The organism is Mesorhizobium sp. CA14 (genome assembly GCF_020165195.1).
Classification (GTDB): Bacteria; Pseudomonadota; Alphaproteobacteria; order Rhizobiales; family Rhizobiaceae; genus Mesorhizobium.
The window spans coordinates 109,564-150,409 of the sequence record NZ_JAIUHR010000011.1 but is presented as its reverse complement, the minus strand read 5'-3'; the positions used below and the strand labels follow the sequence as shown (position 1 = coordinate 150,409).

General features: G+C 64.8%; 41 protein-coding genes, 1 tRNA gene and 1 pseudogene (1 of these 43 cut by a window edge). 27 read left to right on the top strand and 16 right to left on the bottom strand.

Annotated elements, in window-relative coordinates; translation table 11 throughout:
* Positions 1-100 precede the first annotated feature (100 nt).
* The gene (locus LB565_RS14720) at positions 101-1,384 is read right to left on the bottom strand and encodes an MFS transporter (RefSeq protein ID WP_224585104.1); all 1,284 of its coding nucleotides are present in this window, start codon (positions 1,382-1,384) and stop codon (positions 101-103) included.
* Between the two features lie 78 nt (positions 1,385-1,462).
* Here LB565_RS14720 and LB565_RS14715 point away from each other — a divergent pair, with 78 nt between their 5' ends.
* The 7 genes and pseudogenes from LB565_RS14715 to LB565_RS14680 all read left to right on the top strand — a co-directional run bounded on the left by LB565_RS14715 (position 1,463) and on the right by LB565_RS14680 (position 9,858).
* On the top strand, positions 1,463-2,071 hold the full coding sequence (locus tag LB565_RS14715) for a TetR/AcrR family transcriptional regulator (RefSeq protein WP_224585119.1): 609 nt from the start codon (positions 1,463-1,465) through the stop codon (positions 2,069-2,071).
* Positions 2,072-2,117: 46 nt separating this feature from the next.
* Positions 2,118-2,708: a hypothetical protein gene (locus LB565_RS14710; RefSeq protein WP_224585102.1), complete on the top strand. Its 591-nt coding sequence runs from the start codon at positions 2,118-2,120 to the stop codon at positions 2,706-2,708.
* A 103-nt stretch (positions 2,709-2,811) separates the two neighbouring features.
* On the top strand, positions 2,812-4,881 hold the full coding sequence (locus tag LB565_RS14705) for a 3-hydroxyacyl-CoA dehydrogenase NAD-binding domain-containing protein (protein WP_224585100.1): 2,070 nt from the start codon (positions 2,812-2,814) through the stop codon (positions 4,879-4,881).
* A gap of 274 nt (positions 4,882-5,155) precedes the next feature.
* Positions 5,156-6,181, top strand: coding sequence for a BMP family protein (locus tag LB565_RS14700; RefSeq protein ID WP_224585098.1), 1,026 nt, complete (start codon positions 5,156-5,158; stop codon positions 6,179-6,181).
* Positions 6,182-6,371: 190 nt separating this feature from the next.
* Positions 6,372-7,622 (top strand): annotated as a pseudogene (locus LB565_RS14695) (ABC transporter ATP-binding protein); the annotation flags it as partial.
* Between the two features lie 239 nt (positions 7,623-7,861).
* Positions 7,862-8,917 carry an ABC transporter permease gene (locus LB565_RS14685; protein ID WP_224585096.1) on the top strand — a complete coding sequence of 352 codons (1,056 nt, stop codon included), beginning with the start codon at positions 7,862-7,864 and terminating at the stop codon, positions 8,915-8,917.
* The gene (locus LB565_RS14680; protein WP_224585094.1) at positions 8,914-9,858 is read left to right on the top strand and encodes an ABC transporter permease; all 945 of its coding nucleotides are present in this window, start codon (positions 8,914-8,916) and stop codon (positions 9,856-9,858) included. The genes LB565_RS14685 and LB565_RS14680 overlap by 4 nt, the downstream gene beginning before the upstream one ends.
* A 209-nt stretch (positions 9,859-10,067) precedes the next feature.
* Here LB565_RS14680 and LB565_RS14675 read toward each other — a convergent pair whose 3' ends face one another.
* Positions 10,068-10,835, bottom strand: a complete 768-nt coding sequence (locus LB565_RS14675; RefSeq protein WP_224585092.1) for an SDR family NAD(P)-dependent oxidoreductase — start codon at positions 10,833-10,835, stop codon at positions 10,068-10,070.
* A 51-nt stretch (positions 10,836-10,886) separates the two neighbouring features.
* Here LB565_RS14675 and LB565_RS14670 point away from each other — a divergent pair, with 51 nt between their 5' ends.
* The 3 genes from LB565_RS14670 (at position 10,887) to LB565_RS14660 (ending at position 12,366) form a co-directional block, all read left to right on the top strand.
* Positions 10,887-11,078, top strand: a complete 192-nt coding sequence (locus LB565_RS14670) for a hypothetical protein (RefSeq protein ID WP_224585090.1) — start codon at positions 10,887-10,889, stop codon at positions 11,076-11,078.
* A gap of 55 nt (positions 11,079-11,133) precedes the next feature.
* Positions 11,134-11,283: a hypothetical protein gene (locus LB565_RS14665; RefSeq protein WP_140544253.1), complete on the top strand. Its 150-nt coding sequence runs from the start codon at positions 11,134-11,136 to the stop codon at positions 11,281-11,283.
* A 141-nt stretch (positions 11,284-11,424) separates the two neighbouring features.
* Positions 11,425-12,366 (top strand): LLM class flavin-dependent oxidoreductase, encoded by a 942-nt coding sequence (locus tag LB565_RS14660; RefSeq protein WP_224585087.1) that lies wholly within the window; start codon positions 11,425-11,427, stop codon positions 12,364-12,366.
* A 37-nt stretch (positions 12,367-12,403) separates the two neighbouring features.
* On the opposite strand, the gene LB565_RS14655 is transcribed toward LB565_RS14660, so the two are convergent.
* Both LB565_RS14655 and LB565_RS14650 read right to left on the bottom strand, forming a co-directional pair.
* Positions 12,404-13,318, bottom strand: coding sequence for a sigma-70 family RNA polymerase sigma factor (locus tag LB565_RS14655; protein WP_224585086.1), 915 nt, complete (start codon positions 13,316-13,318; stop codon positions 12,404-12,406).
* Between the two features lie 8 nt (positions 13,319-13,326).
* Complete coding sequence (locus tag LB565_RS14650) at positions 13,327-13,641, bottom strand: antibiotic biosynthesis monooxygenase family protein (RefSeq protein ID WP_224585084.1); 315 nt, start codon at positions 13,639-13,641, stop codon at positions 13,327-13,329.
* Positions 13,642-13,916: 275 nt separating this feature from the next.
* Between LB565_RS14650 and LB565_RS14645 the strand changes: the two genes are divergently transcribed.
* A complete protein-coding gene (locus LB565_RS14645) occupies positions 13,917-14,108 on the top strand; it encodes a hypothetical protein (RefSeq protein ID WP_224585082.1) in 192 nt (63 codons plus the stop codon).
* Here the strand turns inward: LB565_RS14645 and LB565_RS14640 are convergent.
* Positions 14,071-14,745 (bottom strand): cysteine hydrolase family protein, encoded by a 675-nt coding sequence (locus LB565_RS14640; RefSeq protein ID WP_224585080.1) that lies wholly within the window; start codon positions 14,743-14,745, stop codon positions 14,071-14,073. The two genes, LB565_RS14645 and LB565_RS14640, sit on opposite strands and share 38 nt — an antisense overlap.
* A 281-nt stretch (positions 14,746-15,026) precedes the next feature.
* Between LB565_RS14640 and exbB the strand changes: the two genes are divergently transcribed.
* The 7 genes from exbB (at position 15,027) to LB565_RS14605 (ending at position 23,372) form a co-directional block, all read left to right on the top strand.
* Positions 15,027-15,959, top strand: a complete 933-nt coding sequence (gene exbB / locus LB565_RS14635) for a tonB-system energizer ExbB (protein ID WP_224585078.1) — start codon at positions 15,027-15,029, stop codon at positions 15,957-15,959.
* Between the two features lie 5 nt (positions 15,960-15,964).
* On the top strand, positions 15,965-16,471 hold the full coding sequence (exbD, locus tag LB565_RS14630) for a TonB system transport protein ExbD (RefSeq protein ID WP_224585077.1): 507 nt from the start codon (positions 15,965-15,967) through the stop codon (positions 16,469-16,471).
* Positions 16,468-17,448 carry an energy transducer TonB gene (locus LB565_RS14625; protein WP_224585074.1) on the top strand — a complete coding sequence of 327 codons (981 nt, stop codon included), beginning with the start codon at positions 16,468-16,470 and terminating at the stop codon, positions 17,446-17,448. Before exbD ends, LB565_RS14625 begins: the two co-directional genes overlap by 4 nt.
* An 81-nt stretch (positions 17,449-17,529) precedes the next feature.
* Entirely contained in the window at positions 17,530-18,924 is a 1,395-nt protein-coding gene (locus LB565_RS14620) for a multicopper oxidase family protein (RefSeq protein ID WP_224585072.1), read from the top strand.
* Between the two features lie 106 nt (positions 18,925-19,030).
* Positions 19,031-19,525, top strand: a complete 495-nt coding sequence (locus tag LB565_RS14615) for a hypothetical protein (RefSeq protein WP_224585070.1) — start codon at positions 19,031-19,033, stop codon at positions 19,523-19,525.
* 266 nt (positions 19,526-19,791) lie between these two features.
* A complete protein-coding gene (locus LB565_RS29950; protein WP_224585068.1) occupies positions 19,792-22,827 on the top strand; it encodes an AsmA family protein in 3,036 nt (1,011 codons plus the stop codon).
* A 209-nt stretch (positions 22,828-23,036) separates the two neighbouring features.
* A complete protein-coding gene (locus LB565_RS14605; protein ID WP_224585066.1) occupies positions 23,037-23,372 on the top strand; it encodes a hypothetical protein in 336 nt (111 codons plus the stop codon).
* Positions 23,373-23,583: 211 nt separating this feature from the next.
* On the opposite strand, the gene LB565_RS14600 is transcribed toward LB565_RS14605, so the two are convergent.
* Together LB565_RS14600 and LB565_RS14595 are read right to left on the bottom strand one after the other, a co-directional pair.
* Positions 23,584-24,027, bottom strand: a complete 444-nt coding sequence (locus LB565_RS14600) for a hypothetical protein (protein WP_224585064.1) — start codon at positions 24,025-24,027, stop codon at positions 23,584-23,586.
* Positions 24,028-24,203: 176 nt separating this feature from the next.
* Positions 24,204-24,279 (bottom strand) — tRNA-Ala (locus LB565_RS14595).
* A 167-nt stretch (positions 24,280-24,446) separates the two neighbouring features.
* Here LB565_RS14595 and LB565_RS14590 point away from each other — a divergent pair.
* Both LB565_RS14590 and LB565_RS14585 read left to right on the top strand, forming a co-directional pair.
* Positions 24,447-24,746, top strand: coding sequence for a YggT family protein (locus LB565_RS14590; RefSeq protein WP_135888880.1), 300 nt, complete (start codon positions 24,447-24,449; stop codon positions 24,744-24,746).
* A complete protein-coding gene (locus tag LB565_RS14585) occupies positions 24,746-25,057 on the top strand; it encodes a DUF167 family protein (protein ID WP_224585062.1) in 312 nt (103 codons plus the stop codon). Before LB565_RS14590 ends, LB565_RS14585 begins: the two co-directional genes overlap by 1 nt.
* 178 nt (positions 25,058-25,235) lie before the next feature.
* Here LB565_RS14585 and LB565_RS14580 read toward each other — a convergent pair whose 3' ends face one another.
* The 3 genes from LB565_RS14580 to LB565_RS14570 are packed head-to-tail and all read right to left on the bottom strand — an operon-like array spanning position 25,236 to position 27,965.
* The gene (locus tag LB565_RS14580; protein ID WP_224585060.1) at positions 25,236-26,117 is read right to left on the bottom strand and encodes a MurR/RpiR family transcriptional regulator; all 882 of its coding nucleotides are present in this window, start codon (positions 26,115-26,117) and stop codon (positions 25,236-25,238) included.
* Between the two features lie 7 nt (positions 26,118-26,124).
* Complete coding sequence (locus LB565_RS14575) at positions 26,125-27,192, bottom strand: ABC transporter ATP-binding protein (protein ID WP_224585059.1); 1,068 nt, start codon at positions 27,190-27,192, stop codon at positions 26,125-26,127.
* A gap of 2 nt (positions 27,193-27,194) precedes the next feature.
* A complete protein-coding gene (locus LB565_RS14570; protein ID WP_224585057.1) occupies positions 27,195-27,965 on the bottom strand; it encodes an SDR family NAD(P)-dependent oxidoreductase in 771 nt (256 codons plus the stop codon).
* A gap of 173 nt (positions 27,966-28,138) precedes the next feature.
* On the opposite strand from LB565_RS14570, the gene LB565_RS14565 reads away from it, so the two are divergent.
* The 4 genes from LB565_RS14565 (at position 28,139) to LB565_RS14550 (ending at position 33,086) form a co-directional block, all read left to right on the top strand.
* Positions 28,139-29,371 carry an ABC transporter substrate-binding protein gene (locus tag LB565_RS14565; protein ID WP_224585055.1) on the top strand — a complete coding sequence of 411 codons (1,233 nt, stop codon included), beginning with the start codon at positions 28,139-28,141 and terminating at the stop codon, positions 29,369-29,371.
* Between the two features lie 424 nt (positions 29,372-29,795).
* Entirely contained in the window at positions 29,796-30,665 is an 870-nt protein-coding gene (locus LB565_RS14560; RefSeq protein WP_224585053.1) for a carbohydrate ABC transporter permease, read from the top strand.
* Positions 30,662-31,486 (top strand): carbohydrate ABC transporter permease, encoded by an 825-nt coding sequence (locus LB565_RS14555; RefSeq protein ID WP_224585051.1) that lies wholly within the window; start codon positions 30,662-30,664, stop codon positions 31,484-31,486. The genes LB565_RS14560 and LB565_RS14555 overlap by 4 nt, the downstream gene beginning before the upstream one ends.
* Positions 31,487-31,565: 79 nt before the next feature.
* Positions 31,566-33,086: a M81 family metallopeptidase gene (locus LB565_RS14550; protein ID WP_224585049.1), complete on the top strand. Its 1,521-nt coding sequence runs from the start codon at positions 31,566-31,568 to the stop codon at positions 33,084-33,086.
* A gap of 102 nt (positions 33,087-33,188) precedes the next feature.
* Here the strand turns inward: LB565_RS14550 and LB565_RS14545 are convergent, their stop codons facing one another.
* The 6 genes from LB565_RS14545 to LB565_RS14520 all read right to left on the bottom strand — a co-directional run bounded on the left by LB565_RS14545 (position 33,189) and on the right by LB565_RS14520 (position 38,468).
* Entirely contained in the window at positions 33,189-35,237 is a 2,049-nt protein-coding gene (locus LB565_RS14545) for a M3 family metallopeptidase (protein WP_411970649.1), read from the bottom strand.
* A gap of 88 nt (positions 35,238-35,325) precedes the next feature.
* Positions 35,326-35,697, bottom strand: a complete 372-nt coding sequence (locus LB565_RS14540; protein WP_224585047.1) for a nuclear transport factor 2 family protein — start codon at positions 35,695-35,697, stop codon at positions 35,326-35,328.
* Positions 35,698-35,752: 55 nt separating this feature from the next.
* Entirely contained in the window at positions 35,753-36,394 is a 642-nt protein-coding gene (locus LB565_RS14535; RefSeq protein ID WP_224585046.1) for a carbonic anhydrase, read from the bottom strand.
* Between the two features lie 164 nt (positions 36,395-36,558).
* Positions 36,559-37,323: a DUF429 domain-containing protein gene (locus LB565_RS14530; RefSeq protein ID WP_224585043.1), complete on the bottom strand. Its 765-nt coding sequence runs from the start codon at positions 37,321-37,323 to the stop codon at positions 36,559-36,561.
* The gene (gene pdxY / locus LB565_RS14525; RefSeq protein WP_224585041.1) at positions 37,320-38,204 is read right to left on the bottom strand and encodes a pyridoxal kinase PdxY; all 885 of its coding nucleotides are present in this window, start codon (positions 38,202-38,204) and stop codon (positions 37,320-37,322) included. The genes LB565_RS14530 and pdxY overlap by 4 nt, the downstream gene beginning before the upstream one ends.
* A 12-nt stretch (positions 38,205-38,216) precedes the next feature.
* Positions 38,217-38,468: a hypothetical protein gene (locus LB565_RS14520; RefSeq protein WP_224585039.1), complete on the bottom strand. Its 252-nt coding sequence runs from the start codon at positions 38,466-38,468 to the stop codon at positions 38,217-38,219.
* A 241-nt stretch (positions 38,469-38,709) separates the two neighbouring features.
* Here LB565_RS14520 and LB565_RS14515 point away from each other — a divergent pair, with 241 nt between their 5' ends.
* From LB565_RS14515 to LB565_RS14505, 3 genes are all read left to right on the top strand, one after another.
* The gene (locus LB565_RS14515) at positions 38,710-39,357 is read left to right on the top strand and encodes a LemA family protein (protein WP_224585038.1); all 648 of its coding nucleotides are present in this window, start codon (positions 38,710-38,712) and stop codon (positions 39,355-39,357) included.
* A 203-nt stretch (positions 39,358-39,560) separates the two neighbouring features.
* Entirely contained in the window at positions 39,561-40,370 is an 810-nt protein-coding gene (locus tag LB565_RS14510) for a TPM domain-containing protein (RefSeq protein WP_411970648.1), read from the top strand.
* Between the two features lie 6 nt (positions 40,371-40,376).
* A protein-coding gene (locus LB565_RS14505) for a TPM domain-containing protein (RefSeq protein ID WP_224585034.1) crosses the window boundary here: on the top strand, positions 40,377-40,846 show its 5' portion. The gene runs 169 nt beyond the window's last position; the window shows 470 of its 639 coding nt (coding positions 1-470); it begins with the start codon at positions 40,377-40,379; its stop codon lies beyond the right edge, outside the window.

The window sequence follows — 40,846 nt, the reverse complement described above, 5'->3', positions numbered from 1 at the left end:
GCTTCACCGCCATTGCGATTCCCTCCGAGCTTCCTTCTCAGAGAATCACAACCAGCCAATTACGCAACAGGCCCACAGGGGGAGAAGGGAAAGTCGCCCCTCAAGCCGCCTGCGGTTCGGGCTCGAAAGCCGGCCTGTCGGTATTGATCAAGAGCGAGATACAGGCCGCCGCGATGCCCGTCATGCCGGCGATCAGGAAGGCCAGCTCGTAATTGCCCTGCAGCTCGCGCATCGTGCCGCCGAAGGCGGCGGCGGCGGCGGCGCCGATCTGGTGTCCGGCGACGATCCAGCCGAACACGATCGGCCCGCTGCGATCGCCGAAAGCCTCGTTGGCGAGCCGCAACGTCGGCGGCACGGTGGCGATCCAGTCGAGCCCGTAGAGCACGGCGAAGATGATCAGGCTGGTCGCCGAGAAGCCGGAATAGGGCAGGTAGATCAGCGACAACCCACGCACGGCGTAATAGACGCCGAGCAGCTTGCGCGGATCGAAACGGTCGGTGAGCCAGCCGGATAGCGTCGTGCCGATCAGGTCGAAAATGCCCATCATCGACAAGAGCCCGGCCGCCTGCACCTCGCCAATGCCCATGTCGCCGCAGAAGGCGATGAGATGCGTGCCGACGAGACCATTGGTGGTGAAGCCGCAGACGAAGAAGGTGGCGAACAGGTACCAGAACACCCGTGTGCCCGCCGCACGGCGCAGCGTGTTCAGCGTATGCGCCAGGAAATTGCCCTGCGAGGCCGGCGACACCGGCGGCACGTCATTCGCATCGGCGCCGTAGCGAACCTGGCCGATCGAAGCCGGGCGTTCCGGCACGAGCAGCAGAACGAGCGGGATCAGCGCAGCCGTCGCGATCGCCACGGCGATCGCCACCGGCTTCCAGCCGCCGCTCTGCGCCAGCGAGGCGATGAGAGGCAGGAACACCAACATGCCGGTGGCGCTGGAGGCCGACATCAGACCCATCATCAGGCCGCGATTGGTCTTGAACCAGCGGTTGACGATGGTGGCGCCCAGCACGCTCGCCACCGCGCCCGAACCGATGCCGGAAAATACGCCCCAGGTGAGGAAAAGATGCCAGGGCTCAGTCATGAACAGGCTGAGCGCGGTCGATCCCGACATCACCAGCAGCGCGCCAAGCAGCGTGCGGCGCAACCCGATGCGTTCCATCAGCGCAGCGGCGAACGGTCCGGTCAGGCCGTAAAGCAGGATGCCGACGCTGGCGGCCCAGGACGTCACGTCGCGATGCCAGCCGAAGCTTTCCTCCAGCGGCACCATCATCACCGACGGCGCCGAGCGAAGCCCGGCCGCGATCAGCAGACACAGGAAAATGACGGCGACAACGACGAAGGCGTAGCGCTGGCCAAACGGACGGGACTGGATTATCATGTTACTGACCGGTACGTTGCAATGGAACGAGGCCATACATACGTACCGGTCAGTAACATTGTCAAGCGAGTTGTTTGCATGCCATCCGACAATAAAATTGAAGCGTCCTTGAGCGATACCCCTGCTCCCAGAGCGGCGGACAAGATCCTGGACGTGGCGCGCGACCTGTTTTACCGCGAAGGCATAAGGGCCATCGGCGTCGACGAGATCGTCAAGCGCGCTGGGGTCACCAAGCCGAGCCTCTATCGCAGCTTCCCCTCCAAGGACGAGCTTGCCGCCTCTTATCTACGCAAATACGACCTCGAATTTTGGGAGCGCTTCGACGAGGCCGTCGACGCGCATCCGGGCGATCCGCGCGCCCAGATCATCGCCTTCCTGACCCGGGTCGGCAAACGCACGCAAAAGCCCGATTATCGCGGCTGCGGCATGACCAACGCTGCGGTGGAATATCCCGAGCGCGGCCATCCCGCGCGGGTGGTGAGCGAGAACAATAAGGTCGAATTGCGCCGCCGCCTGCGCACCATGGCCGCCGCGATGGGCGCGAGCGACTCCGACACGCTGGGCGACGGCCTGCTGCTGCTCATCGAGGGCGCCTATATCAGCGGCCAGCTGTTTGGCGTTGGCGGACCGGCGGCGGCGGTTGCCCGCAACGCCGATCTCTTGATCGAAGCCAGCTTGAAGAAATAACAGGCGGCGTTACGCTTTTCGGCAACTCGAAACGGAGTTGTCCGTCATGCGCGCTCTTCTGATCCCGCTTGCCCTTGCCGGTTTCTGCCAGGCGGCCCAGGCCGGCGACATCTACAGCGCCTATACCGATCTCGACTGGAAGAAGGACTGCGTGACCTATGCGCAGGCCGCGGAAGGCGACGGCGACTGGGCAAGCCTCGTCTGCTCGGGCTATCGCGGCTACCCGGTGCTGATCGGCTACGACGACGCGCGGGAATCCGTCTATTACGGCTTTCCGTCCGACGACATGACCGCGGTCTGGGAGAGTTTCACCGCTTTCAACGGCTCCGGACCGAAGGTGGAATGGCGCATCGAGACCAATGGCGACGTCGCCATCCCCTTCGCCGCCATCCACCGCCGCTCGGTCAGCAATCCCGAGGACGAGAAGAAATCGACCGAAGTGCTCGTCGTCGCCAAGGTGGCGCAACCGGAAGAGCACCAAGGCTGCACGATCGGCCTGGTTCTAGCCACCGGCAATGCGCAGGCCAACGACCAAGCGCGCAAGCTCGCCGACGACAAGGCGAAAACCTTCGCCTGCGGCAAGGACAAACGCGAAGTGATCGGCGACGTGCCGGCCTTCGGGAGAGTGGATAACTAGCGGAGCCTAGCCAAACATTAGGCCAGCGCCGGATCGGGTTTCCATCGGCGGACTTGCCTAGTAAACCCTTGTTCCGATTACAGCCGGTCTTGGGAGGTTCCGCTTGTCCAGTTCTGTCGGCGCTGCGAACGAGAACGGCGTGGCGGTGGTCACCATCGACAACCCGCCGGTCAATGCGCTGAGTTTCCATGTCCGCAAGCCGCTTTATGAGGCGCTCGCCGCGTTGCGCGACGATCCCGCTGTGAGCGCGATCGTCATAGCCTGCGCCGGGCGCACCTTTGTCGCCGGCGCCGACATCACCGAATTCGGCAAGCCGGTCGAGCAACCGGAATTGCGGGCCATCATCGCCCTGCTGGAAACCATCGTCAAGCCGACGGTGGCCGCCATCCATGGCACGGCGCTCGGCGGCGGGCTGGAGCTGGCGCTCGGCTGCCATTTTCGCGTCGCGGACGCCGACGCCAAGCTCGGCCTACCGGAGGTAAAGCTCGGCCTTTTGCCGGGCGGCGGCGGGACGGTGCGTTTGCCACGCTTGGTCGGCGCCGCGAAAGCGCTCGGCATGATCGTCTCGGGCACGCCGATCTCGGCCGGCGAGGCGAAGGCCGCCGGTCTTGCCGATGCGATTGTCGATGGCGATCTGTTGGCAGAGGTGGTTCGTTTCGCCCGCGAAATGGCTGATCGAGGCGGGCCGTACGTGCCGGTGCGTGAGCGCAATGAGCGCCTTGCCGGGACCGATCTTGCAGCCTTCGACCGCTTAGCCGCCGATCTCGCCAAAAAAGCCCGTGGGCTGGACGCGCCGCTGGCCTGCGCCGAAGCCGTGCGCAACGCGATCACCTTGCCGTTCGACGCGGCACTTGCGGCCGAGCGGCAACTTTTCCTGAAGCTCGTTTCCGGCGATCAATCGCGCGCGCAGCGGCATTTGTTCTTTGCCGAGCGCGAGGCGGCGAAGATACCGGGTAAGGATCTGCAGAAGCGCCGGATCGAACGCGTCGGCATCATCGGCGCCGGCACGATGGGCGGCGGCATCGCCATGGCCTTCGCCAATGGCGATCGCCCGGTGACTTTGCTCGAGACAAGCGAGGAAGCGCTGCGGCGCGGTCTGGCGACGATCGAGAAGAACTATGCCGTCTCCGTCAGCCGCGGCTCGTTGAGCGAAGAGGCGCAGCAGAAGCGGCTCGGACTTTTCAAGGGCAGCACCAACTATACCGACCTCGCCGATTGCGATTTGATCATCGAGGCCGTGTTCGAGGACATGGCGGTCAAGAAGGAGGTGTTCGGCAAAGTCGACACCATCGCCAAGCCCGGCGCCATCCTCGCCACCAACACCTCCTATCTCGACGTGAACGAAATCGCCGCCTCGACCTCGCGTCCGGGGGACGTGCTCGGCATGCATTTCTTTTCGCCGGCAAACGTCATGAAGCTCCTGGAGATCGTGCGCGCCGAAAAAACCGCGCCCGAAGTGCTGGCGACGGTCGCCGATCTCGCGCGGCGCATCGGCAAGGTGGCGGTCGTCGTCGGCGTCTGCCACGGTTTCGTCGGCAACCGCATGCTGTCGGCGCGGGGCGCCGAGAACGAGACGCTGTTGCTGGAAGGCGCGACGCCGAGCCAGGTCGATAAAGCCTTCACCGATTTCGGCTGGCCGATGGGACCGTTCCAGATGGGCGACCTCGCCGGCCTCGATATCGGCTGGCGCAACCGTAAGGCGCGCGGCCAGAAGGCTGTGATTGCCGATGCGCTCTGCGAGCAGGGCCATTTCGGCCAAAAGACCGGGCGCGGCTGGTATCGTTACGAGACCGGCTCGCGTGAGCCGATTGCCGATCCGGAAGTCGAGGCGCTGGTCCGGGCGAAGGCGGCGGATCTTGGAATTGCGCGGCGCGAGATCGGCGCCGACGAGATCGTCGAGCGCACGCTCTACCCGCTGGTCAACGAGGGCGCCAAGATACTCGAGGAAGGCATCGCCGCGCGCGCGTCCGATATCGATGTCGTCTGGGCCAATGGCTACGGCTTCCCGATCGGCAAGGGCGGACCGATGTTCTGGGCCGGGCTTGAAGGTGCGGCGAAGATCGTCAAGCGGCTGGAGTTCTGGCACCGGCAGACCGGCCGGCCGATTTTCGAGCCGGCGCCGGTGTTGAGACGGTTTGCCGAGACGGGATCGTGGGAGGTTGCGGGCGGATAGCGGCGTTACGCCGCGATCCTTCGCGCCCCCCTCTGTCCTGCCGGACATCTCCCCGACAGCGTGGCGCCCAAGCCGCTAATCTCCCCCCTTGCTGGGGAGATAGCCGGCAGGCCAGAGGGGGGTGCTGTCCCGCCGACCTTCCCGGCTTGCCCGCAACGACCACACCCAAATTTGACCATGTGGACAAATCTCAGGCGCCGTTCCATAGTCTCGAACGTCTGACATTTTTTGGAACGGCCGGCTCGACACGGCTGTCGAACAGAGGGGCACTTCAATGGAGAACGAACGTAGCAAAACGCAACGCGCCGGCCTGTCGCGGCGCAGCGTGCTGGAACTCGGCGCGCTCGGCCTCGCGGCTACCGTGCTGCCCGGCGCGGCCTTCGCCAAGGACAAGAAGCTGAAGGTGGCGGCGATTTTTGCCACCCCGATCGAGGAGCCGTGGGACAACCAGATCCATGTCGCCCTGCAGAAGGCGGAGAAGGAGCTGGGCATCGAATACAAATGGTCGGAAAAGGTGCAGACCGCCGACTTCAGCCGCGTGATGCGCGAATATGCGCAGGGCGGCTACCAGCTGGTGCTGGGCGACGCCTTCGCCGCCGAGCGCGAATCGCGCCGCACCGCCAAACAATTCCCGAAGACGGCGTGGCTGTTCGGCTCCGGCGCCGGTCCGGCCGAGCCCAATTTCGGCGTCTTCGATAACTGGATCCACGAGCCCGCCTATCTCTCCGGCATGATCGCCGGAAAGATGTCGAAGTCCGGCACGGTGGGCGCCGTCGCGGCGATGGGCATTCCGGAAGTCAACCGGCTGGTCAACGCTTTCTTTGCCGGCGCCAAGGAGGTCAACCCGAACGTCAAGAAGAAGGTCGCCTTCATCGGCTCCTTCTTCGATCCGCCCAAGGCCAAGGAAGCGGCCGTGGCGCAGATCGACGCCGGCGTCGACGTCATCTATGCCGAACGCTTCGGCGTCATCGAGGCGGCGGTCGAGAAGAAGATTTTTGCCATCTCCAACATGTCCGACCAGTCCAGCCTCGGGCCGGATACGGTCATCACCGGCCCGGTGTGGGACATGTACCCGACGGTCGAGCAGGCGATCAAGCTGGTCGAGGCCGGCGTCTTCACCGCGCAGGACTATGGCGATTTCTCGCGCATGGCCAAGGGCGGCTCATATCTGGCGCCTTACCACAAGTTCGACAAGACGCTGCCGGCGGAAGTCAAGGAGCTGGTCGAGAAGAAGAAGGCCGAGATCCTCGAAGGCAATTTCCGCGTCGACGTCGACGAGAACACGCCGGTTTCGGATTAGAGCCGGCGTTCCCCCCTTGAGGGGAGGTGGCCCGCAGAGCCAGGAGGGGTCGCCCGCGACGCGCTCCATCCTTTTTATCAACGTCGAGGCGGTTGAGGCGACCCCTCCCGCCTCGCTTCGCTCGGCACCCTCCCCTCAAAGGGGGAGGGATACCAGCGCAGGAGCCCCCTTGTCCGCCCCACTCATCGAAATGCGCGGCATCACCAAGAGCTTCGGCGCCGTCAAGGCGAACGAGGCCATCGACCTCAGCGTCGCGCCCGGCGAGATCCTCGGCCTTTTGGGTGAGAACGGCGCCGGCAAGACGACGCTGATGAACGTGCTGTTCGGCGCCTATGCGCCGGACGCGGGCGAGATCCTGGTCGAGGGCAGGCCGGTCGCCATCCACAATTCCGCCGACGCGCTCACCGCCGGCATCGGCATGGTGCACCAGCATTTCCACCTCGCGCCGCGCCTCACGGTGCTGGAGAACCTGCTGATCGGCATTCCCGGCAAGTCCGGCCGCATCGACCGTACGCGCGGGCTCGCCCGGCTGGCCGAGATCGGCCGGCAATACGGGCTGAGCCTCGATCCGAACCTGCCGGTATCGGCGCTGTCGGTCGGCGAGCAGCAGCGGCTGGAAATCATCAAGTCACTGTTTCGCGGCGCCAGGCTTTTGATCCTCGACGAGCCGACGGCGGTGCTGGCGCCGAGCGAAGTGGACGGCCTTTTCGCCGCCCTGCGCTCGATGGCGGCGCAAGGGCTCGGCATCATCTTCATCTCCCACAAGCTCAACGAAGTCAGGGCCCTCACCCATCGCTGCGTCGTCCTGCGCCACGGCAAGGTCGCCGGCCGCGTCGACCGTCCGGCAAGCACCACATCGGCGGAAATGGCCAAGCTGATGTGCGGCCATGAAATCGTGCCGCCGGTCAAACAGGCTTCGACGCCCGGCGCCTCCGTGCTGACGCTCGACCGCATATCCACTTCCGCCCACGCCGGCACGCCGCTGCGCGACGTCTCGCTTTTCGTCCGCGCTGGCGAGATCCTGGGCATCGCCGGCGTTTCCGGCAACGGCCAGCGTGCGCTGGCCGACGTCATTTCCGGCATGCTGCCGCCCAAGACCGGAGCGATGACGATAGCCGGCAAAGCGGTGACGCAATTTTCGCCGCGCGAATTGCAGGCGCTCGGCCTCGGCCGCATCCCGGAAGACCGGATGACGACCGGCCTGGTGACCAATTTGCCTTTAGCCGACTCTATGGTGCTGCCGCGCATCGGCACCGAGGCCTTCAGCCGCAAGGGCCTGCTCAATCCGGCCGCGATCCGCGCCTTCGCCGAGCAACAGATCAAGGCTTATGACATACGCTGCCCGGGGCCGATGGTGCGCGCCGGCGCGCTGTCCGGCGGCAATCTGCAAAAGGCGCTTCTTGCACGCGAGCTCGCTTTCGATCCCAAGGTGCTGATCGTCTCGCAGCCGACGCGCGGTCTCGACATCGGCGCCGCCCGCTTCATCCACGAAAAATTCCTCGCCATGCGCGCCAAGGGCTGCGGCATCATCGTCATCGGCGAGGACCTCGAGGAATTGCTGATGCTCTCGGATCGTATCGCCGTGATGTATGAGGGCCGCATTGCGGGCACGCTTTCCAGCGCGGATGCCACCGTCGCAAGGCTCGGCCTGATGATGACCGGCGCGGAGGGCCACGCCTGATGTTTCGCCTCCAAGCCCGCACGTCCACGCCGGCCTGGTTCAATCTCACGCTGCCGCTGGTCGCCATCGCCGCGACGCTAATCCTGTGCAGCGGCCTGATCGCGATTGCCGGCGCCGGCGTGATCGAGGCCTATGGCGTCATGCTGTCCGCATCGCTCGGCGACAGCTACGCCATCACCGAGACGCTGGTGCGCGCCGCCCCGATGATCTTCACCGGCCTGGCGGTGGCGATCGCCTTCCGCGCCAAATTCTGGAACATCGGCGCCGAGGGCCAGCTGCTCGCCGGCGCGGTGGCAAGCTGCTTCGTCGGCGCCATCCCGATGCCGGGCTATCTCGCCATGCTGCTGATGGCCCTTGTAGGCGCGGCTGCGGGCGCTCTCGTCGCGCTGGTGCCGGCGACATTGCGCGTCAAATTCAAGGTCGACGACGTGGTCAGCTCGCTGCTGCTCAACTCGGTCATCTATTACGCGCTGATGGCGCTGATCGAGGGGCCGTGGAAGGACACCTTCTCCGGCTACCCGATCTCGCCGCCGATCGAGGATTCGGCCAATTTTCCGGTGCTGATCGAAGGCACGCGACTGCATCTCGGCGTCGTCGTGGCGCTGATCGCGGCACCCCTTTGCTGGTTTCTGATCGCGCGCACCACGCTCGGCTTCAGGATTCGCGTCACCGGCGAAAATCCGGAAGCCGCCCGCTATGGCGGCATCAACGTGCAGCGCGTTCTGCTGTCCACCGCGCTGCTCTCCGGCGCGCTGGCCGGGCTTGCCGGCGTCGGCGAGGTCGGCGGCGTGCACTTCCAGGTGATGAGCGACATCTCGCCGGGCTATGGTTATTCGGGCATCGTCGTCGCCATGCTCGCCCGGCTCAACCCGCTCGGCGTGGTGCCGGCGGCGATCTTCCTGGCCGCGGTCATGACCGGCGCCGAGGCGATGTCACGCGCGACCGGCGTGCCGGCTTTCTTAAGCGACGTCATCCAAGGTACGGCGCTGCTGGCAATGCTGGTGGCGCTGCTGTTCACCGCCTACCGCATCCGCCGCGTGGGAGCGCAACCATGAGCGCGGTGTTCGAGCAGATCTTCCAGGTCGGCTTCCTCGCCGCCATCATCCGCATCGCCACGCCGCTCGCTTTCGCCACGCTCGGCGAAATGTTTTCCGAGCGCGCCGGCGTGCTCAATCTCGGCATCGAGGGCATCATGCTGCTGTCGGCGATGGCTGGCTTCACCGCGGCGAGCCTCAGCGGCAGCCTGTGGCTGGGCGTGCTGATGGCCGTGCTGGTCGGGGCGCTGATGGGCGCGCTGCATGCGCTGTTCACCGTGGCGCTGGGGCTGAGCCAACATGTCTGCGGCATCGGCGTGACCTTGTTCTGCTCGGGCCTTGCCTATTTCCTCTACCGGCTGATCTTCGGCCAGCAATCGGTGCCGCCGAGCATCGACGGCTTCAAGACGGTGCCGATCCCGCTGCTTTCGGATATCCCGATCCTCGGCCCGGCGGTGTTCAACCAGTTCACGCTGGTTTACCTGGCCATCTTCGCCATCCCGCTCGCCGCCTTCGTGCTCTACCGCACGCCCTGGGGGCTGTCGGTGCGCATGGTCGGCGAGAATCCGCGCGCGGCGGACTCGGCCGGCGTCAGCGTCATTGCCACGCGTTTTCAGGCGGTGATCCTCGGCGGCGCGCTGATGGGCCTTGCCGGCGCCTTCCTCACCATGGCGCAGTTCAACGCCTTCACCTTCGGTGTCGTATCCGGGCGCGGCTGGGTGGCGATCGCGCTGGTCGTGTTCGGCCGCTGGGATCCGTGGCGCTCGGCGGGCGCGGCGCTGCTCTTCGCCTTCGTCGACGCGCTGCAGCTCAGGATGCAGGCGAGCGGCCTCGGCCACATCCCTTACGAAGCCTTCCTGATGCTGCCCTTCATCTTCACCATCGTCGCCATGGCCTTCATGTCGCGCAACGCGGTCGCGCCTTCGGCGCTGCTGAAGCCGTTCCGACGGGAGGAGCGGTAGGACGCGGATTTCCTCTCCCCCGCAAAGCGGGGGAGAGGTGGCCGCGAAGCGGCCGGAGAGGGGGCTGCGCCGACGGTCAGATGATTGCTCTTTCGGCACCGTGTTTGCGCCAAATCCTCAGCCGGTTCTAACTTCACGCAGGGCGTCCCCTCTCCGTCTCGGCTTCGCCGAGCCACCTCTCCCCACTTACGTGGGGCGAGGAAGAGAACTCACATCGCCGTAAATCCATTGTCCACAAACAGATGCGCGCCGTTGACGAAGCTCGATTCGTCGCTCGCCAGGAACAGCGCGGCCTTGGCGACTTCTTCCGGCTCGCCGATGCGGCCTTGCTGCGCGGCCATGGCCGCGTCAGAGACATCGACGCCGAGCTTGCCGAGATCGGCCACTTCACGCAGGCCGTGCGGCGTGCGGATGAAGCCAGGACAGACGGCATTGCAGCGGATGTTGCGGTCGCGGAACTCCACCGCGATCGCCCGCGCGAACATGTGGCAGGCGCCCTTGGTCGTGTCATAGAGCACTTCGTTCGGCGTCGCCGCGACCGCCGAGATCGACGAGGTGCAGACGATCGAGCCGCCGCCGGCGGCGATCATGCCCGGCAGCACCGCGCGGGTCATCAGGAACATCGAGCGGACGTTGACGGCATGCAGCCAGTCCCACTCCTGCAGCGTCGTTTCCAGGAAAGGCTTGATGACGATCGTGCCGGCATGGTTGAACAGCACCGTGACCGGGCCGAGCTTCGCCGTCGCCGCCTTCACCGCCGCTTCGACCTGCGCCTCGTCCGAAACGTCGGCTACGAAATGCTCGGCGACATGGCCTCGCGCCCGGATCGCCGCGGCGGTCTTTCCGGCCGCCTCGCCATTGCGGTCGATGATCGCCACCTTTGCGCCTTCTGCGGCAAACAGCTCCGAAGCCGCCCCGCCCATGCCTGTCGCGCCGCCCGAAACGATCGCGACCTTGCCCGCCAGCCTTCCACCCATTCTTTTCTCTCCTCAGTGCCGCCGATATCGGCTCAAGCGATGCTATCCGCCATGCGTGAGGTGGCCAAGGCCGTTCGCGCGATTGGACATTGTGCGTACGAGCGCCCGGAAGCGCTCGATTTTCAAACCGTTTGGCCGGATCGCCTAGTTTCTGAAATCGGCTACACCGGAGATGCGGCGAGTACGAAAAACCACAAATTGCCTGTTTTCAAAAATGCTGTTCCAGAAATTGCCCGAAAATAGCAATCGACAAAGTCTACTAACTTTATAGCTTAATGGTCGCGACGGAGGATCGACCATGTCCTACATTCAGAACGCCCAGCGCAAAGGCCAGAGGCTTGCCGCCGACCAGAGCTGGAGGCCCGCCTATGGCGGCACGTTCGCCTACCTCGTCTTTGCGCTTGCCTTCGTGTTCACTGGCGCCGTCGTTTTCGGGATCATCCCCTGACTGAGCCGGGGCAAGAGACCCGGCGTTCCAAAAATCTGAGTTGAGTAATCGGAGCTGAAGACCGGCGCGCTGACGCGCGCCGACGAGATGGATTTACTCGGGTTCGGAGCGGGGCGACCCAACGTGATGGAGGAGATGGCAATGCCGATCGAGTTCACGCATGTTCCAGGCAAGCCTGCCAATGGCAGCTTCTTCTACGATTTCGCCGAGACGGCGACCAAATTGTCGCTGATCGAGGATTCCGGTTTCCGCAAGCTGGTGGTGGACGATCCGGCCGGCCTGCTCACCAATATGGACATCGCCGCCCAGACGCTCGACCGTAACGGCTCGCTGGAGGTGGTGCTGACGCACTGGGCCGGCGTGATCGACCCGACAGTGGCGGCAAGGCAGCTCGCGGCGCTCGACCGTCGAGGCGGCGGCCGCCTGTCGCTTCGCATGTTGAGCGAACCGCTGGAAGATAGCGATGCCGAGGCGCGGCCGGTCGGCCACGGTGTCGTGTGGCAGCGCATCGACGAATATCTGGTGCTGCTGAAGCGCCTGTGGTCGAACGACAGGCCGTTCGACCACGAAGGCGCCTTCTACAGCGTCCGGAGCGGCTTCGTGCCGCGCAAAGGTCCGCACGGCGCCGATCTCGTCATCCGGCTCGGCGGCCAGTCGGGCACCGCGCTGAAGGTCGCCGGCAAGCATGCCGATGTCTTCGAGCTGGCCGCCGGTTCGCCCAACGAGGTGAGGCAATTGATGGAGCGCGCGCGCAGCGCCGCCGCCGAGCACGGCCGCCGCGGCAGGCTGCGCTTCGCGCTGCCGGTGCGCATCCATCCGGACGGCTGGACGGGAACCCCGGATCACAAGGCGGTCGAGATCGCCGGGCCGCCGGCGCGGCTGGCTTTGGCGCTTTTGCCCTATGCCGCGCTGGGCATCGAGGAATTCATGATCGGCGGCATCGATCGTCCAGGCGAGATCGCCCGCATCGGGCGCGAGACGATCACGCTGGTCGCGAATTCGCTGGCGCGCCGCGAGGCCGAGGTTCCGCAGCCGGGAATGCCTGCGTCCCGTCCCTTCGCCGGGATCCACGCAGGCCGGTGACTTCGAGGGAATGTCTGTTGGACCCTACGGCCGGCCCCTATGGTTGGGATGAGTAGTCCAGGCCGTCCATCACATAATCCGCGAACAGGAAGTCGCGGATGCCCGCAATCCGGCCGTTCTCCCAATCGATGAGGATGAAGTAGCGCGGCGGTCCGTCCGGACGCTCCGGGCTGGTGACCAGGATGGCGGGCCGGCCTTCGACAAGCCCGGTCGTGAAGTGCCAATGCGTCTCGTCGGCATAGCGGCCGAAATAATTGCCGACATATTCCTTGCCGTCGGCGCGCAGGCGGTTGACCAGCTCGAGCTTGACGTCCTCGGCCAGCAGGCCGCGCAAGGCATCGAAGTCCCTGGCGTTGAAGGCGGCCACATAGTCGCCGAGGCGCCGCATGTCCTGCCGATCGAGCGCCGGGCGGGGCGACGCCATGCGCGGCGCAACTGCCAGCTTGCGCAGGCTCTCGCGGCCTCGCTGCAGCGCGCCCTTGATCGCCGTATCGGAGGTTTCGAGGATTTCGCCGATCTCCTCCAGGCTGTGGCCGAGCACATCCTTCAGCACGACCGCGCACCGTTGCGCCGGCGGCAATTGCATCAGCTGGGCAAGGCTCGCCTCGGCGGCAATGCGCGCATCCAGCGCCGAATTCTCGTCGGCGATCGTGTCGAGCTTGACCTCGCTTTCGCGTCCCCGCAAGCGGGCCCGCTTGCGCAGGAAATCAAGGGCCGCATTGTGCGCGATACGAAACAGCCAGGGTTCGGTCTTGTCGGGCATGTCGCCATTCCTGATCGCCACGAAGCCTTTGGCCAAGGCTTCCTGGACGATGTCTTCGCCGTCGATGACCGATCCGACCATGCGCGAAGCGTAGCGGTGCAGCTTGGCTCTCAGCGAAGCGGCCTCGCGCTCGAAGGCGCGAAGCCTGGTTTCGGTCGCCGCAACCAACTGATCCTGCGAACCGGTCACGCAGCCTCCTAGTTTTCCACCCCGCCCGTATGGGAATAGGTCGTGTGACCCATCATGCTCTCCCCGGCGGCCAACTCGACGATGCTCTTCATGTACTCGCCGAAGCGCGGATCGCTGCGGAAGGCAGCGATGTCCTCCGCCGAACTCCATTGTGAGATGTTGGCGACCTTGCTGCCGTCGCCGCCGACGACCACGGACGAAGACAGCGAGCCCGGCTGCTTGCTGAAGAAGTTTCTCGTGCCCTCGGCAAGCGTTTTGGCGAGTTCATGCTGCTTGCCCGGCTTGGCGGTGAAGACGTTGATCAAGGTCACTGTTGTCGACATGCTCAGCTCCGTTTTGTCCTGATGGCGGAGACCGTCTTGGCTCTCGCACCCGTTACGACCCTCAAGACGAAGTCCGAACCGAAAACGGAACGGTACATGCAAAAGTTTTTCCGGCAATCAATCAAGTTCGCGATTCGGACGCTGCCGTGGGCCTATCGAGCGGCCGCCGCGTCCGTGAGTTCAGAAAAATTTGTCCTCGCCGTTCCAACAGCCATCCCCGTTTCGTCTTGGTGAGTGCCGGGCTGCGACCCCGGCATCAACCAAGGGAGAAGCAAATGTCGATCCTGTCATCCATCGCTCGCATCGCGGCCGAATACACCGCAACCCGTGCCCGCTATCGGGCGGCGCGGACGCTTTATCTGCTGCCGCTCGACATCCGCAAGGACATCGGCTGGCCGGAACCAGGCGATCCGCGCGATCCCGAAATCCTCAGCTCGCCACACCCGCGAGCCGTGATAGCGCGCTGATGACGGCCTCCGAGTCCGCCAGCGCGCCGAAGACGCCGTCCTCGACCGTCACCATATGCAGCGCGGCTTCATGCGCATACCGGTCGCCGCTGGCGCAGGCGTCCGAAATCGTCAGGCACTGGAAGTTGCGGTCGCAGGCCTCGCGCAATGTGGTGTGCACACATACATCCGTCGTGCAGCCGGTGAATATGAGGTGCGTTATGTCCCGCGCGCGCAAAACGAGCTCCAGATCCGTATAGGTGAAGGCGCTGTTGCAGGTCTTGTCGACGATGATGTCCTGCGGCGCCATATCAATGTCGGCGACGATCTGGAAGCCCGGGCCGGAGCGCAGCAGGACATCGGTGCCGTCGAGGCCGGCCCGCTTGCGGCGCCATTTTTCGTAAGGCGTCATGTCGGCCATGTCGACGCGGTAGCCTTGCCTAGTGTGGATGATGGTGAGGCCGGCGGTGCGGGCCGCGGCAATCAGCCGGTTGACCGCCGGCAGGATGGCTCTCAGCGGCGACGGATCATAGCCCTTCCTGGCGAAGTAACCGGTCGGCGACAGGAAATCCTCCTGCAAGTCGATCACCAGCAGCGCCGTATGCTGCGGCTCCAGCCTGCCGTCATAGGGAAAATCGAAGGGTATTGCCTTGATCATCGATCGTCTGCCGTGGAGCAATTCCAGGAAAATGCGTAGCGGTTTTCCGTCCGGAATTGCGCAAAAAAAAAAATTTGTTGCGCCATGCGCATCGTGCCCGGCAACCGCCCCGCGGTCCAGGCCCGCTGCCGAGGTGAGCATCGGCACATCGGAGATTGTTAAGCAGCACAGTCATCTTTATAGTTGACTCATAAACTCATGTTTAATAGTCAGCCGGCATGGCTCGCCCTGCACCTGTCTGCGGCGGCCGCCGCATTGCAATGATGAAGCGAGGACGCGCCTTGTCCCGAAACAGTCTCCTGGCGGCCCTGGTCGCGTCGCTCATTCTTTCGGCCGGTGTCGCCGCAGCGCAGGAACGATCGGCGACGCCTGCGCCAGTCGAGCAGACGCCGGCCCCTCCAACCCTGCAGACGCCTACGGAACGGGTGCCCGCTCCGACGTCGGTGGAACCGGGCTTCCAGCTAGCTGCGAACAGCGTAGCCAGCGAAGAACCGTCCATCTCGCTGACGCCGCCGCATGACCTGTCGCCCTGGGGCATGTTCATGAATGCCGACATCGTCGTGAAGGCGGTGATGGTCGGGCTGGCCTTCGCTTCCCTCGTCACCTGGACGATCTGGCTCGCGAAGTCGCTGGAGGTCTTTGGCGGCAAGCTGCGGGCCCGCCGCGCCGCCGATGCGATCGGCAACGCCGCGACGCTGATGCAGGCCGGGCGGGAACTCGGCCACAGCGGCGGCCCCGGCGCGCTTCTGGTGCGGGCGGCCGAAGAAGAACGGGCGCTTTCGGCCGGCGCGCTCGACCATGCTTCCGGCGACGGCCTGAAGGAACGCGTCGCCTCCCGGCTTGCGCGCATCGAGGCGGCGGCGGCCCGGCGCATGTCGCGCGGCACCGGCCTGCTCGCCACCATCGGCTCGACGGCGCCCTTCGTCGGCCTGTTCGGCACCGTCTGGGGCATTATGAACGCTTTTATCGGCATCTCGCAGGCGCAGACCACCAACCTCGCCGTCGTCGCGCCGGGCATCGCCGAGGCGCTGCTTGCGACCGCAATGGGCCTTGTCGCAGCCATTCCGGCGGTCGTCATCTACAACGTCTTCGCGCGCTCGATAGCCGGCTACAGGCAGATTCTCGCCGACGCTTCCGCCGGCGTCGAGCGGCTGGTCAGTCGCGACCTCGATTTCCGCACCGTGCCGCCGGCGACGGCCATGGCGGCGGAGTAGCGGCGATGGCGGCACGCATTCGCGAGATCTCCGGCGACGATCTCGAGGAAAGCCACGACATCAACGTCACGCCGTTCATCGATGTCATCCTCGTGCTCCTGATCATCTTCATGGTCGCCGCACCGCTCGCGACCGTCGACATCGATGTCGACCTGCCGGGATCGACGGCTGCGCCGGCGCCGCGGCCCGAGACACCGCTGTTCCTTACGCTGAAAAGCGATCTGACGCTGGCGATCGGCAATGACAGCGTGCTCCGCCCGGCCTTCGCCGGGGCGCTCGACAACCGCACCAAGGGCGACAAGCAGACGCGCATCTTCCTGCGCGCCGACAGGACGGTCGGCTATGGCGACCTGATGGAGGTGATGAACCTTTTGCGCGCCGCCGGCTATCTCAAGGTCGCGCTGGTGGGTCTCGAAACTATGTCGGGCAGTGCTGGCGGACCGGCCGAAGCTGGAACTCCGGCATCTGGTGCAAACTCGGCGCCGGCCCCGGATGGCGGTTCGGCGCCATGACGGTCGCCGCCCTTTCGCGCATCTCCCGGCCGCGCTTCGGCCCGCGTGAGGCCGGCCTGTGGACGAGCGCGGCCGCGATCATTCTGGCCGCGCATGTGGCGGTTGCCTATGCGGTGCAGAATCTGAGTTTCGCCGAGATGCAGGATGGCGGTCCGCCGCCGGCGCTGGCGATCGAGATGGCGCCGCTGGTCGCCGCGCCCGCCGCGCCGGAAGAGACGGCGATGCTGGACGCGGTGACACCGGAGCCGCCCGACGCGGCGGAGGAAACGGAAAAGCCCGTCGACGCGAAGCCGGTGACCGATCCGGCGCCGGTGGTGAACCAGGCCGAGCCGGTCGCCGGCCAGCGATCCGACGCCGACGACACGCAAGAAGCCGAGCAGGCCGCGCCGGCTGCAATTGCTGCCCTGAGCGAGCAGCCGCCGCCGGACGAGCTCGTGCCCGACCCCGTCGAGGCGATCGCGCCGGACGTCGTCATTCCGCTGCCGCAACCGAAGCCGGTGGAAGCCGAAGCGCAAAAGCAGGCCGAAGCCAGGAAGAAGGCCGAGAAGAAGCCGGTCGAAAAGCCGAAAAAACGGGTGAAGAAGGAAAAGGCCCCACCGCCCACGGCCACGACCACCGCCAGCATCGACGCCAAGGCGGCGGCGAAGGCGGCAGCACCCCGGTCCTCGGATGCGCCGCCGCGCTCGAGCGTCGGCCCGTCGCGCTGGGATTCCAGCCTGGCGGCGTGGATCAGGCGGCACACCCGCTATCCGAGCGCGGCGCGCTCCAGGCGGGCCGAGGGGATGCCGAGCGTGACCTTCACGATCGACCCTTCCGGCAGGGTGGTCTCGGCCCGGCTGGCGCGATCCTCGGGCGACGGCGATCTCGACCGCGCGGCGCTCGGCGCGCTGCAGGGCGCCTCGTTGCCGGCGCCGCCGGCGGAGCTCGGTGCCCGTGTCACCCGCACCGCGCCCTTCGTCTTCAGCCTGCGGGACTAGGCCGGCGCGCCGGATGGTGGTAGGCGGCTGACTGGTTCAGCTCAATTCCAACGGCCGAGGCATCCTGCCGACGGAAACCATATGACGACATTTACGCGCCGCGCCCTTCTCAAAACCACAGCTGCCGCAGGCCTCGCCGGCATCGGCGCCGCGACTGTCGGCAAGTTTGCCGGCTGGGCGGCCCTGAAGCCTGCCCCGCTGATCCTGAAGACCGCCACCATCGAGGCGCGGCTGATGGAGGGTGCGCCGACGAAGAATGTGCTGACCTATGGTGAAGCAGGTCCGCCGCCGGTCGTCAGGATGAGAAAGGGCGAGCCGTTTACCGCGCGCCTGATCAACGGCATCGACGATCCGACGACCATCCACTGGCATGGCATCCGCGTCCCCAACAAGATGGACGGCGTCCCGTTCCTGGTGCAGCCCTATGTCTATCAGGGCGACCGTTTCGACTATGCCTTCACGCCGCCCGACGCCGGCACGTTCTGGTATCATCCGCATTGCAACACGCTGATCCAGATGGGTCACGGTCTGACCGGCGTGATCGCGGTCGAGAACCCGAACGATCCGGTCTTCGACGTCGAGATGGTCGTCAACCTGCGCGACTGGCGGCTCGGCGACGACAGCCAGTTCATCGAGCCGTTCAGGCCGCGCGACGCGGCCAGGACCGGCACCTTCGGCACGGTGCGCACCGCCAATTGGCAGGGCCAGCCGCAATTCGATGCGCCGGCCGGCGGGTTGGTGCGGCTGCGCGCCGCCATCACCGACGTCACCCGCATCTATGCCTTTCGCGTCGACGGCGCCGAAGCTGCGGTCATCGCGCTCGACGGCAATCCGGTGCCGCAGCGGTTTACGCCGGATGCCTTGCAGCTGGGGCCTGGCCAGCGGCTGGAGCTTGCCATCCGTATGCCCGACGAGGAGGGCGCGATCGTCAGCCTGCGCGACGTCAGAGGCACCAAGCCGAAAGTCCTGGCGACGCTGCGTTCGGTCGGCAGATCGCTGAAGCACGATCTGCGCGATCTCGGCCCGCTCGAAGCCAACCCGGTCGCGGAGGTGGACCTGACCAGCGCCAAGCGTATTCCGCTGGCGCTGAGCGCCACGGCGGAAAACGTCGCGGCCGACGGCATTTGCGGCTCGCTCGGCTACAGTTTCTGGGCGATCAACAAGGTGCCGTGGCCGGGCGACACGCCCGACCCGACGGCGCCGCTCGCCGAACTGAAGCTCGGCCGGAGCTACATTATCGACATGGCGAACCTGACCCCGCACGCGCACCCCATCCATTTGCACGGCATGAGCTTCAAGGTGCTGTCGTCCTCGACCAGGGCAGTGCAGCCGCTTGTCTCCGACACTTATCTGATCCAGCCCGACGAGAAGGTGCAGCTGGGCTTCGTCGCCGACAATCCCGGCGACTGGCTGCTGCATTGCCACATCATCGAGCACCAGAAGACCGGCATGACGAGCTACTTCCGGGTGGTGTGAGCGCATTGGCGCGGAAATGCGTCGGCCTTCCGCGGGTTGACGCGTTTGGCCGATTGCCTAGGTAGGCAGGAAGGCGCTGGGGCGGCACACAACTCCGACCGACGGCATGACATCCTTGCGTATTCGAAAACTTGCCTTTGTCGCGGCAGGCATCTCCATGTTGTCGTCCTGCGTCATCCCCGACGATACGTCGAGCATCGCCAAGGTCGACGCCACCACGGCCGCTGCCCGCAAGGAGATGGTCGGTCTCAGCGAGGCCGATGTCCGCATGTGCGCCGGCTTTCCGACCGCGACGGCCGACGTGGGTTCATCCGGCCAGATCTGGACCTACCAGCGCACCGTGCAACGCGGCAACCTCAGTATCGCGGTGCCGACGATGGCCGTGGGCGCGATTCCTGCTGTCGGCGGTTCCGTCAATGTCGCTCCAGGCGGCTATTGCAACACGCAGATCCGCATGATCGGCGGTCGTGTCGCCGAGGTTGCTTATGCCGGCGACAACAATCTGCCGAACAGCGTCGATGCGCTCTGCGTCAGCACGGTAGACGCATGTGTGGCCTATGCGCGCCAACGCGATCATAAAGCAACACCAGTCGCCCGGTGAGTGGGACGAGGCCGGTCCGGGACTCCGCCGGTGTCAGCGTCCTCCGGGGTGAATGGCGCCGGGCTCCTTTTCCAAACCTTTGGTCTGGAAACACTCGCGTGCAAATGGCTTCCATCGCGATGGCCTTCGGCGAAAGAGCCGACGGCTCCGTGGAGCAGTGCGAAATTCGTCCGGCGCGAAGCGCGTGTTTCGGCAGGATTCAGTCGGGCGCCAGAAGCATGTATGTTTAACGATACTGATTCTTCCGATCATTTTGGCGGGTCGATGTGAGAAAAATCGTCGCTGCACTCACCGTAGCTGTTGTTCTTTCCGTCGGGCTGCTCTTCCTTGTGCCCGCTCTTGTTTCGATCGACTGGGTTCGTGCCGAATTGAGCCGGCAATTGTCGTCCGCAACCGGAATGACAATTCGGCTGGACGGACCTGTCAGACTATCGCTGCTGCCCAAGCTGGCGGTGGTCGCGGACGATATCTCGCTTTCGACCGGCACGGGCGACATCGCGATATCCGCTCCGCGGTTCTCGACTTCGATAACGCTGTCGTCCCTATGGTCGAAAAAGCTTGAGATACAGTCCGTCGCGCTGGCGGATCCGACAATCGCGCTCAAGGCTTCGGCAAACGCGGCGTCACCTTCAGAACCGAAGGATGTTCAGGCCGATCCGTTCGCGGCGATTGTCGATACGCTCGAGCGGCTGGCGATCAATCAACTGACGATAACGAATGGCACCCTTACCTCAGGCGCGTCGGCCGGCAATGCCGCTAAGGTGACAGCAATCGACGCCGATCTGAGGGTTCCGGACCTCGACCGGGAGGTCTCTTTTTCATTGGCCGGCACCAGCGGCGGCCGTCGCATCGAAATGAGCGGGAAGCTTTCCGCCTTGAGGCCTATCCTGAAACGGCTGCCGGCCCAGATCGCCATCGAGGCGCGACTCGACCCGGCGCCGGTTGCCAAATTTTCTTCCTTGCATGCCAGTGGAGAGATCCAGCTCAACGGGAACGGCAGTTATCAGATCAAGGGCGAAAAGTTCGATATCGGCGACCAGAGCTTCCAGATGGACGCGCTCTTCCAGCCCGGGGCGCGGCATCGCTTCTTCGCCGACCTGGCGGCAAAGCGCGTCGATATCGACGCCCTGAGCGATATTGGAAAGGGTGGTCCCAGCGCGGGCAAGGCTTCGGCCGGTTCCGGCGAGCCCGACCTCGCGATGCTCTCCGCGTTCGATGCCGACATCAGCGTCGCCATCGATGAATTGGTCGGCGGCAAGATACGGGCTTCCGATGTCCAGCTCACCGCCACGCTGCGCGATGGACATCTCGAGGCAAGGCTGGAGCACTTCGGCCTCGATGCGGGAAGCGTCACCGCGAAAGCCTCGACGAATGTCGGTGAAACACCTCCGACCATACGGGGCAATATTGCGAGTTCAGGGCTGGACATCGGCTCTATAGCGAAGCTGGCCGGACAATCCGTGCCGTTGTCCGGCAAGCTGACCGCCGATATGGGATTCGCTTTTCGCGGACTCACCGCAGAGCGCATACTGAGCAGCGTCAATCTGCAGGGAACGGTCGGGATCAGGCAGGGCAAGCTTCCGCTTGCAGCACTTGCCGACGTCCGGACGGCCGACGACATCACCGGGCTCAATCTTGACGCGAAGGTTCACGATGTCGGCAAGCCGGTCGATTTGACGGGCAAGCTCGTCTGGCGGGGACAGGCCGTGACCTTCAAGTCCCAGCTCGCGCCTGCATCCTTTCTGGCCAGCGGCTCCGTTGCCGACGCGTCCGGGCCGATCAACCTTTCGGTTTTCTCCAAATACCTCGAAGGCAGCATAAGCGGCACTGCCGGGGGTGGCGGCACGTTCAAGGGTCAGGTTTCAGTCACATCGGCCTCGGTCGACAAGCTCATGCAATGGCTGGGGCAGAGCGCTTCCCGCGGCCTGCGGGACTTTGCCTTCAAAGGTGACGTGGACGCCGGGCCAGGACAGCTTTCCTTTCAGAAAGCCGCTGTTGCCTTGAACGGCGTCAAGGCGTCGGGCCAGGGCTCGATGAAACTTGGGGAGCCCCTCAACATCCGGACGTCGCTTAAATTGGCGAAACTTGACTTCGCGGCGTTCGCCGGCGGCGGCGAGGCTGTCACGGGAGGAACGCAGAAGCCGAACGGCGCCACCGACGCACCGATCGATCTCTCCTTCCTCAAGGGAATTGATGCCAAGGTGGATATCCAGGCCGACAAACTCGGCTATGGAAAGGTCTTCGCCGGGCCGGTGGCCACCACTCTGGTGGTTTCCGATGGCAAGGCGCACCTGAACGTGCCGCAAAGTCCCTTCTACGGCGGCACGATTGCCGCGGAAATGACAGCCGACGGCTCCCAGGACGCCGCTTCCCTGAACCTGAACACTGCGATCGCCGGCGCGGCCGCGGCTCCCTTGCTCCATGACGCGGCGGATTTCGACCGCATCGAAGGAACGCTCAATACGACCGTCGCGATTTCAGGCTCGGGAAAGACCACGAAATCGCTTGTCCGTTCCCTTGGCGGCAAAGCGGCGGCAAAATTGGGCGACGGCGCCTTCCGCGGCATCGACATAGCCGAGGTCTACAACAACCTGGTCGGGCTGCTTTCCGGCGGCTTCAAGCAGGATCAGACCAAGAAGACGACGTTCACCGAACTCGGCGCCTCTTTTGCCATCGAGAACGGCGTCGCGCAGACGACGGATATCAGCCTGCTGGGTCCGCTGGTGCGAATGGACGGCTCGGGCAAGATCGACTTCGCCGACCAGACGCTCGACATCCGTCTCAACCCCCGCGTCGTTGCCTCGCTTGCCGGGCAGGGAGGCGAGGTTGCCGTGAAGGGCATCGGGGTGCCGATTGTGGTCCAGGGCCCGCTGTTTGCGCCTCGGGCCTATCCGGACCTGAGCGCATTGGCCAAAGACCCGCAGGGCGCACTGGACATGTTGAGCCGCCTTGGACTGCCAACCGGGAAACTCAATCTCGACAAGCTGATCCCGGGCCAAACGGGCTCGAACGGCGACGGCTCCGGCACGGGAGCGGCGGACCTGATCGGCGATCTTCTGCGCAACGCCGCGCCCCGGCCCAAAGCGCTGCCCGCGGCTCCGGAACCCGCTGCGGCGCCGGGCACCGGCAAGACGGATAATGCGGCGGCGCCGCCAGGTTCGAACGCCGGCGGCGCGGCCGAAGCAGAGACCACCGCGCCGGCGCTCGAACCCGCTTCCGCCGACCCGCAGGCCGCCCCTGCTTCCCCCGAAGCGCCAAAGAAAGGGGAAATCGACACGCTTCTCGATCAGCTGGCGAATTAGCGTTATGGGATGCGTTGGGGCGCCAAGGATTGCGTGAAGACACCGGCGGCTCCTTGATTTTCAAGCCTGAAGGCAGGCTCGGCATGTCAGGCGCAATACATGATCTAACGCTCATATGTGCGGCCGCAAATCAAAGTGATCTCGGCCGCCGCAAATCGTCCCCAATCAGGACGTTCTTCCGGCCTTAGTCTGGAGAGGTGGAGAGGCCGATGAAATTGTCTGTTCTTGCCCTTGCCGGGACCATGCTGGCGGTCATGCCAGCGGTCCACGCGGCGCCGATGATTGGCATGCCGGCCAGAAACGGCCTGGTGCAGCAGGCGCATGTCACATGCGCCTACCTGACCGAAGACGGCTACTGCGTGCGGCCCCATAAAAAGCACAAATACTGGAGGCGCCACCACTACGACCGGCCTGCCTACCGCACCTATGAGCCTCAGCCGCCGGACGAGGATTATTGGCGCTACCAGCGTGCACGGCCGATTATCCGGGTCGTTCCCGACTACCCGCCGCCGGACGAAGACAATTGGGATAATTGGGACGACTGAGGCGAGCCGCCCTTCATTCGCAAGAGGGATGCCTGCAGGCCCGCTATTCATTCAGAGCGGGAACACCCTGCCATTGGCACTGGCAGGTTCGGCGGAGAGGTCGATGAAACTCGCCGCCTGGCCCCGCCCGGCGCGATCTGGTCGCTGGCATTGCGCGCCCGGGCGGCGCCTGAACCGGCCCGTCCAGGAATAACGGACGGAGTTTGAGCTCCTACCTCTTCAGCGCGATGCTCATGCCGCTGAGGTCGGCGTTGACCTGCAGGCCGACCTGCCGGCCGGTGAGCTCGAGCTGGGCGCCCTTGTCATTGGTCATGACGATCACCTGGGCGCCTCTGCCGAGCGCGCCGCCACCGCCGGCCGCGCCGTAGACGCCCGTCACATCGCTGGCGCGTCGGATGTGGCGCACCCTGCCCTGAAAATAGGTCTTGGATGCGCCGAAGGCCAGGCCGCCCGAGACGCCGCCGATCGAGATCGGATAGCGTTTGCCATGGAAGGTCAGCGTGCCTTCCCCGCCGGAGCCGCCGATGAAGAAGGCAGCCTTGTAGACGGAGAAGCGGATCGTGCCGCTGTCGGCATGCGCGGCGCTGGCAATGCTGACGCCGGCGGCAGCGATGGCCGCAACCGCGACTGAACGGAACCTGGACGAAATCTGCATGATGGTGACCTCCTCGCACATCGCCGCTTACCCAGCCGGCCGGGGATATCAGCTTCAAAAGTATAGCTGAACCGTCTTGCCCCGCCATTGGTTCCAAGCGGCGGCCCGAAATCCGGCTGTCACAAAATGCTGAGCGAGGAGGCAGAAGCCGATGAGAAGCACATGGGTGTGCTGGCTGGTGGAGCTGAGGGGGATCGAACCCCTGACCTCATCATTGCGAACGATGCGCTCTCCCAGCTGAGCTACAGCCCCGTTCCAGCGGATGGGCTTGTATCGGTCGCGGCCGTTTGATGTCAAGGCGAAAGACCGGGCCGGCACAAGCGCCATGGCGGGGCGGGCCTTGCCCGCACGCCAAGCCCGCGGGCCTTGCCCGCACGCCAGGCAATGGCTACATGTCGGCGACAATTTTGGAGACCGGCATGATCGCCCTTATTCAGACCATCGTCATGGCGCTTGATATCTACTGGTGGATCATCATCGCCTCGGCGATCTTTTCCTGGCTCTACGCCTTCAATGTCGTCAACTCGCGCAACCAGTTCGTCGGCAGCGTCGGCAATATGCTCTATCGGCTGACCGATCCGGCGCTGCGCCCGATCCGCCGCTTCATGCCCGATCTCGGCGGCATCGACATTTCGCCGATCATCCTGCTTCTGATCATCTTCTTCATCCGCCAGTTTCTGGTCACCACCGTCTGGTCCTGGGTCGTGACCGGCGGCTGATGAGCGCGCCGTTTCGGCTGCGTGAGAACGGCATCGACCTCTTCGTGCGGCTGACGCCGAAGGCGGCGCTCGACCGGATTGACGGTGTCGAGACCGCCGCCGACGGGCGCAATCACCTCAAGGCGCGCGTGCGCGCCGTGCCGGAGAACGGCGCCGCCAATCAAGCATTGGAACGGATGCTGGCCAAGGCGCTGGGTGTACCAGTATCGGCCGTTTCGGTGGTCGCCGGCGGCACATCGCGGCTGAAGACGCTGCGGATAGAGGGTGATGGGGCTGAACTGGTGGAGCGGCTTCAGACGCTCGGCAAATAACGTTGGCGGCGCCCCCTCATCCGGCCGCTACGTGGCCACCTTCTCCCCGGCGGGGAGAAGAGGAGGGTTGGCGTTGAGGCCGACCTGCTCCTCTCCCCTTGGGGAGAGGTCGGATTGCCCCGAATTGCTCTTCGCAATTCGGTTGGCAGTCCGGGTGAGGGTGAGTCTTCAAAATCGCTCAATCCCCCAGCGGCAGCTTCGGATCGTCGACCTTCAGCGTGTTCACGCTCTGCTTGATGCGGCGCAGATTCTCCAGCACTTTCGGCCCCCGCGCTTCCGCCACCGTGGTGGCGATCATGTCGAGGATGGCCAAAAGCGCGTAGCGCGACGAGGTCGGCTTGTAGATGTTGCCGTCCTCGACGGACTGCAAAAGGATCACTGTGTCGGCGACCTTGGCCAAGGCCGAATCTGGCGCAGTGATGGCGACGGTCGCCGCGCCATATTGCTGTGCGACCTCGACCGCCTCGATCACCGAGCGCGCATAGCCCGAGACGGAGAAGGCAAGCAGCGTCGTCTCGGGCGTCGCGACGGCGGCATACATGCGCTGCAGCTGGCCATCGGTCTGGGCGAGCGCCGACAGGCCGAGCCGGAACAGGCGGTTCTGCATCTCGGTCGCCATCATCGAGGAGATGCCGCCGGAACCGATGCACAGCACATTGCCCGAACCGGCGATGCGGGCGGCAACATCCATCAGCGTGGTCATGTCGAGATTCTCGCTGGCGCGCTGGATGGCGGCGATGGCCGCTTCGGTGATTGCCGAGGCGACGCGCTGCTCGCGCGCGTCGCGGCTGAGCGGCTCCGGCGACAGATACTGGCCGCCGATGGCGATCGCCTGCGCCAGATAGAACTTGAAATCGCGCAGGCCCTCGCAGCCGAGATTGCGGCAGAAGCGGGTGACGGTCGGCTCGCTGACGCCGACGCGCGCCGCGATCTCCGAGATGGCGGCCTTGGAGGCAAAATCGAGGTCGGAAAGCACCAGCCCGGCCAGCCGGCGGTCCGACTTGGTGCCGTCCTGCGATATCAATTGCAGGCGGGTGATGATGTCGGCCGGGGTCTTCATAGTCTTCTCACAGCGGCAGGCCCGTCGCCTTGTCGAAGAGGTGGATGTTGCGCGGATCGACGCTTACCGGCAGCCGGTCGCCCGGCTTCACCTGCAGCCGGTCGCGGAACACCGCGCGCACCGTGTCGCCGCCGACCGAGCCATAGACATGCGTTTCCGAGCCGGTCGGTTCGACGACATCGACCTTGATGGCGAGGGCATCGTCGCCAGCGCCGACCACGAAATGCTCGGGCCGGATGCCAGCCTCGACCGTGTCGCTGCCGGACGTAGCTTTGCCCGGGAGCGCCAGACGGCCGCCGCCTGTCGTTTCAAACCAGGACTTGGCTCCGGCGGTCTTCAGCGCGCCGGAGACGAAGCTCATCGAGGGCGAGCCGATGAAGGCGGCGACGAATTTGTTGGCCGGTCGGTCATAGAGCTCCAGCGGCTGACCGACCTGCTGGATACGGCCGCGGTCCATCACCACGATGCGGTCGGCCATGGTCATCGCCTCGATCTGGTCGTGGGTGACATAGACGATGGTCGATTTCAGCCGCTGGTGCAGCGCCTTGATCTCGGTGCGCATCTGCACCCGCAGCTGCGCGTCGAGATTCGAAAGCGGCTCGTCGAACAGGAAGACCGAAGGCTCGCGCACGATGGCGCGGCCCATGGCGACGCGCTGGCGCTGGCCGCCGGACAATTGCCTGGGATAACGGTCGAGATAGGAAAAGAGGTTCAGCACGCCCGACGCCTTCTTCACCTTGTCATCGATCGCGGCGCGGTTCTCGCCGCGGATCTTCGGGCCGAAGCCGATGTTTTCCGCAGCTTTCAGATGCGGAAACAGCGCGTAGGACTGGAACACCATGGCGATGTTGCGCTTCTGCGGCGGCAGGTCGTTGGCGCGCGTGCCGCCGATGACGAGATCGCCGGAGGTGATCGTCTCCAGCCCGGCGAGCATGCGCAGCAAAGTGGACTTGCCGCAGCCGGAGGGGCCGACCAGCACGACGAACTCGCCAGTCCGGATGTCGAGATTGATGTCCTCGAGGATCTTATGCTGGCCGAAGGATTTCGACAGGTTGCGGAACTGGACGTCGGTCATGGTCACGCTCCCAAAATGTCGTCGATGAAAGGCAGGTAGCCGGCTGTTAGCCCGGCATCCACGGGCACCACGGCACCTGTTATGCCGGAAGCGCGCTCGGAGGCAAGGAAAGCCACGGCTTCCGCCACCTCCGAAGCGTCGACGATGCGGCCAAGCGGGTAGAGCCGCTTGAGCCGGCCGAGGATCTCGGGATCCTTGGCCAGGCGGTGGTCCCAGGCGGAGGTGCGGATCGAGCCCGGACAGACGACATTGGCGCGCACACCGCTGCGGCCAAGCTCGACGGCGATCGACTTGGCATAGGCGTTGATGCCGGCCTTGGCGGCGGCATAGGCCGGATTGCCGAAATGCGCGATGGCGTTGACCGAGGAGATGAAGACGACGCTGCCCGCGCCGCGCTTGGACATCGCCTTGATCAGCGGATCGGCGAAGGTCATCACGCCGGTCAAATTGAGGTCGAGCTCCTCTTCGATCTTGTCCGCCGTCAGCACGTTCAAGGTCTCGGCGCGTGTCCAGCCGGCATTGTTGATCAGGATGTCAGGAACGCCGTCCTTGTCGAGCAGCGCCGGGATAGCCGCTTCGATCGAGGCCCGGTCGAGCAGGTTGAAGACATGGCGCGACGCAATATGCGGACCGGCCAGCGCCTCCGTCGACTGGTCGCAGCCGACGATGCGCGCGCCGCGCTCGGCCATGAGCTCAACGATCGCCGAACCAAGGCCGCCGCCGGCGCCCGTGACGACAACGGTTTTGCCCTCGAAATCGGCCTTTGATACCACGATACGCGCTCCTCCGCCGTGCCAGACAGCGACGGAACGCTATCCAACAAAATGTAATTTAGCAACATGACAAACTGCTTGCATTGGGCATAACCCTCGATAATGTAGGAAAGTAACATAAATCCTGTGCCCTCTAAGGCCAGGCGCGAATGCGCATCAATGGGAGAGATCAGATGAGCCTTGCGAAATGGACTGTCGGCCTGTTGGCTGGAATGAGCATGCTGGCTTTGGCGGCACCCGCCGATGCCGGCGAGGTGCGCGTCACCGTCGCCGAATACAGCGCCAAGACCGGCCCCTATTTCGAAGCGGTGAAGAAGGAGTTCGAGGCGGCCAATCCCGGCATCACCATCAAATACGAAGTGGTGCCGTGGGATGTGCTCCTGCAGAAACTCACCACCGACATCACCGCCGGCACCAATGCCGACCTTTCGATCATCGGCACGCGCTGGCTGATCGATTTCGTCCAGCAGGATGTCGCCGAGCCGCTCGACAGCTACATCACGCCCGAGTTCAAGGACCGCTTCATCGACACCTTCCTGCAGCCCTCGATCATGGACGGCCATACCTACGGCCTGCCGATCGCCGCCTCGGCGCGCGCCATGTATTACAACAAGGAGCTCTTTGAGAAGGCCGGCATCGCCAAGCCGCCGGCCACCTGGACCGAGCTGCAGGAGGACGCGCGCAAGATCAAGGCTCAAGGCGCCTTCGGCTACGGCCTGCAGGGCAAGGAGATTGAGACCGACGTCTATTACTACTACGCGATGTGGTCCTTCGGCACAGAGATCCTCAACAAGGACGGCACCTCCGGTCTGAGCACGCCGGGCGCGCTCGAGGCCGCCAAGCTCTACAAGTCGATGATCGACGAGGGCCTGACGGAACCTGGCGTCACCTCCAACAACCGCGAGGACGTGCAGAACCTGTTCAAGCAGGGCAAGGTCGGCATGATGATCACCGCGCCTTTCCTCTCCAACCAGATCAAGGAAGAGGCGCCGAAGCTGAAATACGGCGTCGCCGCCATTCCCGCCGGCCCGACCGGCGCGCGCGGCACCTATGGCGTCACCGATAGCATCATCATGTTCAAGAACTCCAAGAACAAGGACGAGGCCTGGAAGCTGCTCGACTTCCTGTTCACCAAGGAGCAGCGCGCCAAGTTCACGCAGGGCGAAGGCTTCCTCCCGGTGAACAAGGAAGAGGCCAAGATGGACTATTACGTCAACAACGCCGACCTCGCCGCCTTCACCGCGCTTCTGCCCGACGCCCGCTTCGCGCCGGTCATCCCGGGCTGGGAAGAGATCGCCCAGATCACATCCGACGCCATGCAGAAGATCTATCTCGGCAGCGCCACGCCGGAAGCGGCCCTGAAGGACGCGGCGGACAAGGCGAACGCCGTGCTCAAGAAGAAATAGGGCGTATCTCCCTGCGCCCGTGGCGCGCTCCACCCGTCGGAGCGCGCCACACTTTCCCTGCCTCCTTCCTCTCCCTCCGGAGGGGGGAGAGGTGGCTCGGCGAAGCCGAGACGGAGTGGGGGAACCACCTGGCCACCGCCGCGAGCGGACACGAAGGGCACTCGGCGCAAGCATCGCCTCGCCTTGCGCCCAAGGTCGACCCCACTCCGTCGAGCTTCGCTCGACACCTCTCCCCCGATCGACGGGGGAGAGGAAGGGCTCCCTTCCGCGGCCGCCGCGGAGGACGGGCGCACAGGTGAGGAACAGCGCCGCCACTTGCAAGGAATCCTGAAGCGGTGTCCTGAGAAGAAAGAGGCGGGGTTAAGTCAATCTGTTAAGCCAGCGCCATCTAATCTCCACTCCGCAACGCGGTACAAACCAGCCGATGCAAAATCGTTTCCTGCCCTATCTGCTGACGCTGCCCAGCCTGTTCCTGGCGGCGATGGTGATTTTCTGGCCGGTCTGGGACCTGATCCAGATATCGACGCATGACGTAAACCGCTTTGGCCAGCTTCGCGAATTCAGCGGCCTGGCCAATTTCTCGGCGCTCGCCGCCGATCCCGACTTTATCGCAGCGCTTTGGCGCACCGGGCTGTGGACCGTGCTCGTGGTCGGCGGCGCACTGCTTTTGTCGATCCCGGTGGCGATCATCCTCAACACGGACTTCTACGGCCGCGGCCTCGCCCGCGTCATCATCATGCTGCCCTGGGCGGTGTCGCTCACCATGACCGCGGTGGTCTGGCGCTGGGCGCTCAACGGCGAGAGCGGCATGCTGAATTCGGCGCTGATGAAGCTCGGCCTGATCAGCCAGAACATCCAGTGGCTGGCGAGCGCCGAGACCGCCTTCCCGATGCAGGTGGTGATCGGCATATTGGTGACGGTGCCGTTCACCACAACGATCTTCCTCGGAGGCCTGTCCTCGATCCCCGACGATCTCTATGAGGCGGCGGCACTCGAGGGCGCGACGCCCCTGCAGCAGTTCCGCGAGATCACCTTTCCGCTCCTGAAACCGTTCATCAACATCGCGATCGTGCTCAACACCATCTATGTCTTCAACTCCTTCCCGATCATCTGGGTGATGACTCAAGGGGGGCCGGCGAACTCGACCGACATATTGGTCACGCATCTCTACAAGCTCGCCTTCCGCATCGGCAAGCTGGGCGAGGCCTCCGCCGTGTCGCTGGTGATGTTCGCGATCCTGCTCGTCTTCACCATGATCTATGTGCGCCTCGCCATGCGGGAGCAGCGCTCATGACCCCTAAGATGAAACGCACCATCATCGCCTGGGTTCTGCTGGCCCCCTTGATCGGGGTGACGATCTTCCCATTTGCCGTCATGTTCCTCACCGCCGTCAAGCCGCGCACGGAGGTGCTGACGCCCACCTGGTGGCCGAGCGAATTCCGCTGGTCGAATTTCGCCGACATGTGGGTGGCGACCGGCTTCGGCCAGGCGCTGCTCAACTCGCTCTATGTCTCGGCGCTGGCGACCATCGGCGCGATCCTGATCTCGGTGCCGGCGGCCTACGCCATGTCGCGCTTCCGCTTTGCCGGCTATAGCGCCTTCCGCCAGTTCCTTTTGATCTCGCAGATGATCTCGCCGATCGTTCTGGTGCTCGGCCTGTTCCGGCTGATGGCAGCCTGGGGGCTGGTCGAGAGCACAACCGCGCTCGGCTTCATCTACATGGCCTTCAACGTCGCCTTCACGGTCTGGATGCTGCAGAGCTATTTCGACACCATCCCGCACGACCTGGAGGAGGCCGCCTGGATGGAAGGCGCCGGCCGCTGGCTGACCTTGCGCAAAGTCTTCCTGCCGCTTTGCCTGCCGGCAATTGCGGTGACGGCGATCTTCACCTTCATCAATGCCTGGAACGAATTCGTCGTGGCGCTCACCATGCTGCGCAGCCAGGAAAGCTACACGCTGCCGATCCAGGTTTTCTCGCTGGTCGCCGGCCGCTATACGATCGAATGGCACCATGTCATGGCGGCCACGCTGCTGGCGACACTGCCGGTGGCGATCCTCTTCATCTGGCTGCAGCGCTACCTCGTCCGCGGATTGGCGCTCGGCGCGGTCAAGTAGCAATCCCAGCAATTCCAGGAAAAGTGTGCAGCGGTTTCCGTCCGGAATTGCGAAAAACAAAGGTCATCACGGAGCCCTCATGCGCATCTTCACCGCCTCGCTGGCGACGGAAACCAACACCTTCTCGCCGGTGCCGACAGACCGGGCTTCGTTCGAGATGGCCTTCTATGCCGGCCCCGGAAAACATCCCGAGACGCCGACGCTCTGCTCCTCGCCGATCGTGGCGTTGCGCAAGCGCGCCGCGAAGGAAAGGTTGACTGTCATCGAAGGCACCGCCACCTGGGCGGAGCCCGGCGGCCTGGTTCAACGGCAGACCTATGAGGCGCTGCGCGACGAGATCCTTGGCCAGCTAAGGGAGGCACTGCCGGTCGATGCCGTCATCCTCGGCCTGCATGGTGCCATGGTGGCGCAAGGTTATGACGATTGCGAAGGCGATCTCTTGGAGCGCGTGCGCGCCATCGTCGGCCCGAAAGTGGTAATCGCATCGGAATTCGATCCGCACAGCCATTTGACCCCGAAGCGCGTCGCGGCCTGCGACGTCATGGCCTATTTCCTCGAATTCCCGCACACCGATTTCTACGAGCGCGGCGAGCATGTGGTCGAGCTCGGCCTCGCCGCGGCGCGCGGCGAGATCAAGCCTGTGATCTCGACCTTCGACTGCCGCATGATCCAGGTGCTGCCGACCAGCCGCGAGCCGATGCGCTCCTTCGTCGACAGGATCAAGGCGCTGCACGGCAAGGACGGCGTGCTGTCGGTCTCGGTCATCCACGGCTTCATGGCCGCCGACGTGCCGGAAATGGGCACGCGCATCCTGGTCGTCACCGACAATGACAAGGAAAAGGGCGACAAGCTGGTCGAAACGCTCGGGCGTGAGCTCTACGCCTTGCGTGAGAAGACCGCCATGACGATGCTGTCTGCATCGGCCGGCATCGAGCGGGCGTTAGCCGTGCGCGCCCAGCGCCAGGACAAGCCGGTCGTGATCGCCGACATCTGGGACAATCCGGGCGGCGGCGTGCCGGGCGACGGCACCATCGTGCTGCGAGAGCTGCTTTCGCGTGGCGTGACCAAGGTCGGCGTGGCGACGATCTGGGATCCGATCGCCGTGACCTTCTGCCACGCGGCCGGCGAGGGCGCGGCCATCGATCTGCGCTTCGGTGGCAAGGCCGGCCCTCAGGCCGGCGAGCCGATCGACGCGCGCGTCACGGTGCTGAAGGCGGTCAGCGAAGGTTGGCAGAGCTTCGGGCCGAGCCGCGTGACGCTGGGGCCGTCGGCGGTGGTGCGCATCGAAGGCACCGAGGTCGATGTCATCTTGAACACCAACCGCACCCAGACCTTCGAACCCGATATCTTTTCCAACATCGGCATCGATCCGTTGTCGAAAGACGTCCTGCTGATCAAATCGACGAATCATTTCTACGCCGGCTTCGCGCCGATCGCCGCCGAGATCATCTATGTGGCTGCGCCGAGTTCCTATCCGAGCAATCCGGCGGTGACGGATTACAGAAAGCTCAACCGGCCGATCTGGCCGAGGGTGGCTGATCCTTGGAGCGCTTCCCCTTCTCCCCTTGTGGGAGAAGGTGGCCGCGAAGCGGCCGGATGAGGGGTGTTCCAGCGGAGTGAGAGGTCGGCGTTCCCTGGAACACCCCTCATCCGTCGCCTTCGGCGACACCTTCTCCCACAGGGGGAGAAGGGGAAGCCGGCGCTACACCAACCCCCGCTTCACCATCATCGCTTCAGGCGAAGGCATTTTCCCCCGGAACGCCGTATAAAGCTCTTCCGGGTCCTTCGAGCCGCCGGCGGCATAGATGTTCTTCCGAAGCCGCTCGGCGAGTTCCGGATTGAAGGCATCGCCCGTCTCCTCGAAAGCCGAGAAGGCGTCGGCGTCGAGCACTTCCGACCACATGTAGGAATAATAGCCGGCTGAATAACCGTCGCCGGCGAAGATATGCCCGAAATGCGGGGTGCGGTGGCGCATCGCGATCGTGTCCGGCATTTGCAGCTTTTCCAGCGTTTCAGCCTCGTATCGAAGCGGCTCGGCGGGCGCGTCAGGTCGCGCATGATAGGCCATGTCGATCAGCGCCGAAGCGGTGAACTCGACCGTGGCGAAACCCGCGCCGAAGGTGCGGGCGGCGAGCATCTTGTCGAGCAGGTCCTTCGGCATCGGCTCGCCGGTCTTGACGTGCAGCGCATGCTTTTCCAGCACCGCGGGCACCGTCAGCCAATGCTCGTAAAGCTGCGAGGGCAATTCGACGAAGTCGCGGCTGACCGAAGTGCCGGAAACCGACGGCCAGGTGACGTCGGTCAGCATGCCGTGCAGCGCGTGGCCGAACTCGTGGAACAACGTCTTCGCCTCATCGACCGACAGCAGCGCCGCCTCGCCGGCCGGCGGCTTGGCGAAATTCATGATGTTGTAGATGACCGGATTGGCGCCGTCGCCAAGCTTGTAACCGGACCGAAGCGCGCTCATCCAGGCGCCGGAGCGTTTTGAGGGCCGCGCGAAATAATCGGCGAGGAACAAACCGCGTTCGCTGCCGTCGGCATTTTTCACCACGAAGACGCGCGCGTCGGAGTGCCAGGCTGTTATGCCCTTCTTTTCCTCGAAAGTGATGCCGAACAGGCGTGTCGCGACATCGAAGCAGGCTTCGATGACGCGTTCGAGCTGCAGGTAAGGTTTCAGCTCCGCTTCGTCGAAGGCGAATTTCTCGGCGCGCAGCTTCTCCTGGTAGAAGCGCCAGTCCCAGGCCGCGAATTTCTCGTTGCTGCCGGCTTCCGCCGCCAGCCGCTCCAGCTCCTTCTGGTCGGCGGCCGCTTTTTCCAGGGCTTTCTCCCAAACGGGATCGAGCAGCTCGTGCACCGCCTTCGGCGTCTTCGCCATCGTATCATCGAGCTTCAGCGCCGCGAAGGAGCCGTAGCCCAGAAGCTTCGCTTTCTCGGCGCGCAGCTTCAGCATGTCGCGCACGACATCGGTGTTGTCGGAGGCGCCGCCATTCTGGCCGCGCATGATGAAGGCTTTGAACGCAATCTCGCGCAGGTCGCGGCGCTCCGAGAAAGTCGAGAACGGCTCGTAGATCGAGCGCGACAGCGTCACCGCGTAGCGGCCCTTCTGGCCGCGCATCTCGGCCGCTTCCGCCATGGCGCTCTTCAAAAAGTCCGGCAGGCCGGCAAGGTCGGCCTCGTCGAGGAACAGCGCCCAGTCGCGCTCGTCGGCGAGCACATTCTGGCCGAATTTGGTGCCGAGCGAGGAAAGTTCCTCATTGATGGCCGCAAGCCGCTTCTTGCCCTCCGCATCGAGCTTCGCGCCCGACCGGACAAAGCCTTTCCAGGTCTTTTCCAGGACGCGCAGCGTTTCGGCATCGAGCTGCAGGCTGTCGCGTCGCTGGTAGAGGTCGTCGATGCGGGCAAACAGTTTTTCATTCATCGAGATCGCCGAGAAATGCCGCGACATCTTTGGCGAAACCTCGCGCTCCATCGCCTGGATCGTGTCATTGGTATGAGCGCCGGCGCGGCACCAGAAGATCGACGAGACACGGTCGAGCGCTTCACCGGCAAGCTCGAGCTTGGCAAGTGTGTTCTCGACGGTCGGCGTCTCGCTGTTGCCGGCGATCGCGTCGATCTCGGCCTGATGCGCCGCGAGCGCCGCATCGAAGATAGGGCCGAAATCATTGTCGCCGATGCGCGAGAAGTCCGGCAGGCCGAGCGGCCCTTGCCAGACGGTCAGCGGATGGGCGGCGAGATCGACGGTTTTTGACATGGACAGATCCAATCGGGGGACGTTCGATAGGCGGAGGGCAGTTCCCGATGTAGGGCGGTGCCGCGTACAGCGCAACTCGGGCTTCGCCTCAATAGGCGCTGCAGTCCTGCGCCACCGCCGTCTGGGTGCTGGCGACGATCCGCCCGCCGGCGACGGTGAAAGTCTCGCGCATCAGCATGTCGTTGCTGGGGAAGTCGTAGCAGGCGAGCACCGTGGTCTCGCCATTCTCGCTCCTTTCGATGCGATGACGGATCGCGGCGCCCGTCACCGCGCCCTGCCATTCGTCGATCGAGGCGATGAAATCCTGCTTGGTCTGCACGATGCCGACGTCGTCCAGCTTCATGCGCACGTCGTCGGCAAGCAATTCGGACAATTCGGTCCTGTCGGCGGCCAGCAGCGCCGAATACCAGCGGTCGATGATGGCGCCGTCATCGGCGCTGGCGCGGGCGACCGTGGACATGAGCAGCGCCGCCGAGAGAAGGAACCTCCGCCAGGTCCGGTGCATCGCCCCTCCGTTACAGCTCGGGCCGCTCGAAATCGCCGGTTTCCTTGTTCATCACCCAAAGCTCCCCGGTCGAGATGTCGAACCAGGCGCCGTGCAGCGAGAGCCGTCCCTTGCCTTCGAGGATCGAAACGCAGGGAAAGGTCCTCAGATTGGCGATCGAATAGCGGATGGAAATGCGTTCCAGCGCCGTCTGGCGCTCGGTTGCCGTCATCATCGTGCTGGCGGCCACCGTCTCGGCAGCCGGCGCGATCAGGCTCATCCACTTGCCGATGAAATCGCCGGGCGACAGCGGCGCCGAATTGGTGTCGAGCGCGGCGCGGATGCCGCCGCAGCGGCCGTGGCCCATCACCACGATGTTTTTCACCTTGAGGCTCTGCACGGCGAATTCCAGCGCCGCCGAGGTCGAATGGAACTCGCCGTCCGGCTCATAGGGCGGCACCAGATTGCCGACATTGCGCAGCACGAAAAGCTCGCCCGGTCCGGCGTCGAAGATCGCTTCCGGGGCTGAGCGGGAATCGCAGCAGGCGACGATCATCGTTTCAGGCGCCTGGCCTTCGCGCGCCAGCGAGCGGTAGCGGTCGCTTTCCGAGGGATAGCGGCCGGCCATGAAGTTGCGATAGCCGGCGAGGAGGTGCTCAGGAAGGTGTGGCATGGGCGGCGTCTGGGCCCTTTCCGGGTTGGATGCAGCACGAATATGGGTGTTCGAGCGATGTCTGCCTGAAGTCTGGGAAAGCCTCTAGCGGCAAAAGTCGGTCGCGAGCAATGCCGAATTGCGGATGAGCCCGTCGCAATCGCGATGCGGCATTCATGGCTTCGTCACGCCCAGATAGCGATCGGGATGCCGAAACGGTCCGCCAGCGGCGGATCGGGTGAAGGCCGCGCCTCGCCGCCGGCGATACGCCCGGCAATCAGCATCATCGCCGCCGCGTCGAGAAAGTCGTCGCTCGTCGCGCTCCGTGGCGGCGCCTGATCGAGAAAGGCTTTTTCGTAGCCATGCCGGCAAAGCAGCGCCTTGCGTTCCTCCATGCCGGCCGGGTTGACCGCACCCTTGATCTTCTTCGGCAGCGCCATCGCCGTGTCGCCATTCAACCGGCAGAATGCCACTTCCGGGTGCGATTCGAAGATACGGCCGCGCAAATCGGGGCGCGCGATCAGCAGGGCGTCGATCTCGCGGATCTTCGAAAAGATGCCGAAAGCCTGGATGGAAACGCCGCGCGGCGGGTCGGAGGTCTCCATCGCCACCGCGCTTGCCCTTCGATGCGCCGCATACCAGGCTTCGACCGTGGTGAAATCGCCGGTGTCGGCATAGAGCGCCGCGCGCGAAGGGATGGCGAACACGCTCGATTGCCGCGCCCCGAGCAGCGGCCGCACCAGCGCTTCCGGCCCGCGTCCGCCCCTGCTCGAAAAATCCGGCAGGCCAATCGGCATGTCGACGGCGATGGTGGCATTGGGCAGCGCGTCGAGCAGCGCCTGGAAGCTCGGAAAGACCGAAACCGACGGCGCGGCGTCCGCTTCGCGGTGGACGGCAATCCAGCCGGCCTTGCAGCCGTCGACGCCCGCCAGCCGGCCGTCAGGCGTCATGCCCGCTTGTCCCGCCCGGGATGCAGGAGATGGCGCAGCTGCACCATGGCCATGGGATGCGACAGGCTCTGCGCGTCGGTTTCGAGCTGCAGCTCGTCGCCGCCGCGCTTCGCGGTGCGGGCCAGTATCTCGTAGACGGCGGCGGTGGTCGATTGCAGCGCCTTCACCGGCGGCTGGCCGGAGAGAACGCGCGCCAGATAGACCGCGGCCGTCAGGTCGCCGAGCCCGTTCGGCGGCCTCTCGATCACGCGGTGCTCGGCAAGCAGCGCCTGGCTGCCGTCGAGCAGGAAATTGCCGGTGCCGCCCATCATCATCGCGGGCGCCGAGGTCACCAGCATGGTCGACGGCCCCGCATGAAGCGCGGCCGCCGTCACCGCCTTGATGTCGGAAAGCGGCGCACCCGCCATCCATTCCAGCTCATAGCGGTTGGGAGTGGCGATATCCGCGATCGGCATCAATTTGTCGCGCATGGCGACGGCCGTCGGCTCGGGCACGTAGAGCCCGCCGGAATCGCCCATCACCGGATCGCAGACGTAAAGCGCGTTCGGCGTCTTTTCCTTGACGGCGGCGACCAGCGAGGCGACCGCCTCGGCCTGGCCGGCCTCGCCGAGATAGCCCGAGAGCACGGCCCGCACCTCGCCCAGCCAAGGCGCCCGCTCGAGGTCGGCCATCAGCGCCTTGAACTGGTCGAGCGGCGGCACGATGCGTGTTGCGCGGCTGTGGCCCGGATGCCAGGGCAGGATGACGGTCGGCACGGCCCAGACCGGGAAGCCCAGCGTCTCCAGCGCGAACACCGCCGCGCGGTTGCCGACCGAGCCGCGGGCGACATGGCTGGAGATGACGATGACCGCACGCGGCGCGTCGATTTTTTCTGCACTCATGGAAATCTGTTCCTAGCCGCCACGCGTGACGGCATACACCAGCCAGACCAATAGCCCAATGGCGATCATGACGCCGAGCGTTCGGCCAATGCGAGTTCCCCAATATTCGATAGGATCGGCGCGATCGGCATCGGCTGCGGTGACATGGTCACGCGCATCCTTCGCCGTACGGGTTATGAACGACGCGCCGCCCGGCGCCGTCTCGCGCGCCACGCGTTCGAGGATGCGGCGCGATTCGGTCTCGTCGTCCCGGCGCTCGGCCATGGCAATTGCCCTTTCCTGCCCGGAGCTTAGAGCAATTCCAGGAAAAGTGCGAAGCGTTTAGACTCGGCGACTTCGCCGTAGCCTTCCGGCCGGAATTGCGTCAAACAAGAAGATGAAATCCTGTTCGCTCGACTATTCAAGTGGCTCGCGACCGAGCCGGAGCAGGCGTCATCGGCCGGACATTTTCTTACACGTGGATTGTGATAATGCTTCGCATGCAATTTCTGTCGAGGGACCAATCATGATTACCGAGCGCCTCTCACCAGCCTCCCCCTTCCGCAGCCTGTCCGCCTTCCTGATGATGGCTTTCGTCCTGCCGCTGCTTGCCGGCTGCGGCTACAACACCATCCCGACGGCGGAAGAGAACGCCCATGCGGCTTGGAGCGAGGTGCTCAACCAATATCAGCGCCGTTCCGACCTGATCCCGAACCTGGTCGAGACGGTGAAGGGCTATGCCTCGCATGAAAAGGATACGCTCGACGCGGTCGTCCAGGCGCGCGCCAAGGCAACGCAGATCACGGTGACGCCGGACACGCTGAAGGACCCGGAAGCGCTGAAGAAATTCCAGGATGCCCAAGCCGGCCTGACCAGCGCGCTGTCGCGGCTGATCGCGGTGTCGGAAGCCTATCCCGACCTCAAGGCGAACCAGAATTTTCTCGCGCTGCAGGCGCAGCTCGAAGGCACGGAGAACCGCATCGCGGTGGCGCGGCGCGATTACATCCAGGCGGTCAGAGACTATAATCTGACGCTGAAGACTTTCCCGTCGGTGCTGTGGGCGACCTTCTGGTTCCGCGGCAACGAGCCCTTCGCCAACTTCACCGTCGAGGAAGACAAGATGCAGGTGCCGAAGGTCGATTTCGGCACGAGCACCACCAAGCAGGGCGGGTGAGAAACTCGGCTGAAAATTAATCGAGCTTGCAGGCCTTGAGTTCCTTCACACCCCCCTCTGTCCTGCCGGACATCTCCCCCGCAAGGGGGGAAATCAGCCGTCATCCGCGCTTCCGCCAACTTTCAGCCTCTGAAAGAGAAAGCTGGCAACGAAGCCGTCAATCTCCCCCCTTGCGGGGGAGATGGCCGGCAGGCCAGAGGGGGGTGTGCCGGAGCGCCTTCGCTGGTGTTTTGCTCGCCCTCTTCCTCCTCCCGCTCGCAGCCCTCGCCGCCGATCTTCCCGCCCTCACGGGCCGCGTCGTCGACAATGCCGGCATCATCGATGCCGGCACACGCGCGGCGCTGACGCAAAAGCTCGCGGACTTCGAAACCAAGGGCTCGGACCAGATCGTCGTCGCCACCATACCCAGCCTCGGCGGCGAGGAGATCGAGCCTTACGCCAATCGGCTGTTCCGCTTCTGGAAGCTCGGCCAGGCCAAGGAAAACAACGGCGTCCTGCTGCTGGTGGCGCCCAACGACCGCAAGATGCGCATCGAGGTCGGCTATGGGCTGGAAGGCACGCTGACCGACCTGCACACCAAGCTGATCATCGAGAACGACATGGTGCCGGCCTTCCGCGCCGGCGACTTCTCCGGCGGCATCACCAAGGCCGTCGACGACATGATCATGGTGCTGGAAGGCAATCCCGAGGAACTCGAGGCGCGCGGCAAGCGCAACGAGCAGGCGCCGTTCAACTCCGACGATCTGTTCTTCGCCATCTTCATCGGCATCTGGGCGCTGATCTTCTTCGGCGGCATCGCGATGACGGTGCTGCCGCCGATCTTCGGCCAGAAGATCGGACCCGGCCGCTATCGCTGGCTCGGCATGACCTTCGATCAGAACCGGCGCTCGTCCTCCAGCGGCGGCGGAGGCTGGTCGTCAGGCGGCGGTGGCTGGTCCTCCGGCGGCGGCGGTGGCGGGTTTTCCGGCGGTGGCGGCTCGTCGGGCGGCGGCGGCTCGTCGGGAAGCTGGTGAGGCACCATGGCAACGCGACCGATAAGCGCCGAGGATCATGACCGCATCGCCGAGGCGATCCGGACGGCCGAGCTGAAGACCGACGGCGAGATCTATTGCGTCGTCGCCAAGGCCAGCGACGGCTACTTCTTTCCGGCCGCGTTCACCGCCACGATCGGCCTGTTCATCGCCAGCCTCGCCGTCGCCTACGGGCTGGAGGCCTGGTGGCTGTCTATCCGGCTGCGGCATTTCGTGCTGGCGCAAGCGCTGGCGCTGGCCTCGGTGTTCATTTTGCTCTGGCTCCTGCCCGCCTTGCGCATTCATTTCGTGCCGAGAAGGCTGCGCTATCAGGCGGCGCACGCCAATGCGATGAAGCAGTTCCTGGCCCGCAACGTCCATCGTACGCAGGCGCGTACCGGCGTGCTCATCTTCGTCTCGATCGCCGAGCGCTATGCCGAGGTCGTCGCCGACTCAGGCATCGATGCCAAGGTCGGCCA

Bases quoted from the DNA above. Each gene is read 5' to 3' on its own strand.
- LB565_RS14650 (WP_224585084.1), bottom strand. From the start codon at position 13,641: ATGTCGACAACAGTGACCTTGATCAACGTCTTCACCGCCAAGCCGGGC.
- LB565_RS14600 (WP_224585064.1), bottom strand. From the start codon at position 24,027: ATGCAGATTTCGTCCAGGTTCCGTTCAGTCGCGGTTGCGGCCATCGCT.
- LB565_RS14545 (WP_411970649.1), bottom strand. From the start codon at position 35,237: ATGTCAAAAACCGTCGATCTCGCCGCCCATCCGCTGACCGTCTGGCAA.
- LB565_RS14585 (WP_224585062.1), top strand. From the start codon at position 24,746: ATGAGCGCGCCGTTTCGGCTGCGTGAGAACGGCATCGACCTCTTCGTG.
- pdxY (WP_224585041.1), bottom strand. From the start codon at position 38,204: ATGAGTGCAGAAAAAATCGACGCGCCGCGTGCGGTCATCGTCATCTCC.
- LB565_RS14660 (WP_224585087.1), top strand. From the start codon at position 11,425: ATGCCGATCGAGTTCACGCATGTTCCAGGCAAGCCTGCCAATGGCAGC.
- LB565_RS14575 (WP_224585059.1), bottom strand. From the start codon at position 27,192: ATGACCGACGTCCAGTTCCGCAACCTGTCGAAATCCTTCGGCCAGCAT.
- LB565_RS14590 (WP_135888880.1), top strand. From the start codon at position 24,447: ATGATCGCCCTTATTCAGACCATCGTCATGGCGCTTGATATCTACTGG.
- LB565_RS14720 (WP_224585104.1), bottom strand. From the start codon at position 1,384: ATGATAATCCAGTCCCGTCCGTTTGGCCAGCGCTACGCCTTCGTCGTT.
- LB565_RS14560 (WP_224585053.1), top strand. From the start codon at position 29,796: ATGCAAAATCGTTTCCTGCCCTATCTGCTGACGCTGCCCAGCCTGTTC.
- LB565_RS14530 (WP_224585043.1), bottom strand. From the start codon at position 37,323: ATGACGCCTGACGGCCGGCTGGCGGGCGTCGACGGCTGCAAGGCCGGC.
- LB565_RS14645 (WP_224585082.1), top strand. From the start codon at position 13,917: ATGTCGATCCTGTCATCCATCGCTCGCATCGCGGCCGAATACACCGCA.
- LB565_RS14665 (WP_140544253.1), top strand. From the start codon at position 11,134: ATGTCCTACATTCAGAACGCCCAGCGCAAAGGCCAGAGGCTTGCCGCC.
- LB565_RS14680 (WP_224585094.1), top strand. From the start codon at position 8,914: ATGAGCGCGGTGTTCGAGCAGATCTTCCAGGTCGGCTTCCTCGCCGCC.
- LB565_RS14515 (WP_224585038.1), top strand. From the start codon at position 38,710: ATGATTACCGAGCGCCTCTCACCAGCCTCCCCCTTCCGCAGCCTGTCC.
- exbD (WP_224585077.1), top strand. From the start codon at position 15,965: ATGGCGGCACGCATTCGCGAGATCTCCGGCGACGATCTCGAGGAAAGC.
- LB565_RS14565 (WP_224585055.1), top strand. From the start codon at position 28,139: ATGAGCCTTGCGAAATGGACTGTCGGCCTGTTGGCTGGAATGAGCATG.
- LB565_RS14605 (WP_224585066.1), top strand. From the start codon at position 23,037: ATGAAATTGTCTGTTCTTGCCCTTGCCGGGACCATGCTGGCGGTCATG.
- LB565_RS14620 (WP_224585072.1), top strand. From the start codon at position 17,530: ATGACGACATTTACGCGCCGCGCCCTTCTCAAAACCACAGCTGCCGCA.
- LB565_RS14670 (WP_224585090.1), top strand. From the start codon at position 10,887: ATGCGTGAGGTGGCCAAGGCCGTTCGCGCGATTGGACATTGTGCGTAC.
- LB565_RS14540 (WP_224585047.1), bottom strand. From the start codon at position 35,697: ATGTCCACGGTCGCCCGCGCCAGCGCCGATGACGGCGCCATCATCGAC.
- LB565_RS14615 (WP_224585070.1), top strand. From the start codon at position 19,031: ATGACATCCTTGCGTATTCGAAAACTTGCCTTTGTCGCGGCAGGCATC.
- LB565_RS14535 (WP_224585046.1), bottom strand. From the start codon at position 36,394: ATGCCACACCTTCCTGAGCACCTCCTCGCCGGCTATCGCAACTTCATG.
- LB565_RS14685 (WP_224585096.1), top strand. From the start codon at position 7,862: ATGTTTCGCCTCCAAGCCCGCACGTCCACGCCGGCCTGGTTCAATCTC.
- LB565_RS14640 (WP_224585080.1), bottom strand. From the start codon at position 14,745: ATGATCAAGGCAATACCCTTCGATTTTCCCTATGACGGCAGGCTGGAG.
- LB565_RS14550 (WP_224585049.1), top strand. From the start codon at position 31,566: ATGCGCATCTTCACCGCCTCGCTGGCGACGGAAACCAACACCTTCTCG.
- LB565_RS14700 (WP_224585098.1), top strand. From the start codon at position 5,156: ATGGAGAACGAACGTAGCAAAACGCAACGCGCCGGCCTGTCGCGGCGC.
- LB565_RS14625 (WP_224585074.1), top strand. From the start codon at position 16,468: ATGACGGTCGCCGCCCTTTCGCGCATCTCCCGGCCGCGCTTCGGCCCG.
- LB565_RS14580 (WP_224585060.1), bottom strand. From the start codon at position 26,117: ATGAAGACCCCGGCCGACATCATCACCCGCCTGCAATTGATATCGCAG.
- LB565_RS14710 (WP_224585102.1), top strand. From the start codon at position 2,118: ATGCGCGCTCTTCTGATCCCGCTTGCCCTTGCCGGTTTCTGCCAGGCG.
- LB565_RS14675 (WP_224585092.1), bottom strand. From the start codon at position 10,835: ATGGGTGGAAGGCTGGCGGGCAAGGTCGCGATCGTTTCGGGCGGCGCG.
- LB565_RS14555 (WP_224585051.1), top strand. From the start codon at position 30,662: ATGACCCCTAAGATGAAACGCACCATCATCGCCTGGGTTCTGCTGGCC.
- LB565_RS14715 (WP_224585119.1), top strand. From the start codon at position 1,463: ATGCCATCCGACAATAAAATTGAAGCGTCCTTGAGCGATACCCCTGCT.
- LB565_RS14520 (WP_224585039.1), bottom strand. From the start codon at position 38,468: ATGGCCGAGCGCCGGGACGACGAGACCGAATCGCGCCGCATCCTCGAA.